General features: G+C 71.5%; 52 protein-coding genes (1 of these 52 running past the window's edge). 21 read left to right on the forward strand and 31 right to left on the reverse strand.

Annotation, left to right across the window (positions count from 1 at the left end; all coding sequences use genetic code 11):
- Positions 1-41: 41 nt before the first annotated feature.
- A complete protein-coding gene (locus QOZ89_RS16790) occupies positions 42-389 on the reverse strand; it encodes a hypothetical protein (protein WP_071049086.1) in 348 nt (115 codons plus the stop codon).
- Between the two features lie 104 nt (positions 390-493).
- Between QOZ89_RS16790 and QOZ89_RS16795 the strand changes: the two genes are divergently transcribed.
- Positions 494-1564 carry an IS630 family transposase gene (locus QOZ89_RS16795; protein ID WP_241841751.1) on the forward strand — a complete coding sequence of 357 codons (1071 nt, stop codon included), beginning with the start codon at positions 494-496 and terminating at the stop codon, positions 1562-1564.
- Between the two features lie 30 nt (positions 1565-1594).
- Here the strand turns inward: QOZ89_RS16795 and QOZ89_RS16800 are convergent, their stop codons facing one another.
- The 6 genes from QOZ89_RS16800 to fdxA all read right to left on the reverse strand — a co-directional run bounded on the left by QOZ89_RS16800 (position 1595) and on the right by fdxA (position 8010).
- The gene (locus QOZ89_RS16800; protein WP_071051406.1) at positions 1595-2200 is read right to left on the reverse strand and encodes an LOG family protein; all 606 of its coding nucleotides are present in this window, start codon (positions 2198-2200) and stop codon (positions 1595-1597) included.
- A 47-nt stretch (positions 2201-2247) separates the two neighbouring features.
- Entirely contained in the window at positions 2248-3144 is an 897-nt protein-coding gene (locus tag QOZ89_RS16805) for an LOG family protein (RefSeq protein ID WP_241842034.1), read from the reverse strand.
- 129 nt (positions 3145-3273) lie between these two features.
- Positions 3274-4365 (reverse strand): succinyl-diaminopimelate desuccinylase, encoded by a 1092-nt coding sequence (dapE, locus tag QOZ89_RS16810; RefSeq protein WP_071051407.1) that lies wholly within the window; start codon positions 4363-4365, stop codon positions 3274-3276.
- Between the two features lie 249 nt (positions 4366-4614).
- Positions 4615-5454, reverse strand: coding sequence for a 2,3,4,5-tetrahydropyridine-2,6-dicarboxylate N-succinyltransferase (locus tag QOZ89_RS16815; protein WP_071051408.1), 840 nt, complete (start codon positions 5452-5454; stop codon positions 4615-4617).
- 420 nt (positions 5455-5874) lie between these two features.
- Positions 5875-7476 (reverse strand): succinyldiaminopimelate transaminase, encoded by a 1602-nt coding sequence (gene dapC, locus QOZ89_RS16820; RefSeq protein ID WP_312624179.1) that lies wholly within the window; start codon positions 7474-7476, stop codon positions 5875-5877.
- Between the two features lie 210 nt (positions 7477-7686).
- Complete coding sequence (fdxA, locus tag QOZ89_RS16825) at positions 7687-8010, reverse strand: ferredoxin (RefSeq protein ID WP_071051409.1); 324 nt, start codon at positions 8008-8010, stop codon at positions 7687-7689.
- A gap of 87 nt (positions 8011-8097) precedes the next feature.
- Between fdxA and QOZ89_RS16830 the strand changes: the two genes are divergently transcribed.
- Positions 8098-8370, forward strand: a complete 273-nt coding sequence (locus QOZ89_RS16830; RefSeq protein WP_071051410.1) for a putative acetyltransferase — start codon at positions 8098-8100, stop codon at positions 8368-8370.
- On the forward strand, positions 8367-9245 hold the full coding sequence (locus QOZ89_RS16835) for a transglutaminase family protein (RefSeq protein ID WP_071051411.1): 879 nt from the start codon (positions 8367-8369) through the stop codon (positions 9243-9245). Before QOZ89_RS16830 ends, QOZ89_RS16835 begins: the two co-directional genes overlap by 4 nt.
- Here the strand turns inward: QOZ89_RS16835 and QOZ89_RS16840 are convergent.
- From QOZ89_RS16840 to QOZ89_RS16860, 5 genes are all read right to left on the reverse strand, one after another.
- The gene (locus tag QOZ89_RS16840; RefSeq protein WP_312624180.1) at positions 9242-9673 is read right to left on the reverse strand and encodes a DUF6113 family protein; all 432 of its coding nucleotides are present in this window, start codon (positions 9671-9673) and stop codon (positions 9242-9244) included. The two genes, QOZ89_RS16835 and QOZ89_RS16840, sit on opposite strands and share 4 nt — an antisense overlap.
- Before the next feature lie 170 nt (positions 9674-9843).
- On the reverse strand, positions 9844-10782 hold the full coding sequence (mshB, locus tag QOZ89_RS16845; protein WP_071051413.1) for an N-acetyl-1-D-myo-inositol-2-amino-2-deoxy-alpha-D-glucopyranoside deacetylase: 939 nt from the start codon (positions 10780-10782) through the stop codon (positions 9844-9846).
- The gene (gene galE / locus QOZ89_RS16850; protein WP_198543424.1) at positions 10779-11861 is read right to left on the reverse strand and encodes a UDP-glucose 4-epimerase GalE; all 1083 of its coding nucleotides are present in this window, start codon (positions 11859-11861) and stop codon (positions 10779-10781) included. Before galE ends, mshB begins: the two co-directional genes overlap by 4 nt.
- A gap of 248 nt (positions 11862-12109) precedes the next feature.
- On the reverse strand, positions 12110-14107 hold the full coding sequence (gene typA / locus QOZ89_RS16855) for a translational GTPase TypA (RefSeq protein ID WP_274536586.1): 1998 nt from the start codon (positions 14105-14107) through the stop codon (positions 12110-12112).
- 367 nt (positions 14108-14474) lie between these two features.
- Entirely contained in the window at positions 14475-15053 is a 579-nt protein-coding gene (locus QOZ89_RS16860; protein ID WP_083419309.1) for a (deoxy)nucleoside triphosphate pyrophosphohydrolase, read from the reverse strand.
- A 314-nt stretch (positions 15054-15367) separates the two neighbouring features.
- Between QOZ89_RS16860 and QOZ89_RS16865 the strand changes: the two genes are divergently transcribed.
- Positions 15368-16522: a heparan-alpha-glucosaminide N-acetyltransferase domain-containing protein gene (locus tag QOZ89_RS16865; protein WP_241842035.1), complete on the forward strand. Its 1155-nt coding sequence runs from the start codon at positions 15368-15370 to the stop codon at positions 16520-16522.
- 6 nt (positions 16523-16528) lie between these two features.
- On the opposite strand, the gene ychF is transcribed toward QOZ89_RS16865, so the two are convergent.
- Positions 16529-17605, reverse strand: coding sequence for a redox-regulated ATPase YchF (gene ychF, locus QOZ89_RS16870; RefSeq protein WP_071051415.1), 1077 nt, complete (start codon positions 17603-17605; stop codon positions 16529-16531).
- A gap of 241 nt (positions 17606-17846) precedes the next feature.
- Between ychF and QOZ89_RS16875 the strand changes: the two genes are divergently transcribed.
- Together QOZ89_RS16875 and QOZ89_RS16880 are read left to right on the forward strand one after the other, a co-directional pair.
- Complete coding sequence (locus tag QOZ89_RS16875; protein WP_083419310.1) at positions 17847-19256, forward strand: DNA recombination protein RmuC; 1410 nt, start codon at positions 17847-17849, stop codon at positions 19254-19256.
- 188 nt (positions 19257-19444) lie between these two features.
- On the forward strand, positions 19445-19894 hold the full coding sequence (locus QOZ89_RS16880; RefSeq protein WP_241842036.1) for a DUF6542 domain-containing protein: 450 nt from the start codon (positions 19445-19447) through the stop codon (positions 19892-19894).
- 49 nt (positions 19895-19943) lie between these two features.
- Here the strand turns inward: QOZ89_RS16880 and glpX are convergent, their stop codons facing one another.
- Positions 19944-20930, reverse strand: a complete 987-nt coding sequence (gene glpX, locus QOZ89_RS16885) for a class II fructose-bisphosphatase (RefSeq protein ID WP_241842037.1) — start codon at positions 20928-20930, stop codon at positions 19944-19946.
- A gap of 293 nt (positions 20931-21223) precedes the next feature.
- Here glpX and QOZ89_RS16890 point away from each other — a divergent pair, with 293 nt between their 5' ends.
- Positions 21224-21808 carry a DUF4245 domain-containing protein gene (locus QOZ89_RS16890; protein WP_083419322.1) on the forward strand — a complete coding sequence of 195 codons (585 nt, stop codon included), beginning with the start codon at positions 21224-21226 and terminating at the stop codon, positions 21806-21808.
- Between the two features lie 45 nt (positions 21809-21853).
- Here the strand turns inward: QOZ89_RS16890 and QOZ89_RS16895 are convergent, their stop codons facing one another.
- Together QOZ89_RS16895 and xseA are read right to left on the reverse strand one after the other, a co-directional pair.
- Entirely contained in the window at positions 21854-22114 is a 261-nt protein-coding gene (locus QOZ89_RS16895; protein WP_083419311.1) for an exodeoxyribonuclease VII small subunit, read from the reverse strand.
- A gap of 99 nt (positions 22115-22213) precedes the next feature.
- Entirely contained in the window at positions 22214-23542 is a 1329-nt protein-coding gene (gene xseA, locus QOZ89_RS16900) for an exodeoxyribonuclease VII large subunit (protein ID WP_312624181.1), read from the reverse strand.
- A gap of 302 nt (positions 23543-23844) precedes the next feature.
- On the opposite strand from xseA, the gene QOZ89_RS16905 reads away from it, so the two are divergent.
- From QOZ89_RS16905 to sthA, 3 genes are all read left to right on the forward strand, one after another.
- Entirely contained in the window at positions 23845-24804 is a 960-nt protein-coding gene (locus QOZ89_RS16905; protein WP_071051442.1) for a 4-hydroxy-3-methylbut-2-enyl diphosphate reductase, read from the forward strand.
- A gap of 245 nt (positions 24805-25049) precedes the next feature.
- Positions 25050-26441, forward strand: coding sequence for a class II fumarate hydratase (locus QOZ89_RS16910; protein WP_312624182.1), 1392 nt, complete (start codon positions 25050-25052; stop codon positions 26439-26441).
- 260 nt (positions 26442-26701) lie between these two features.
- A complete protein-coding gene (sthA, locus tag QOZ89_RS16915) occupies positions 26702-28111 on the forward strand; it encodes a Si-specific NAD(P)(+) transhydrogenase (protein ID WP_071051418.1) in 1410 nt (469 codons plus the stop codon).
- 118 nt (positions 28112-28229) lie between these two features.
- Here the strand turns inward: sthA and QOZ89_RS16920 are convergent, their stop codons facing one another.
- From QOZ89_RS16920 to ppk2, 6 genes are all read right to left on the reverse strand, one after another.
- Positions 28230-29384: a serine hydrolase gene (locus QOZ89_RS16920; protein ID WP_312624183.1), complete on the reverse strand. Its 1155-nt coding sequence runs from the start codon at positions 29382-29384 to the stop codon at positions 28230-28232.
- Between the two features lie 200 nt (positions 29385-29584).
- Entirely contained in the window at positions 29585-30385 is an 801-nt protein-coding gene (locus tag QOZ89_RS16925) for a serine hydrolase (RefSeq protein ID WP_312624184.1), read from the reverse strand.
- Positions 30386-30681: 296 nt separating this feature from the next.
- Positions 30682-31272 (reverse strand): SRPBCC family protein, encoded by a 591-nt coding sequence (locus tag QOZ89_RS16930; protein WP_312624185.1) that lies wholly within the window; start codon positions 31270-31272, stop codon positions 30682-30684.
- Positions 31273-31332: 60 nt separating this feature from the next.
- A complete protein-coding gene (locus QOZ89_RS16935; RefSeq protein WP_241842040.1) occupies positions 31333-31884 on the reverse strand; it encodes an NUDIX domain-containing protein in 552 nt (183 codons plus the stop codon).
- 434 nt (positions 31885-32318) lie between these two features.
- Positions 32319-32999: an adenylate kinase family protein gene (locus QOZ89_RS16940; RefSeq protein ID WP_071051421.1), complete on the reverse strand. Its 681-nt coding sequence runs from the start codon at positions 32997-32999 to the stop codon at positions 32319-32321.
- A 52-nt stretch (positions 33000-33051) separates the two neighbouring features.
- The gene (ppk2, locus tag QOZ89_RS16945; RefSeq protein ID WP_071051422.1) at positions 33052-33885 is read right to left on the reverse strand and encodes a polyphosphate kinase 2; all 834 of its coding nucleotides are present in this window, start codon (positions 33883-33885) and stop codon (positions 33052-33054) included.
- Positions 33886-34315: 430 nt separating this feature from the next.
- Between ppk2 and QOZ89_RS16950 the strand changes: the two genes are divergently transcribed.
- Positions 34316-36154: a hypothetical protein gene (locus QOZ89_RS16950; RefSeq protein WP_241842041.1), complete on the forward strand. Its 1839-nt coding sequence runs from the start codon at positions 34316-34318 to the stop codon at positions 36152-36154.
- Between the two features lie 74 nt (positions 36155-36228).
- Here the strand turns inward: QOZ89_RS16950 and QOZ89_RS16955 are convergent, their stop codons facing one another.
- Together QOZ89_RS16955 and QOZ89_RS16960 are read right to left on the reverse strand one after the other, a co-directional pair.
- Complete coding sequence (locus QOZ89_RS16955; RefSeq protein WP_071051423.1) at positions 36229-36858, reverse strand: hypothetical protein; 630 nt, start codon at positions 36856-36858, stop codon at positions 36229-36231.
- 288 nt (positions 36859-37146) lie between these two features.
- Positions 37147-37911 (reverse strand): class II aldolase/adducin family protein, encoded by a 765-nt coding sequence (locus QOZ89_RS16960; protein WP_116271696.1) that lies wholly within the window; start codon positions 37909-37911, stop codon positions 37147-37149.
- Positions 37912-38043: 132 nt separating this feature from the next.
- On the opposite strand from QOZ89_RS16960, the gene QOZ89_RS16965 reads away from it, so the two are divergent.
- The 6 genes from QOZ89_RS16965 (at position 38044) to QOZ89_RS16990 (ending at position 42736) form a co-directional block, all read left to right on the forward strand.
- Positions 38044-38844: an HAD-IIA family hydrolase gene (locus QOZ89_RS16965; protein ID WP_491723654.1), complete on the forward strand. Its 801-nt coding sequence runs from the start codon at positions 38044-38046 to the stop codon at positions 38842-38844.
- Positions 38845-39295: 451 nt separating this feature from the next.
- A complete protein-coding gene (locus QOZ89_RS16970) occupies positions 39296-40090 on the forward strand; it encodes a TetR/AcrR family transcriptional regulator (RefSeq protein WP_083419316.1) in 795 nt (264 codons plus the stop codon).
- On the forward strand, positions 40087-41079 hold the full coding sequence (locus QOZ89_RS16975) for a YndJ family protein (RefSeq protein ID WP_198543427.1): 993 nt from the start codon (positions 40087-40089) through the stop codon (positions 41077-41079). The genes QOZ89_RS16970 and QOZ89_RS16975 overlap by 4 nt, the downstream gene beginning before the upstream one ends.
- Positions 41076-41681 carry a DUF1990 domain-containing protein gene (locus QOZ89_RS16980; RefSeq protein WP_083419317.1) on the forward strand — a complete coding sequence of 202 codons (606 nt, stop codon included), beginning with the start codon at positions 41076-41078 and terminating at the stop codon, positions 41679-41681. Before QOZ89_RS16975 ends, QOZ89_RS16980 begins: the two co-directional genes overlap by 4 nt.
- A gap of 135 nt (positions 41682-41816) precedes the next feature.
- A complete protein-coding gene (locus tag QOZ89_RS16985; protein WP_198543428.1) occupies positions 41817-42239 on the forward strand; it encodes a type II toxin-antitoxin system TacA family antitoxin in 423 nt (140 codons plus the stop codon).
- The gene (locus tag QOZ89_RS16990; RefSeq protein WP_071051425.1) at positions 42236-42736 is read left to right on the forward strand and encodes a GNAT family N-acetyltransferase; all 501 of its coding nucleotides are present in this window, start codon (positions 42236-42238) and stop codon (positions 42734-42736) included. The genes QOZ89_RS16985 and QOZ89_RS16990 overlap by 4 nt, the downstream gene beginning before the upstream one ends.
- Positions 42737-43060: 324 nt before the next feature.
- Here QOZ89_RS16990 and QOZ89_RS16995 read toward each other — a convergent pair whose 3' ends face one another.
- The 5 genes from QOZ89_RS16995 to trhA all read right to left on the reverse strand — a co-directional run bounded on the left by QOZ89_RS16995 (position 43061) and on the right by trhA (position 50657).
- A complete protein-coding gene (locus QOZ89_RS16995; protein ID WP_312624187.1) occupies positions 43061-43984 on the reverse strand; it encodes a hypothetical protein in 924 nt (307 codons plus the stop codon).
- A gap of 179 nt (positions 43985-44163) precedes the next feature.
- Entirely contained in the window at positions 44164-44823 is a 660-nt protein-coding gene (gene msrA, locus QOZ89_RS17000) for a peptide-methionine (S)-S-oxide reductase MsrA (RefSeq protein WP_071051427.1), read from the reverse strand.
- 168 nt (positions 44824-44991) lie between these two features.
- A complete protein-coding gene (gene phoH2 / locus QOZ89_RS17005; protein ID WP_071051428.1) occupies positions 44992-46284 on the reverse strand; it encodes an RNA 5'-3' helicase PhoH2 in 1293 nt (430 codons plus the stop codon).
- A 696-nt stretch (positions 46285-46980) separates the two neighbouring features.
- Positions 46981-49056 (reverse strand): thioredoxin domain-containing protein, encoded by a 2076-nt coding sequence (locus tag QOZ89_RS17010; RefSeq protein ID WP_071051429.1) that lies wholly within the window; start codon positions 49054-49056, stop codon positions 46981-46983.
- Positions 49057-49934: 878 nt separating this feature from the next.
- Complete coding sequence (gene trhA, locus QOZ89_RS17015) at positions 49935-50657, reverse strand: PAQR family membrane homeostasis protein TrhA (protein ID WP_198543429.1); 723 nt, start codon at positions 50655-50657, stop codon at positions 49935-49937.
- A 317-nt stretch (positions 50658-50974) separates the two neighbouring features.
- Between trhA and QOZ89_RS17020 the strand changes: the two genes are divergently transcribed.
- Positions 50975-52798 carry a phosphoenolpyruvate carboxykinase (GTP) gene (locus QOZ89_RS17020; protein WP_071051448.1) on the forward strand — a complete coding sequence of 608 codons (1824 nt, stop codon included), beginning with the start codon at positions 50975-50977 and terminating at the stop codon, positions 52796-52798.
- 264 nt (positions 52799-53062) lie between these two features.
- Complete coding sequence (gene arfB, locus QOZ89_RS17025) at positions 53063-53533, forward strand: alternative ribosome rescue aminoacyl-tRNA hydrolase ArfB (protein ID WP_198543430.1); 471 nt, start codon at positions 53063-53065, stop codon at positions 53531-53533.
- Positions 53534-53812: 279 nt separating this feature from the next.
- On the opposite strand, the gene QOZ89_RS17030 is transcribed toward arfB, so the two are convergent.
- Positions 53813-54106 carry a YiaA/YiaB family inner membrane protein gene (locus tag QOZ89_RS17030; RefSeq protein WP_071051450.1) on the reverse strand — a complete coding sequence of 98 codons (294 nt, stop codon included), beginning with the start codon at positions 54104-54106 and terminating at the stop codon, positions 53813-53815.
- Positions 54107-54238: 132 nt separating this feature from the next.
- Here QOZ89_RS17030 and macS point away from each other — a divergent pair, with 132 nt between their 5' ends.
- Positions 54239-55702: a MacS family sensor histidine kinase gene (macS, locus tag QOZ89_RS17035; protein ID WP_312624188.1), complete on the forward strand. Its 1464-nt coding sequence runs from the start codon at positions 54239-54241 to the stop codon at positions 55700-55702.
- Positions 55689-56429, forward strand: coding sequence for a response regulator (locus QOZ89_RS17040; protein WP_083419325.1), 741 nt, complete (start codon positions 55689-55691; stop codon positions 56427-56429). The genes macS and QOZ89_RS17040 overlap by 14 nt, the downstream gene beginning before the upstream one ends.
- Positions 56430-56802: 373 nt before the next feature.
- Here QOZ89_RS17040 and QOZ89_RS17045 read toward each other — a convergent pair whose 3' ends face one another.
- Positions 56803-57671, reverse strand: the 3' portion of a protein-coding gene (locus tag QOZ89_RS17045; protein ID WP_312624189.1) for a leucine--tRNA ligase. 2125 nt of this gene lie beyond the right edge of the window; only the last 869 of its 2994 coding nucleotides appear in the window; its start codon lies off the right edge, out of view; its stop codon occupies positions 56803-56805.

A 57671-nucleotide genomic window follows, 5' to 3' on the forward strand; every position in this document is an offset into this window, starting at 1 on the left:
CTAGTGCAGCTCCGCGTAAATCTTGCTGGCCTGGCTGGTGATCAGCCGATCCAGGCGGTGGGGTCGCCGGCGTAAAGCCCGCAGGCGCAGTTGAGGGCCTGTTCGGGCGTGCCGACGGACTCGCCACTCGGCAGGTAGGAGTCCTCGTAGGCGCCGCGGCTGTCGAGGTAGATCGCGAAGCCCCACTGGTCGGGCTGGCCGGTGTAGCGCAGCCGGCACAGCGGGTAGGGGGCCGCGTCGTCCGCCTCGTCGGCGAAGACGGCGTCGAGGTAGGCGAAGTCGCCGCGGTAGCGGATGGTCAGGTCGCGCAGCTGGGGCCAGCGGGCGGTGTGCTGGGTGCGCAGCCGGTGTTCCAGCACTACCCGGGCCATCTCGGGGATCTTCGCCACGTCCCTATCCTGCCCGCCTTGGCGTGTCGGACCCGCGCGCGGGTCTGCCCGGTTCTTCCCTGTCGTCCTGGAACTGTCCCTTCCAGGATGCGGTGGGTGCTCAGGTGGGCAGCTGGTCCGGCGGTCCGAGGGTGGTCCTCGGCGCCGCGCAGCGTCAACGGTTCAAGAAGCTCGCCGGGACGGTGAGTGCCCCGTTCGACCAGGTCAGACGGGCCCGGATCCTGCTGGACGCGGCCGACGGCCGGTGGGGGCCGGTCGCGCTCGGCCGCCGCCACGGCGTGCACGCGGACACGGTCCGCCGGCTGTGCGCCCGGTTCGCCACCGACGGCGAGGCCGCGCTCGTCGACCGGCCCCGCCCCGGCCGGCCGCGCCGCTACGGCCCGGACGCCCGGCTCGCGGTGCTGGCCGCCGTCACCGAGACCGCCCCACAGGCGGCGTCGCAGTGGTCGCACCGGCTGCTCGCCGAGCATCTCGCCCCCACGGTCGGGATGTCACCGGCGCAGATCGGCCGGGTCCTGGCCGATCTCGACCTCAAGCCGCACCGGGTCCGGGGCTGGCTCAACCGGCCCGCCGTCCCGGACTTCGCCGACCGCGCCGCCGCGGTCTGCGACCTCTACCTGCACCCGCCCGCGGACGGGGTCGTGATCAGCGTCGACGAGAAGACCGCGATCCACGCCCGCTCGCGGCGCCACCCGACCCGCCCGATCCGCCCCGGCTCCCCCGCCAGGCGCGAGTTCGAGTACGTCCGGCACGGCACCGTGTCGCTGGTCGCGGCGATGGACGTCGCCACCGGCGAGGTCCTCGGTGAGATCATCCCCGGGAAGAACAACTCGGCGAACTTCACCTGGTTCCTGACCAGGCTCGACGAGGCGATCGACCCGACACTGAAGATCTACCTGGTGATGGACAACGGGTCGAGCCACACCGCGCACGCGACCCGGCGGTGGCTCGCGGCCCACCCCCGGTTCGTCGTGACCTACACCCCGAAACACGCCAGCTGGCTGAACATGGTCGAGATCTTCTTCTCGACCCTCACCCGCCAGCTCCTGCGGCGCGGCGACTTCACCTCCCGCGACAACCTCGCCAACAAGATCCTCCACTTCATCGAGGTCCACGACCGCACCGCCAAGCCCTACCGCTGGACCTACACCGGCGAACCCCTCAAAGCCGCCTGACAACCCCAGCAAGACTTACGCGGGGCAGCACTAGTCGATCGGAGGGGCGGAAGCTTCGATGGCCTCGTCGGGGCTGGGCACGACCGTGGGGAGGGCCGCGACGGCGGCCTCCAGAAAGTCGAGGGCCTCGGTCGCGGTTGTGGCCCAGCGCAGCAGGTCGCGTGCGTTGGGGCGGACGAAGCCACGGTCGACGAGGCCGTCGACGAGCGTGTGCAGGTGGGCGAAGACCCCGTCGGGATCGCACACGACGATCGGCTTGGTGTGCATGCCGAGCATCGCCGCGACCCACACCTCGAACAGTTCTTCAAGCGTGCCGAGACCGCCGGGCAGCGCGAGGAAGGCATCCGCCCGACCGTCCATGATCGCCTTACGCTCCCGCATGGTCTCGGTGATGATCAGCTCGTCGGCGTCGGTATCCGAGACCTCCAGCTCCAGCAGCTTGCGCGGGATCACCCCGAGGGTGTGCGCACCGCCGGCGCGGGCGGCGCGGGCGACCCCGCCCATGCAGGAGATCGAGCCTCCGCCGGAGACCAGGTCGTGGCCGCGGGCGGCCAGCTCCGACCCGACCTGGGCGGCCAGCAGCACGTAGCCAGGGTCGATGCGCTCGGACGACGAGCAGTAGACGCATATCCTCATAGGGCACACAGCCTCACCGGGGGCACGGCCTCACCGGGGGCACAGCCTCACGAGGCCACCCGGCCTGGCTCGCTCGGCGGGAGCGAGGGCCGAACGCCGCCCGGGCCCGCCGTGCCCTCGACGACCAGCCGGACCGCCTCATCGACGTCGTCGGTGATCGAGACCAGGTCCAGGTCGGTCTCCTTGATCCGGCCGGTCGCGGCGACCGTCGAACGCAGCCAGTCCAGGAGACCACGCCAGTAGTCGGTGCCCATCAGCACCACCGGGAACCGGGTCACCTTGCCGGTCTGTACCAGGGTGAGCGCCTCGAACAGCTCGTCGAGCGTGCCAAAGCCACCCGGCAGGCACACGAACGCCTCGGCGTACTTCACGAACATCGTCTTGCGGACGAAGAAGTACCGGAAGCTGACCCCGAGGTCGACCCAGTCGTTGAGCCGCTGCTCGAACGGCAGCTCGATGCCGAGCCCGACGGACAGGCCGCCGGCCTCCTGCGCGCCCCGGTTGACGGCCTCCATCGCGCCCGGGCCGCCGCCGGTGATCACGGCGAAGCCGGCGTCGGCCAGGGCGCCACCCAGCCGGCGGCCCACGGCGTAGTCCTGATGGTCGCGCGGTACCCGGGCCGACCCGAACACGGTCACCGCGCGCGGGAGGTCGGCGAGCAGGCCGAAGCCCTCGACGAACTCGCTCTGGATACGCAGCACCCGCCACGGGTCGGAATGGACGAAGTCCGCGGAATCCTGGTTGGCCAGCAGCCGCTGGTCGGCTGTGGAGTGGCGGACCTGCCCGCGCCGGGCGACCTGCGCGCCCCGGCGTTGTTCCGGCGGCGGTGGCGACAGGTGGTCGGTGTCGGGCTCGCCCTGGCTCTGCCCCGCGGGCACGGGCGTGCCGAGCACGTCCGCCGCGTCAGGCAGGGCGGCCGGCTCACCAGACTGGAAGCGTGTCACCACGGCACCATAGGCCAACCGCGGACCGGACCCACGGGGCCGGTCAGTACGGCGCAGGTTTGACATATGAGATAGATCATATAAATCTGCGCGAGCGCGCGCGACGGGCGCCGAGTCCAGCCATCGCCGTCATGCCGTGGATCTCGCTGGTTTCACCCGCGCGGTGAGGTAGGCCCGCAGGACGCGCTCGGCTTCGTCGACCAGGGCCAGTTCGACGTACTCGTCGCGGGTGTGGGCGAGGTTGGGGTCTCCGGGGCCGTAGTTCAGGGCCGGGATACCGAGCGCGGCGAAGCGGGCGACGTCCGTCCAGCCGTACTTCGCCCGCGGGGTACGGCCGGTGGCGGCCAGGAAGGCACCCGCCGCCGGCGCCGCCAGGCCGGGCGGCGCGCCGGCCGCGCTGTCGGTCAGTTCCAGCTCATACCCGGCGAGCACCTCGCGGACGTGCGCGAGGGCGCCCGCCTCGTCCCGGTCCGGGGCGAACCGGAAATTGATCATCACGTCGCAGCGGTCCGGGATGACGTTGCCGGCCACCCCGCCCGAGATGCGCACGGCGGACAGGCCCTCCCGATACTCACAACCGTCCAGGACCACCGCGCGCGGCTGGTAGGCGGCGAGCCGCGAGAGCAGGTCACCCGCTCGGTGGATGGCGTTGTCGCCGAGCCACGAGCGGGCCGAGTGGGCCCGCCGGCCCGGCAGCGTCGCCACCACCCGCAGCGTGCCCTGGCAGCCCGCCTCGATCTCGCCGGCGGTCGGCTCCATGAGGACCGCGAGGTCGCCGTCCAGCCAGTCGCGGTGCGCCGCGACGAGCCGGCGCAGCCCGTTTCGGGCGGCGGCGACCTCCTCGTTGTCGTAGAACACCCAGGTCAGGTCGTGCGTCAGGCTCGCCAGTGGCACGGTGGCGGCGAGGTGCAGCATCACGGCGACGCCCGCCTTCATGTCGGACGTCCCGCAGCCGTAGAGCCGGTCGCCGTCGCGGCGGGCCGGCAGGTTCTCGGCGACCGGGACGGTGTCCAGATGGCCGGCGAGGACCACCCTGCTGGGCAGGCCGAGATGGGTGCGCGCCACGACCGCGTCGCCATCGCGGTCGACGGTCAGGCCGGGCAGGCCGGCCAGGGCCTTCTCGACCGCGTCCGCGAGCGGCCCTTCACCACCGCTCACCGACTCGACGTCCACCAGCGCCCTGGTCAGCTCCCCCGGCGGCGCCGCGATGTCCAGCTCCATGCCCGCACCCTATTGCCGAGCGTCCCGATGCCAAGCCAGCCACCGCCGGTGACAGCGCCTCTAGCGCAGCGTCAACGCAACCACGTCGTCAGCCCGGCACCACTCCAGCCACCGTCATACGCCTGTACCCGGCACCACGCGGGGAGCAGGGTCCCTGCCGGATCGGCGAAGCCGATCTGGGAGGTCAGGCTCAGCGCCCGACAGGCGCTGCCCGGTTGTGGGCGCGGAGCGTCCAGCAACGGGAGCGCCTCAGGCGCTGACGCCGTGCTCACGCAGGATGTCATTGAGGGCCAGCTTGTCGTGGATCTGGCCCTCGGCGAGGGTGCGCAGCACCACGATGCAGGGCATCGCGAAGTCCCCGCCCGGGAAGTTCTTGACCCGGCTGGCGCCGACCGCGACGGCCCGCTCCGGGATCTCGCCGCGCGGGTACTCCTCGCCGGTCGTGGCGTCGAACACGTGGGTGGACGCGGTGAGGATCGAACCGGCCCCGAGCTTCGCGCCACGGCGGACCCGGGCGCCGTCGACCACCATGCACCGGCTGCCGACGAAGGCATCGTCCTCGATGACGACCGGCACGGCGTTCGGCGGCTCGAGCACGCCGCCGAGGCCGACACCACCGGAGAGGTGCACGTTGCGGCCGACCTGCGCGCACGAGCCGACGGTCGCCCAGGTGTCCACGAGGGTGCCGGAGTCGACGTAGCCGCCAATGTTGGTGTAGCTCGGCATGAGCACGGCGCCGGGCGCGATGTGAGCGCCCCAGCGGACGATCGCGCCCGGGACGACGCGGACACCGTCGAACCGGGTCTTGAGCGGCACCCGGTCGTGGTATTGGAAGGCACCGGCCGCCGACTCGACCATCGGCAGGACCTTGAAGGACAGCAGGATGGCCCGCTTGGCCCGCTCGTCGACGACGACCGCGCCGCTCGCCGCGACCTGTGCGACCCGGGCCTCGCCCGCGTCGATGGCGTCGACGGCCGCGACCACGGCCTTGCGGGCGTCGGAGTCGTCCGGGCTCAGCTCGGCCCGGCGCTCCCAGAGCTCGTCGACGACGGGGTCAAGCGGAGAGGCGAAGGATTCAGAGGTGCTCACCCGCCCGACCCTAACCGCCCTGGACGGAGGAACAGGCCGAGGAGGTGCGAGGGGCGCAGCTGCCCACGGACCTCGGCTGGCCGGTCCTGGCGCCAGCCCCACGGGACCGGACGGCTAGAGGGCCAAAGGAGGTGCGAAAATGCTCCTCCTTCGCACCTCCGGAGGCCCCCGTCCCAGAAGCACTGGAGGGCCAAAGGAGGTGCGAAAATGCTCCTCCTTCGCACCTCCGGAGGCCCCCGTCCCAGAAGCACTGGAGGGCCAAAGGAGGTGCGAAAATGCTCCTCCTTCGCACCTCCGGAGGCCCCCGTCCCCAGAAGCACTGACGGGCAGATCTCCACGCCCACCCGGACCCACCCGAAAAGCCAGCAGCCGCGCGATCACCTGGTGATCACGCGGCTGCTGGCCGAGAACCGTCTGGCCTCAGCGGATGTCGGGCGGCTCCGCCGGCCAGGTGGGGTCGGGAGCCGGAGGGTTCCCGTAGGTGTCGGCGAGGCCGGCGATGTTGTCGAACACCGGTGGGCCCTGCCGGTTCCCCGCCTGACGACCGTCGGCCCGCTGGCCGGCGGCCGAGTGCCCCGTGTCGGGGCGCCCCAGGTCGGAATGCCCCAGGTCGGAGTGCCCTCGCTGGGTGTAGCCCGGCATCGTCGGCATCGCCCCCGGCCCCGGCTGCACCGGTCCCGGCTGCTGGCCATACCCCGGCTGCTGGCCAGGCTGGCCATATCCGGGCCGGGCCGGGCCGGGCGCGGGAGCGCCCTGTCCGTAACCGGGCACCGGCCTGGCCTGACCCGGCTGCTGCTGGCCGGCCTGCGGTGCGTGTCCGGCGGACGGGTACGCGTACCCACCAGTACGCAGGCCCCCCGTCGGCGGGCCGGTGCGCAGGCCCCCCGTGGGCGGGCCGGACGGCCGTGGCGGCGGCAGCATGGCCATCCGCTCGGGCACCGTCGCGACCTGGGCGTCCGGCGCGGTCAGCGCGACCCGGACATGCCGGCGGCCGGCCTCGCCGTAGAACGTGCCGGGCGCGACGAGCACGCCGACGCTGGCGAGGGCGTCCACCGTAGCCCAGGCGTCCTCCCCGCGGGTCGCCCACAGGTACAGCCCGGCCTCGCTGTGCTCGATCGTGAACCCGGCGACCGCCAGGGCCGCGCCGAGGACGGTACGCCGGTTGACGTACCGGGCCCGCTGGTCGGCCACGTGCATGTCGTCCGCGAGCGCCGCCGTCATCGCCGCCTGGACCGGGTCCGGCAGCATGAGACCCGCGTGCTTGCGGAGCTCGAGCAGCTCGCGGACCAGCACCGGGTCACCGGTGACGAACCCGGCGCGATAGCCGGCCAGGTTCGACCGCTTCGACAACGAGTGCACGGCCAGCAGGCCCTCGTGCGAGCCGCCGCAGACGTCCGGGTGCAGCACCGAGACAGCGCGGGACTCCCAGCCCAGCTCGATGTAGCACTCGTCGCTCGCGACGATCGCGCCGCGCTCCCGCGCCCAGGCGACGACCGCACGCATCTCGTCGATGCCCAGGCAGCGGCCGGTCGGGTTGGACGGGGAGTTGAGCCAGACCAGCGCCACTCCGTCCGCTGGCCCGTATACGGGCTCGCAGCGGGCGAGCAGCGCCCCGACCTCGTACGTCGGGTAGGCCGGCGTCGGCACCCAGACCCGGTCCCCAGGCCCCAGGCCGAGCTGGCCTGGGAGCTGGGCGACCAGCTCCTTGGTCCCGATCACCGGCAGCACCGCCGACGGGTCGACGAGCACCCCGAGCCGCCGGGCCAGCCAGCCCGCCGCCGCGTCGCGCAGCCCCGGGGTGCCCCACGTCAGTGGGTACCCCGGGGAGTTCGCCGCCGCGGCCAGCGCCTGCTGGACCACCGCCGGCACTGGGTCGACCGGCGTCCCGACGGACAGGTCAACCAGCCCGTACGGGTGCTGGCTGGCCTTCTCCTTGTACTGGGCAAGGAGATCCCACGGGAAGTCGGGCAGCCGCACCTTCGACCGGGCACGCCGGCCGGAGACCGCGGCGGGGTGTGGCATTCGGGAGGATCCCGGCGTCCCCGCTGGGCCGCTCAGTGCCACTGCTTCGCTCCGTCCGCAACGAGCTCCGGCCCCGTCCTCGCTTCGCTCAGACGTGACCTCCGCTCGTTGCCTCCTGCGCTCAATGCCACGGCTGAGCTCCGTCCGCAACGAGCTCCGGCCCCGTCCTCGCTTCGCTCAGACGTGACCTCCGCTCGTTGCCTCCTGCGCTCAGTGCTCGCCCTGCGGCGCCAACGCGGCCACCACAGGCGGGTCGTAGTCCAGAGCTCCGACCTTGGACGCGCCGCCAGGCGAGCCCAGTTCCTCGAAGAAGTTCGCGTTGATGTCGGTGTACGGCTTCCACTGCTCGGGCACATCGTCTTCGTAGTAGATGGCCTCAACCGGGCAGACTGGCTCGCATGCACCACAGTCGACGCACTCGTCAGGCTGGATGTAGAGCATCCGACCGCCTTCGTAGATGCAGTCGACCGGGCACTCCTCGATGCAAGCCCTGTCCTTGACATCGACACAGGGCTCGGCGATGACGTAGGTCACCGGATGTTCCTCCTCGGCTCACGGGCGACTGATTCCTTAGTATCGACCTCGACCGTTCCGTGTCGACAGCAAGGGCGTTCGCTGGTCGTGTATGTCGTCCGCATCACTCGGGCCGACATCGGCGCGCGGGTCGTGATCCGGCGCCGCATCGCGGGGCCGGTGCCGCTGACGGACGTTATCGGAACCCTCCAGGCATGGACAGCCGGGGTCTTGACCATCGCGCACGCAAACGGCGAGATCATCAGCATTCCGGAGGACGATCTCATCGCGGCCAAGGTCATTCCCCCGCCCCCCATAAGGGGAGCACAGCGGGGTCGGCGACAGGATCCGGACGCCCAGGATGTGGAGGCCCGCCCATGAGCGCCCGCAGCCGAGCCCAGTTCGCCGATGTCGTGCGCCAGACACCGATCGATCTCGCGCTCGCCTGTCAACTGATCGCGTCCGAGGCCGAGCCGGACGCGGAGGCCGCCGACGTGCCCGGCGCACTGGACCGGCTCGCGGACGAGGCGCGCCCGGTGCTCGTGGCCAAGACCACACGCGCCACGGCCGCCGGCGCCACCCCCGGCGGCTCCGCCGAGGAGCTACCGGCCGGGCAGGACCCGATCGACGCCGCCGAGGCGCTGCACGAGTCACTCGGCCTGCGCGCCGGGTTCGCCGGCCGCGAGAGCGACTACGACGACCTGCGGGCCTCTCTGCTGCCGGCGGTGCTGCGCCGCCGGCACGGCCTGCCGATCATGCTCTCGGTCATCTGGCTGGAGGTCGCCTCACGGCTCGGCGTGCCGGCCTACCCGGTCGGGCTGCCCGGTCACATGGTGGTCGCGCTCGGCACCCCGCGGGAGTACGTCCTCGTCGACCCGTTCACCGGCGGCCGGCGGATCACCGTCCACGACGCGGCGGCCCGTGTCCGGGCCGCCGGGGTGCCGTTCAGCCGCGCTCAGCTCGCGCCGATGAGCTTCGAGGACCTGCTCGCCCGGGTGCTCGGCAACATCCGGGTGCTGGCCGCCCGCTCCGACGCCACCGCGACCCGGCTGTGGGCGGTCGAGCTGTCCCTGCTGCTCCCCCACCACCCGGCGAGCCTGCGCCGTGAACGCGGCGAGCTGCTGATCCGTCGCGGTGACTTCCTCAACGGCGCGACCGACCTGGTCACCTTCGCCGACGCGGTCGAGGTCGCCGAACCCACCGCCGCCGCGGCGGCCCGCTCCGCGGCCATCTCCGCCCGCGCCCGCCTCAACTAGCGCGGGAGGGGGAAGGCGGTCAGGCCGCGGCGGCTGGGGCGCACGACGGCCACCAGGATGGGTGCCAGCACACCGATGGCCAGAAAAAGGTAGGCGGTGGACGAGGAGCGCAGCATCAGGTCACCCTCGGCGCGGGACGAGCCGAGCGCGAGCACGACCGGCGCCCAGCCGACCAGCATGATGCACGCGCCGAGCCGGGTCCCCGTCAGCCAGCGCACCAGCATCGGGACGCCGACGTTGCCGACGACGACGAGCAGCAGGCCGAGGGAGAGCAGCGTGTCACCCAGCCGCGGGCCGGCCGGCACGGCGGCCACCCCGTAGACACCCAGGACGACGCCCGCGAGCAGGCCGAACGCGTAGGCGCCGCCGAGGAAGAGCCGGGATGGCTCCGCCGGCTCGACGACCGGCAGGCTGCCGAGCCCCGTCACCCTCGCCGCCACCGAGTCGGCCAGACCGCCCGCGCCGCCCGCGCCGGGCCCACCAGGCGTCGGTTGGCGCGGACCTGGGCTGGGACGAGGCATACGTCGACAGTAGCGCCGGGGCGCGCGTCGTCCCGCCGCCGGGCGCGACAGGGCGCGAGGCGGCGGCGACGGTGCGGCTAAGGCTCGAGGCCCGCGAACAGATCGGCCTCGTGGCCGACGTCGCCAGCGGCCGCGGCACCGCTGGCAGGCCCCGGAGTGCCCCGGGTGAGGACGTAGTGGTCGATCCCGAAGGCCTCCCGGCCGACGCCGTCGGCCAGCGCGAAGAAGAAGCCGTCGACGGCGATCTGGGTCCGATGCGCCCGCATCGCCGCGATCTTCGCCGAGAGGAACTCCGGCGCCTCGACCTGGGTCGTGATCTGCTCGTCCGGCACGCCCATCGGGATGTCGTCGGCGCTCGTCGCCCCGTGGAACGGGCTGTTCTCGTCCTCGGCGAAGTACTCGACGCCGCGTTGCACGAACGACTTCGGCACCGCCGTCTCGTACAGCTTCGACGGCGCCCACGGCGCCCCCGCCTCCGGGGCGAAGGCCGGGTCGGCCGCGGCGGTGAACGCGGCGACCGTGATCTGATGCGCCCGGATGTGGTCGGGGTGGCCATAGGCGCCGTTGGCGTCGTAGCTGACCAGCACCTGCGGGCGCACCTCCCGCACGACCCTTACCAGCTCGACCGTCGCCTCGGTGAGGTCCGCCTGCCAGAGGCAGCGCGGGTCGTCGTTGCCGGGGGTGCCCATCATCCCGCTGTCCCGGAACCGGCCGGCGCCGCCGAGAAACCGGTGGTCCGCCAGGCCCAGGGCGGCGCAGGCCCGCTCCAGTTCGCCGATCCGGTAGCCGCCCAGCTGGTCGCCCAGGTCGCTGCGCAGGTTCACCAGCTCGGGGGCGAGCACCTCGCCGAGCTCACCGAGGGTGCAGGTGACCAACGTCACATGGGTGTCGGGACGCGCGGCGTACGCGGCGATCGTGATCCCGGTACCGATCACCTCGTCGTCCGGGTGGGCGTGGACGAACAGCACCCGGCGCGGCGGCGTTCCCGCCAGCCCGGTCGCTGGCGTCTCGCTCATGCGCCGGGCCCGTCGTAGCCGCCGGGGTTGCGCCGCTGGAACTCCCAGGCGTCCCGGCACATCTCGTCGAGGCCGCGGCGGGCGCGCCAGCCGAGCACGCCGATGGCGTGCGTCGGGTCGGCGACCAGTTCGGCGACGTCGCCGGCGCGTCGAGCGACCACCTGGTACGGCAGCGGCCGTCCGCAGGCGACGCTGAACGCGTCCAGCAGCTGCCGCACCGACGTCCCGGTGCCGGTACCGAGATTGACGGCCCGGAAGCCCGCGGCGTCGCCGATGTGCTCAAGCGCCGCGCGGTGGCCTTCGGCGAGGTCCATGACATGGATGTAGTCGCGCACGCCGGTGCCGTCCGGGGTCGGGTAGTCGTCGCCGAACACCGACAGGTACTCCCGCCGACCGACGGCGACCTGCTGCAGGTAGGGCATCAGGTTGTTCGGGATCCCGCGCGGGTCCTCGCCGAGCAGCCCGGACGGGTGGGCACCGACCGGGTTGAAGTAGCGCAGCGCCATGACCTGCCAGTCCGGCTCGGCGGCGCACAGATCGGCCAGGATCTGCTCGCACATCCACTTGGTACGCGAGTAGGGGTTCGTGGGGCTGACAGGAGCGTCCTCCCGGATCGGGAGGACGTCGACATCGCCGTGGATCGAGCAGGACGAGGAGAAGACCAGCCGACGAGTGCCATGCTCGCGCATCACCTCGACGAGGCGCAGCGTCGCGTTGATGTTCGTGTCGTAGTACTCGACCGGCATCGTCACCGACTCGCCGACCGCCTTGCGCGCGGCGAAGTGGACGACCGCCGCGACGGGTGTCGTGGCGAACAGCTTGCCGAGCGCGGCGACGTCGCGGACATCCCCTTCGACGAACTCCAGCCTGTCGGCCGCGCTGCCCGCTACCTCTCGGATCCGGTCCAGGGCCCGCGGCGAGCTGTTGACGAAGCTGTCGACCCCGATCACCCGGTAGCCGGCCGTCAGCAGGTCCACGCACGTGTGCGACCCGATGAACCCAGCCGCCCCCGTCACCAGCACCGTCTCACCTGGCGTCGCGCTCACTGTGTTTCGGGTTCGCTCCGTCGCCGCACTCATCGCCCCCCCATCCGTCGCATTCGCGCCGAACGGGGCCCCTGCTCGGCCTCGTCCTCGTTCCTCGGACGAGACCTCCGCTCGCTTGCTCCTGCGCTCACGGACCACCCGTCTCCTTGGTATGGAGTCCGGCGGCGTCCTCGCGCGCCGGACGGCGTCGATGTCCGACCCCGACCGTACCGGCCGGACGCTACGCCCTAGGGACATCCCACGCGGGAAGGTCGCTTCGCGACCTTCCCGCCAGCGGCGCCTTAGACGGCCGCCCGGCGGCGGGAGCGGAGCTTCTCGCGGTCGGCGGCTGCGAGGGCGACCTTGCGGATCCTGACAGTCGCCGGGGTGACCTCGACGCACTCGTCCTCGCGGCAGAACTCCAGCGCCTGCTCCAGGGTGAGCTGTCGGTTCGGGGTCAGCCGGACCAGCTCGTCGCCGGTCGACGAGCGCATGTTGGTGAGCTTCTTCTCCTTGGTCGGGTTGACGTCCATGTCGTCCGCCCGGGAGTTCTCACCGACGATCATGCCCTCGTAGACGTCGGTCATCGGGGGAACGAACATCGTGCCGCGCTCCTGCAGGTTGAACAGGGCGTAGGCGGTCGTCGGGCCGGAGCGGTCGGCGACCATCGAGCCGGTCGCCCGGGTGCGCAGCTCGCCGAACCAGGGCTCGTAGCCCTCGAAGACGTGGTGCAGCAGGCCGGTACCCCGGGTCTCGGTGAGGAACTCGGTGCGGAAGCCGATCAGGCCCCGGGCGGGCACCAGGTACTCCAACCGGATCCAGCCGGTGCCGTGATTGATCATCTGCTCGAGGCGGCCCTTGCGCACGGCGAGCAGCTGGGTGAGGGTGCCGAGGAACTCCTCGGGCGCGTCGATCGTGAGCCGCTCGACCGGCTCGTGCACCTTGCCGTCGACCTCCCGGATGACGACCTGCGGCTTGCCGACGGTGAGCTCGAAGTCCTCCCGGCGCATCAGCTCGACCAGGACGGCGAGCTGCAGCTCGCCACGGCCCTGCACCTCCCAGGTGTCCGGGCGCTCCGTCGTCAGCACCCTGATCGACACGTTGCCCACGAGCTCCGCGTCGAGGCGCGCCTTGACCAGGCGGGCGGTGAGCTTCTTGCCGGACTTGCCCGCAAGCGGCGAGGTGTTCACGCCGACGGTCATGCTGATCGACGGCTCGTCGACGGTGATCACCGGCAGCGGGCGCGGGTCCTCGGGGTCGGCCAGCGTCTCACCGATGGTGATGTCCGGGATGCCGGCGATGGCGATGATGTCGCCCGGGCCCGCCTTCTCGGCCGGGGAGCGCTCAAGGGCCTGGGTCATCAGCATCTCGCTGACCTTGACCCGCTCCTGGGTCCCATCGGCGCGGCAGAGCATCACCTGCTGGCCGCGGTGGATCGTCCCGTTGTGCACCCGGCACAGCGCGAGCCGGCCCAGGTAGGGCGAGGCGTCCAGGTTCGTGACCAGCGCCTGCAACGGCGCGCCCTCGATGTAGGTGGGCGTCGGGATGGTCTCCAGTAGCAGGTCGAACAGCGGCTTGAGGTCCGGGGAGTCCGGGCTGTCACCGTCGGCGGGACGGGTGGTCGATGCCCGGCCGGCCTTGGCGTTGCAGTAGATGATCGGGAACTCGATCTGCTCCTCGTCGGCGTCGAGGTCGAGGAACAGTTCGTAGGTCTCGTCGACTACCTCGGCGATCCGGGCGTCGGAACGGTCGACCTTGTTGATGACGAGGATCACAGGCAGCCGGGCGGCGAGCGCCTTGCGCAGCACGAACCGGGTCTGCGGCAGCGGGCCCTCGCTCGCGTCCACGAGCAGCAGCACGCCGTCCACCATCGCCAGGCCCCGCTCGACCTCGCCCCCGAAGTCGGCGTGGCCAGGGGTGTCGATGATGTTGATCGTGGTGTCGCCGTAACGGACCGCGGTGTTCTTCGCGAGGATCGTGATGCCCTTCTCGCGCTCCAGGTCCATCGAGTCCATGACCCGGTCGGTGAGGTCCTCGCTCGCATGCGCGCTGAAGGCGCCGGACTGGCGCAGCATCGCGTCGACCAGGGTGGTCTTGCCATGGTCGACGTGGGCGATGATCGCGATGTTGCGAAGGTCGGCGCGGCCGCGGACGACGCCGGTGGACTCGGCGCTGGTGGGCTCGGTGCTGGTCAGCACGGTGGTGGGCTCCGGGGCGGACAGGGGGTGCTCGACCCCGAGATGATCGTTACGAGGAACGCCCGGATCCGATGACGGTGGCGCGCAACCACGGTCCCTCATGTCATGGTCCGTCGGTCCGGCGCCCGCCAGGCGTGCCGACAGCCCGGGCGGATCCAACTAGTCCGGCCGCAGGCGTCCGTTCCATCGTACGGACTCGCGCGGGGGCATTACGCCGCGCGAGAGCCTGGACACCCACCCGCCGACGAGATTTCAACAACAGTACGACGCACGGCCCCGCGCGGAGAGGAACCGAAAGGGGACGAGCGCGCGGGACGACAGGCGGACAGAGGAACCGTGCCGGGTCGGCCGACGCCGGTCACCGCGGCCTGACTGGCCGGTCGGCGCGGGCCAGAGCGCGCGACGATGGCGACGCCGCGCGAACCCGCTAGTGCCCGCGGACCGGTCACCCAGCAGGTCGGACAGCGGGTCAGACCGCGGGGAAGACCAACGGCTCCGGTTCGAGAAGGCGCCGACGCAGGGCATCGACGAGCGGCAGATCGGCGGGCAGCCAGCTGACGTCCCCCAGCTCCGCGACGGACAGCCAGCGCAGTTCGCCGCCCTCGACCGCGCGCGGCGTACCGGAACAGATCCGGCCGAACCACACGCGCAGCCGCCAGCCGGGGCTCGCGAGCTCGACCTGGCCGAGCACCGGGCCAGCCTCGATCTGGACGTCGAGCTCCTCGCGGCACTCGCGTTCCAACGCCTCCAGCTCGTCCTCACCCGGCTCGACCTTGCCGCCGGGGAACTCCCACATCCCGGCGTAGGCCGGCGGCGACGTCCGCCGCGCGGCCAGCACCCGGCGCTGGCCGTCCAGCAGCGCGACCGCCACCACCAGTCGCCCGCGGCCCGCACGGACGTCCCCGGGACCAGCGGCCGCGCTGGTCACTGGGGCTGTCGGAACCGGCGCGTCGGCTCGCGGCGGCCGCCCGACCCCGGCGTGGCGCGTCTGGAGCCCACCACTCGGCGCGGTGCCCGGCGCGGAGCCGGCATCCAGCTCGGGTTCCATACCTGGTGACTTTCCCAGATCGCCGGGGCACCACGGGTAGCGACCCTCGCCCAACCGGACCAATGGCCCAACCACGGCGACGGTCGCGGTCAGGCAGCACCGGACGGTTCTCGGTCGTTCAGGGGCAGCGGCCCCGATGTCGGCACGCGCGCGATCTCATCGGAGCGGTCCGGTGGTCATCGCGGACGGCAGGCTGAGAAGGTGTTCGCATGTCGGACTTGTCGCGACGGCCAGGTCGTGCCGTGGTGGAACGGCCGGCGCCAGACGCGCCCGGGAACGGGGCCCCGGGCCCGACGCGAGGACGGATCGTCGGGGTGGACGCGGCCCGCGGCGCGGCGCTGCTGGGAATGGTCGCGACGCACGTCATACCGCCGCTCGACGCGCAGGGCCGGCTTACCACGGCGCACCTGGTCGCGGCCGGGAGGGCGGCCGCGGCGTTCGCCGTGCTCGCCGGCGTGGCGCTCACGCTGGTGACCGCCCGGGCCGCCCACCCGCGTACCTCGACCTTCGCCCGAGCGGTGTGCATCGGCGCCATCGGCCTGGCGCTCGGCCTGACGAGCACGCCGGTCGCCGTGATCCTGCCGTACTACGCGGTGTTCTTCGTGCTGGCGCTGCCACTGCTGCGGGCTCCCCGATGGGTGCTCGCCGTGGTCGCGGCGAGCGCGCTCCTCGTCGAGCCGGTACTGAGCCAGCTGGTCCGCCCGCATCTGCCCGAGCCGCTGATGAGCAACCCGTCCTTCGACGATCTGGTCGTCTCGCCGTGGCGGCTCGCTCTGACGATCCTGCTGAGCGGCTACTACCCCGCGCTGGCCTGGATCGGATACCTCTGCGCCGGCATGTTCGTCGGCCGGCTCGACCTGCGCCGGACGCGGGTCGCCGGCCTGCTGCTCGGCACGGGCGCGGCGGTGGCGGTGGCGGCCTCGGCGCTGTCGTGGCTGCTGCTCGGCCCGCTCGGCGGGCGCGACGCACTGCTGGCCACGAGCTCGGTGCTTCCGGGCGTCGGCCCGATCGCGCCCAGCGAGGTCCCGTCCCTGCTCGAGGGCGGGCTGTATGGCAGCACGCCCACGCAGTCCTGGTGGTGGCTCGCCGTCGACACCCCGCACACATCCGCGCCGCTCGATCTGCTGCACACCACCGGCACGGCCGTGGCGCTGCTCGGCGCCGCCCTGCTCGTCGCTCGGCTCGGTGCCGCCGCGGCGGTCGTGATCTGGCCGCTGGCCGCGGTGGGCTCGATGACGCTGACCTGGTACACCCTGCACGCGTGGGTGCTCTCCACCGAGCTGCCGCGGGGTGACAGCTATGCCTGGCTCTACCTCCAGCAGGTGATCCCCATGCTGGTCCTCGCGTCGCTCTGGCGCCTGACCGGCCGCCGGGGCCCGCTGGAGGCGGTCATCTCGGCACTAGCCCGCCGGGCGTCCGCGCAGCACTCACCCGGCTCGCCGGCCCCACCGCGCGCGTCGTCCGCCTGAGCCGCCCTAAACGTTGAAACGGAAGTCGACGACGTCACCATCGGCCATGACGTAGTCCTTGCCCTCCATGCGGACCTTGCCGGCCGCTCGGGCCGCGGCCATCGAGCCCCTGGCCATCAGGTCGCCGAAGGAGACGATCTCGGCCTTGATGAAGCCACGTTGGAAGTCGCTGTGGATGACACCCGCGGCCTCGGGAGCCGTGTCGCCCTTCCTGATCGTCCAGGCGCGGGCCTCCTTGGGGCCGGCGGTCAGGTAGGTCTGCAGGCCGAGGGTGTGGAAGCCGATCCTGGCCAGCGCCGTCAGGCCGCTCTCGCTCTGCCCCAGCGATGCCAACAGCTCGGCGGCGTCGTCCTCGGGCAGCTCCAGCAGCTCCGCCTCGACCTTGGCGCACAACACGACGGCATCGGCGGGCGCGACGAGGCTCGCGAGCTCCTTGTGCCTGGCTTCGTCAGCGAGGGCGTCCTCGTCGACGTTGAAGACGTAGAGGAACGGCTTCGCGGTGAGGAGGAAAAGCTCGCGCAGCAGGGCAAGGTCGATCGACGGCGCGGCCGACAGGGGCCGTCCCTCGTCGAGGACCGCCCTCGCCGCCTCCACGGCGGCCAGCATCGCCTGCTTGGTCTTGTCGAGCTTGGCTTCCTTCGCGAGCCGGGGCAGCCGGTTGTCGATGGTCTGCAGGTCGGCGAGGATCAGCTCGGTATTGACGGTGGCGATGTCGTCCGCCGGGTCGACCCGGCCTTCGACGTGCACCACGTCCGGATCGGAGAACACCCGCACCACCTGGCAGACGGCGTCCGACTCACGGATGTTGGCGAGGAACTTGTTGCCGAGGCCCTGTCCTTCGGAGGCACCGCGCACCAGGCCGGCGATGTCGACAAAGCTGACGGTGGCCGGCACGATCCGCTGGCTGCTGTACAGCTTGGCGAGCTGCGCGAGCCGGGGGTCGGGCACCCCGACGACCCCGACGTTCGGCTCGATCGTCGCGAAGGGGTAGTTGGCGGCCAGCACGTCGTTGCGGGTCAACGCGTTGAACAGCGTCGACTTCCCGACGTTGGGCAGCCCGACGATGCCGATCGACAGACCCATGCCTTGAGTTTACGGATCGGACGCTCCGCGCCCGATCCTGTCGGGCGCTGCGCGCCCTCTTCACGTGGTCCTGAGCACAGGCCCATGGCGATGGTCGGGCTGGGCCCAGGTCGGCGAGGTGGTCGCGTTGGCACAGCGCCAATGCACGGTCACTGTCGGTGGCCGGGCTGCACGACTGGCTCGCCAGAACAACGTCACGCCCTGCCTGGGGGTTGTCGGACCTGGATGGTTGGCTGTGCGCATGGACGCGTCGGGGGTGCTGTTCGCGCTCGTCTGCCTGGTGTTCGGCGCGGGGGGCGGCTACCTCGTGGGCAGGCAGGCCGGGGCGCAGCGAGCGAACGCCGACGTCGCCGGTCTGCGGACCGCGCTGGAGTACGAGCGCAAGTCGGCCGGCGAGCGGGTCGCGCTCGTCGAGCAGAGCCAGCGGCGCCTGGCCGAGACGTTCCAAGCGCTGTCCTCGCGGGCGCTGGAGGGAGCCAGCCGACAGTTCCTGGACCTGGCCGCCGCCCGCTTCGACGAGGCCGGCACCCGCGCACGTGGCGACCTCGACATGCGGCACGTCGCCGTCGAGAACCTGGTGACGCCGCTGCGCGAGACGCTCGCGCGGATGGAGGAACGGCTGCGCGAGCTGGAGACCGCCCGCACCGACGCCTACGCCACGCTCGTCGAGCAGGTGCGGGCCACCCGCGAGGCCTCCGACGCGCTGCGCACCCAGACCGCGCAGCTGGTGACCGCGCTGCGCAAGCCGCAGGCACGCGGCGCCTGGGGTGAGCTGCAGCTGCGCCGCGTCGCCGAGGTCGCCGGCATGCTGGCCCGCTGCGACTTCACGGAGCAGCACACCGTCACCGGTGACGAGGGAGAGACGACCCAGCGGCCGGACATGGTCGTTCACCTGGTCGGCGGGCGCAGCATCGTGGTCGACTCCAAGGTCCCCATGGCCGCGTTCCTCGAGGCGGCCGAGGCGGCCGAGGACGCGGTGCGGGCCGAGCGGCTGGCCGCGCACGCCAGGCACCTGCGCACGCACGTGGACCAACTGGCGTCAAAGGCCTACTGGCGCCGGATGGACTCGCCGGAGTTCGTCGTGCTGTTCGTCCCGGCCGAGGCCTTCCTGGCACCCGCGCTCGACCACGACCCTGGCCTGCTGGAGTACGCCGCCGGCAAGGGCGTGGTGCTCGCCACGCCGACGACGCTCATCGCGCTGCTGCGCACCGTCGCCTACGCCTGGACGCAGGACGCGCTGACCACGCGGGCCAAGGAGGTCTACGAACTCGGCCGCGAGCTGTACGCCCGGCTCGGCACTCTGGGTGAGCACGTCGACAGGCTCGGCGCGTCGCTGGGGCGGGCAGTGAAGGACTACAACGCGGCCGTCGGGTCGCTGGAGGGCCGGGTGCTGGTGTCGGCTCGCCGACTGGCCGGGCTGGAGGTCGTCGAGGAGGAGCTGGCCAGCCCCAAGCCCGTGGAGGTGGGCGTCCGCCCGCTGACGGCCGCCGAGCTCGTGGCCGAGCCCGGTGGGCCAGAACCGCTAGAAGAGCTGGACCTCGAGGGGCTGGAGCTGGTGTCGTCGGCGCCCTTCGCGACGCCGGCGGACACCGCCGGCGCGGCAGCCGCCCAGGCGGCTTCGCCGAGTACCGGAGCCCCCACGGAGAGTTGAAAAGGCCGGTGGCTGGTACAGCCGCGAACTATCGTGCTGACGCATTCTTAAACCTGGGGCGGTACCTTGCCCACGTGAGTCTGCCCGACCGGCAACCCGCCGGCCCCCGCGGTCGCCCCGACCGGCCACGCGGACCGGCCGACCGTCCCCCCATCGGACGGCGTCGCCCGACCCTGCAGCCGACGACGGTGATCAGCGACAACCGTCGGGGGCTCACCGCCTTCGGCGCGTCACTGGTCGTACTGATCATCGGCGCGGTCGGCGCGGCCGCCGACGTGGCCGTCTTCGGGCATCTCGGCTGGATCTTCGGCGTGCTGTTCGTCTCGGCCTGCGCCGCGAGCACGTTGCGCACGCATGTGGACGACCTGGTGGGAGTCGCCATCATGCCGCCGCTGGTCTATGCGGCGATCACCGCCGGGGTCGGTTTCCTGCATCCGGCGACCGGCAGCGACGGCGGGCTCAAGACGAAGGCCATCGACATCGGTTCCGAACTGATCCTGCGAGCGCCGAGCCTCCTGACCGCCGAGCTGTTGGTGATCATCATCGCGCTGGTCCGCGCCCGCCGGGCGGCGGTGGCACGCCGCGAGCGCGCCCGCGCGATGGCGGCCAGCCGAACCCGCCGCGACGGCCGGCCGTAGCGCAGATCTGAGCCAGCCAGGTGGCCGACCCGCGAGCGATCCGCGCGGGTTAGAACGGGACCGTTGAATAGGCCTGAAGCTTGGTGAGCTGGTGCTGGCTGTCCACGCGGCGGATGGTGCCGCTGCGCGAACGCATGACCAGCGACGACGTGCTCGCGCCGCCCGGCCGGTAGCGCACCCCGGCGAGCAGCTCGCCGTCGGTGATGCCGGTGGCGACGAAGAAGACGTTGTCGCTGTTCACCAGGTCGCCCGTGGTCAGCACCCGGGTGGTGTCGTGGCCCGCGTCCTCGACCTTGCGTCGCTCGTCGTCGTCGCGAGGCCAGAGACGGCCCTGGATCACGCCGCCGAGGCAGGTCACCGCGCAGGCAGTGATGATCCCCTCCGGGGTGCCCCCGACCCCGAGCAACAGATCGACACCGGTGTCCGCGGAGGCGGCCATCACGGCGCCGGCGACGTCGCCGTCCGAGATCAGCTTGACGCGCGCGCCCGTCGCCCGGATCTCGTCCACCAGCGTGGCGTGCCGCGGCCGGTCGAGCACGACGACGGTGACGTCGCGCGGGAGGATGCCCTTGGCCTTTGCCACCGCACGGACGTTGTCCTCCACGGAGGCGTCGATGTCGACGACCGCGGCGGCCTCCGGGCCTGTCACGAGCTTGTCCATGTAGAAGCAGACGCTCGCGTCGTACATCGTGCCGCGCTCGCTGACGGCCATCACCGAGACGGCGTTGTTCATGCCCTTGGCCGTCAGCGTCGTGCCGTCCACCGGGTCGACGGCGACGTCGCACTCGGGGCCCTCGCCCGAGCCGACCTCCTCGCCGTTGAACAGCATCGGGGCCTCGTCCTTCTCGCCCTCCCCGATGACGACCACGCCACGCATGGAGACGGTGCCGACCAGCCGGCGCATCGCGTCGACGGCGGCGCCGTCGGCCCCGTTCTTGTCGCCGCGGCCCACCCAGCGGGCGGCGGCGAGCGCGGCGGCCTCGGTCACCCGGACCAGTTCTAGCGCCAGGTTGCGGTCGGGTGCCTGGCCTTGCACGGCAAGCGGTTCGGGGACTGCGCTGCTGTCATGTGCCACAGCAGAAGACTAGTTCGCGGGCTCCGTCGCCGCCCGCGGTTGTGACCGCCGTCCGGTCCCGCCACGAGGCGCGGCGGCGGGCGGGCGCGGCGCGCGAAAACGGGCGCGGGCGGCCGTCATGCCCCCTCCGCACGGCGGCCGCCCACGCGTCACGTCCGACGCCTTGCTTGCCCGGAAGGTTGCGCCGGCCGGTGAGTGTCGGGCGCCACGCTCCCCCGGTCGTTGACCGCCAGGCCGACCAGCATCATGGGGGCGTGGCACGTAAGCGTGGTCAGGAGACCATTCGGGACATGACGCTCTCGCTCGCCGTCGTCATGGCGGGCGTCTTCGCCTTCGTCTTCTTCGTTCTCCCACGCGGCGACGACGAGCAGGCGGTCAAGGTCGTCGACAACGCCGCCGTGTCGGTCACCTCGTTCGCCCGGCAGGCCCCTTACCAGGTGCTCGCGCCGTCCGGCCTGGCCCAGGACCTGTGGAAGCCCACGTCCCTGCGGGTCCAGGCCCCCGGCGCGGTTCAGGGCGCCGACACCGACCTCGCGGTGCTGACCATCGGCTACGTGGTCGACCGCAAGGGCCACCGGACGTTCGCTCGTTACGAGGTGAGCAACGCGCCGGACGCCGTGCAGCGCCTGCTCGGCAACCGCCCGGTAACCGGGCATCGCGCGATCGCGGGCGAGACCTGGGACGAACGCCGCGACGACGACGGCCATCTGGCACTCACGCGCACGGCCGGCGGCTCCATCGTGATCGTCGACGACGGTGACGGCTCCGGCGGCGCGAGCCCCGCGGACCTCGATGCGCTCGCCGCCTCGGTGCGCCTGGTCTCGACGGCCTCCTCCTGACCGCCCCGGGACCGCGCCCGCCGGCCCGCGGAAGGCCACCCGCCGTCAGAGTGGCGAGCGGCCCGGGCCGGGCGCGGGCTCGGCGGCGGCGATGCGGGCCCGGGCGCCCTCGAGGAGGGCCTGGCAGGTTCTGGCCAGTTCCTCGCCACGTTCCCAGAGGGCCAGCGACTCCTCGAGGGTGACCCCGCCCGCCTCCAGCCTGCGTACGACGTCCTCCAGCTCCGCGCGGGAGTCCTCGAACGTGGGCCCGCCGCCGGCGGGCCCGCCAGGCCGCACGGCGGCCTGCTCTGTGTTCGGCTCGGTCAAGCGGGGCTCCTCAGTCTGCGTTCCTGGATGTGAATCGGCGGGTGCCGGCCGCCACGCGCCGGGTGGTCGGCTGCCGGCTGACCCGGCTGGCTGGCCGGGTCAGGGAACGGGGTCCGGCGCCGGGTCCAGGCCTCGTGGAGGGGGCGGCGGGGGCGGGGGGCGGGGCCCCGCCGCCCCCCGCGGCGTGGCGGCCGGGGCCGCCACGCCGCCGGCGGCGAGGCCGGTGACGACCGCTCCGAACGAGCCCCCCGCGACCCGGATCCGCAGTGCCTGGTCCGCGGTGAGCGCCGCCGGGTCCCGGACGATGGCGCCGCCCGCCGCGTCCTGCACGAGCGCGTAGCCGCGATCGAGGGTCGCCGCCGGGGAGAGGGCACGCAGGCGGGCGGTGGCGTGGGTGAGATCGCGGCCCGCGACGTCGACGGCGTGCGTCACGCAGCGGCGCGCCCGCCGGGCGAGCGCGTCCACGGCCTCCGCCCGCCGGTCCAGCTCCCGGTGCGGCGCGGCGAGCACCGGCCGGCCGCGCAGGTCGGCGAGCGCGCGGCGTTCCCGCTCGACTCGCTGGTCGACCACCCTGCGGGCGCGGGCGCGCAGCTGCGCGACGATCGCCGCCTGCTCCGCGACGTCGGGCACCACCCGCTTGGCGGCATCCGTCGGGGTGGAGGCGCGCACGTCGGCGACGTAGTCGAGCAGCGGGCTGTCCTGCTCGTGCCCGATCGCGGACACCACGGGAGTGCGCGCCGCGGCGACCGCGCGCAGCAGCGCCTCGTCGGAGAACGGCAGCAGGTCCTCCAGCGAGCCACCGCCCCGGGCGATCACGATGACCTCCACCTCCCGGTCGGCGTCGAGCTCGCGCAGGGCGTCGATGACCTGACCGGCGGCGAGCGCCCCCTGCACGGCGACCTCGCGGGTGACGATCCGCACCGCGGGCCAGCGGCGCCGGGCGTTCTCCACGACGTCGCGCTCGGCGGCGCTCGCCCGGCCGGTGATCAGCCCGACCGCCGTCGGCAGGAACGGGAGCCGGCGCTTGCGGGACGCGGCGAACAGCCCCTCGGAGGCGAGCAGCTGGCGCAGCGCCTCCAGCCGGGCGAGCAGCGCGCCCACGCCGACCGGCCTGATCTCGAAGACGTCCAGCGACAGGGTGCCCCGCCCGGCGTAGAACGACGGCCTGCCCCACACCACCACCCGCGCGCCGTCGACCAGCGCCGGCCCCACGGCGTCGCACACCGCTCGCGCGCAGGTGACCTGCAGCGAGACGTCCGCGACCGGGTCGCGCAGGGTCAGGAACACCGTGTTCATCCCGGGCCGGCGGGAGATCTGGGTCACCTGCCCCTCGACCCAGACGCGCCCGAGCCGGCTGATCCAGTCGCCGAGCGCGCGGGACACCGTCCGCACCGGCAGCGGCTGTTCGGGACTCGATGTCAACGCCACGCCCGCACGGTAGGACATACCGACGGGCAGGTCCCGGCCCTGGGCCCCCGGGCGCGTGGCCTCGGCACGGTTTTCGACCTGGTGACGGCATGTTCCCAGGTATGCCTTGCTCATCACACTGCCGGCCCGCCGTGGCACGACGCGCCGTCGACCGGCCGACACCCCCGTCCGGAACTCTTGTCCGCCCAGGCCGCTGACCAGGCACGACAGGCGGAAGCACTGAGTAGGACGGATGCCGGCAACGCGTGACGCACCTACGGCCGGTCTTCCCGCCGGGCCCGCGCCGCGTAGACTGCCGGGACATGGGGCGGGTCCTGCTGGCCAAGCCGCGCGGCTACTGCGCCGGTGTCGATCGAGCGGTTCAGACCGTGGAGAAGGCACTGGAGCTGTACGGCGTTCCGGTATACGTGCGTAAGCAGATCGTGCACAACGCTCACGTTGTCAAGACGTTGGAGGCGAAGGGTGCGATCTTCGTTGAGGAGACGGAAGAGGTGCCGCACGGCGCTACCGTCGTGTTCTCCGCGCACGGGGTAGCACCCACCGTGCACGAGGAGGCGACGGAGCGGAAGCTGCGCACCATCGACGCCACATGTCCGCTGGTGACCAAGGTGCATCACGAGGCGCGCCGGTTTGCCCGTGAGGACTACGACATCCTGCTCATCGGCCACGAGGGCCACGAGGAGGTCGTCGGCACCACAGGGCAGGCGCCGGACCGGATCCACCTGGTCGACGGCCCGGAGGACGCCGCTGGGGTGGCGGTGCGTGACCCCAAGCGGGTCGCCTACCTCTCCCAGACGACGCTCTCGGTCGACGAGACCATGGAGACGGTGGAGGCGCTGCGCGAGCGGTTCCCGCACCTGACGGGGCCACCGAACTCGGACATCTGCTACGCGACCCAGAACCGCCAGGTGGCGGTCAAGGAGATCTCTCAGGCGGTCGACCTGATCCTGGTCGTCGGCTCGCCGAACTCGTCGAACTCGGTCCGCCTGGTCGAGGTCGCGCTCGACGCCGGCGCGCCGGCCGCGTACCTCGTCGACAACAGCGAGCAGGTACAGGAGCAGTGGCTCGACGGTGTGGAGACCGTCGGCGTCACCAGCGGCGCCTCAGTGCCGGAGGAGCTCGTCACCGAGCTGATGACCTGGCTCGCCGAGCGGGGCTTCAACGACGTGGACGAGGTCACCGCGATGGAGGAGCACCTCCTGTTCGCCCTGCCGCCGGAGCTGCGCCGCGACATCCGCTCCAAGGAGCGCGCCGCCGGCTGAGCAGCGCGACGTCCGCCCGCAACGACTCGTACACAGGGCCGCTGGTCTGTCGCCGCCGCGCGATGGCCTGGCGGCCCTGTGTGTTTTTGGTGCCGGGTGTCTGGCGCTGGCGACGATCGCGGCCACATCTCCTGACCCTGCCCGGGCCAGACTCGTTAGCCTGCGGGAAGTACCCGCGTCGCCTACCCGCGCATCGTGGCGGTCGAACGGCGGCGACCGGCTGAGGACGAGGAGCACCGAGCGGCATGACCGAGCAGGAGTACCGGATCGAGCACGACAGCATGGGGGACGTTCGGGTCCCGGCCGACGCGAAATGGCGCGCACAGACCCAGCGCGCGGTCGAGAACTTCCCAGTGTCCGGGCAGCGCATCTCGCGGGCGCACATCGCGGCCCTCGCTCGGATCAAGGCGGCGGCCGCGACGGTCAACGCCAAGCTCGGAGTGCTGGACGGCGAGATCGCCGAGGCGATCGTCTCGGCGGCCACCGAGGTCGCCCGTGGCGACTGGGACGACCACTTCCCCCTGGACGTGTTCCAGACCGGTAGCGGCACCTCGTCGAACATGAACACCAACGAGGTCATCGCGACGCTCGCCACCGAGCGGCTCGGTCGGCCGGTGCACCCGAACGACCATGTGAACTGCTCGCAGTCGTCGAACGACGTGTTCCCGTCGTCGATCCACGTCGCCGCGACCCAGGGAATCGTCGCCGAGCTGATCCCGGCACTGGAGCACCTGGCGGCGTCGCTGTCGCGTAAGAGCGAGCAGTTCGCCGATGTGGTCAAGTCCGGGCGTACGCATCTGATGGACGCGACCCCGGTCACCCTGGGCCAGGAGTTCGGCGGCTACGCCGCGGCGGTGCGCCTCGGCATCGAGCGGCTGAACGCGGCGCTGCCGAGGATTGGCGAGCTGCCGCTGGGCGGCACCGCCGTGGGCACCGGGATCAACACCCCGCCCGGTTTCTCCGCGACCGTCATCTCCGAGCTCGCGGCGAGCACCGGACTGCCGCTGACCGAGGCGCGCAACCACTTCGAGGCGCAGGCCTCCCGGGACGGCCTGGTCGAGGCGTCCGGTGTGCTGCGGGTCATCGCGTTGTCGCTCTACAAGATCTCCAACGACCTGCGCTGGGCGTCCTCCGGCCCGCGCGCGGGCCTCGGCGAGATCCACCTGCCCGACCTGCAGCCCGGCTCGTCGATCATGCCCGGCAAGGTCAACCCGGTCATTCCCGAGGCGGTCTGCCAGGTGGTCGCCCAGGTCGTCGGCAACGACGCGGCTGTGGCGTTCGGCGGCTCGGCCGGCAACTTCGAGCTGAACGTGATGCTGCCGGTGATCGCCCGCAATCTGCTGGAGTCAATTCACATCCTGTCGACGATCAGCCGGCTGTTCGCCGACCGCTGCATCGACGGCGTCGAGGCGAACGTCGAGCGTTGCCGCCGGTATGCCGAGTCGTCGCCGTCGATCGTCACGCCGTTGAACAAGTACATCGGCTACGAGGAGGCGGCGAAGGTCGCCAAGCTGTCGCTCGCCGAGGAGAAGACGATCCGCGAGGTCGTGCTGGAGCGCGGCTACGTCGACGCCGGCAAGCTCACTCTGGAACAGCTCGACGCCGCCCTCGACGTCCTCTCCATGACCCACCCGTAGCCCTCCCGAGCGGTCCTGGCTTTCAAGGACCGGTGGAGGGACTTGTCCGCCGGGCGGGGAACGGCCTTAGCCGTTCCCCCCCCGCCGCGGCTTGGCCGCTGCCCGCCGTTGGTGTCGCCGATGGAACCGCGGCGGAAAAATGCGGGTAACAACCCCGGCAGTGTGGCCGTTTTTCCCGTTCAGTCTGGATACTCTCGGCACGCGCGCACACGGGGCCGGCTGACACGGGCCCGGGGCGGGGTCGCTGAGGGGGAGCCCGAATGTTCGACTATGACGTCCTGGTCATCGGGTCGGGGCCGGGCGGCCAGAAGGCGGCGATCGCCGCCGCGAAGCTCGGCCGGCGCGTGGCGATCGTCGACAAGCGCGACATGATCGGCGGCGTCTGCATCAACACGGGCACGATCCCCTCGAAGACACTGCGCGAGGCGGTCCTCTACCTCACCGGCCTTTCGCAGCGCGAGATGTACGGCCAGAGTTACCGGGTCAAGGACGACATCACCGTCGGCGACCTGTCGGCCCGCACGCAGCATGTGATCAGCCGCGAGATCGACGTCATCCGCAGCCAGCTCTCCCGCAACCACGTGACGGTCGTGACCGGGATGGCGAAGTTCCTCGACCCGCACACGCTTTCCGTGACCGGGCCGGACGGTCTCGAGGTGCGCCGGGTCTCGGCAGAGAAGATCATCATCGCCACCGGCACTCGGCCGGCGCGGCCGGACTCGGTGGCCTTCGACGGCCGCACCGTCGTCGACAGCGACCAGATCCTCAACCTTGACCGCATTCCCGGCTCGATGGTCGTCGTCGGCGCGGGCGTCATCGGTATCGAGTACGCCTCGATGTTCGCCGCGCTCGGGACGAAGGTCACCGTCGTCGAGCGCCGCGAGCGGATGCTCGACTTCTGCGACCTTGAGATCGTCGAGGCCCTGAAATACCACCTGCGTGACCTGGCTGTGACGTTCCGGTTCCGCGAGGCCGTGGTCTCCGTCGAGCGGCACAACGGCGGCACGCTCACCCTGCTGGAAAGCGGCAAGAAGATCCCGGCCGACACGGTGATGTACTCCGCCGGCAGGCAGGGCCTTACCGACGCGCTCGGGCTCGAAGCGGCGGGGCTCGCCGCCGACGGCCGCGGCCGCATCAAGGTCGGCAGCGACTTCCGCACCGAGGCCGATCACATCTACGCCGTCGGTGACGTCATCGGTTTCCCCGCGCTCGCGGCGACGTCGATGGAGCAGGGCAGGCTCGCCGCCTACTCGGCCTGCGGCGAGGAGGTGCACACGCTACGTGCCGACCTGATGCCAATCGGTATCTACACGATCCCGGAGATCTCCTACGTGGGGAAGACCGAGGACGAGCTGACGGAAAGCTCGATCCCGTTCGAGGTCGGCATCGCCCGCTACCGCGAGCTCGCCCGCGGCCAGATCGTCGGCGACTCCTACGGCATGCTCAAACTGCTGGTCAGCCCGGACGACCACAAGCTGCTCGGCGTCCACGTCTTCGGCACCGGTGCCACCGAGATCGTGCACATCGGCCAGACTCTGATGGGCTGCGGCGGCACCATCGACTATCTCGTCGACAGCGTCTTCAACTACCCGACGCTGTCCGAGTCCTACAAGGTCGCCGCGCTGGACGCCATGAACAAGATGCGCGCCGTCGCCCGCTTCAGCGGCTGAGGCCCGATCGCCGGAAACCGAGCCGGCGCGCCGCCCGCGGCCGCCATCGCGGCCGTTGTCGCTGTCGGGCGGAGGCGCGAGCGGCCGGTCCCTCCCTTTGTCCCGACGCGTGGCGCGGTCAGGATGCCGGCGGCGCGTTCGGGTCCGGGGCGACGGGAACGTACTGCCAGGCCAGGCGGGACAGGTCCGAGATGGTCTCGACGCCGATGGCCATGGTTCGGCTGTCGCGGGTGTAGGCGGCCATGATGTAGTCCTTGCCGGCGCCGTGCACGTGGGCGAGGCTGTTGATCACCCAGCCGCCGCCGTAGGGCAGCCAGCCATTCTTGATCTCTACCGACACGCCGGCCGGCACGCCGGCGGTCAGGCCCCAGCGCTGCGACGGGATGACCGTGTCCAGCAGGCCGGTGGCGGTCGCCATGGCGTTCGGGGACAAGCCCGAATCCGGATAGGAGACGGCCCGCAGCACGCGAAGCTGGTCGTAGGCGGTCGTCTTGGTCAGCCCCCAGGCCCCGCTCCGGCCGGCCGTGGTCGCGGTCATTCCTAGCCCGCGGAAGAACGCGTTCATCCCACTCTGCGCGCCGGCCGCACGCCATAGCGCGCTCGCCGACCCGTTGTCGCTGATGGAGATCATCGGCCTGGCTAGCCGCAGCTGCCCGGCCGTGAGCTGGCCGCTCTCGCCGGTCTTCGTGAGTAGCGCCGTCAGGATGTCGAGCTTGACCGTGCTGGCGGTCTCCCAGCCGTTCCGGGCGGAGTTCGTGACGTCCACGGTCAGTCCGGTGGCCCGGTCGTACAGGGCGACGCTGACGGCCCCGGGGCGCGTGGCCAGGTAGGAGCGGAACTCCGCCGCGAGGACAGGCGCGAACGACGGGTCCGGTTCAGCCGCGGCCGGCGGGCCGCTCGCGGTCGTCGGCGGCGCCGACCCGGCCGGCGCCAGCTCCCAGGTCGCCGCCGGGGATGCTGACGCGGATGTCGGCCCGGTCGGCCCGGTCGGCCCCGTCGGCGCGGTCAGTACGGCCGGCACGGCGGTCGGAGCCGGGGGCGTCGCGCCGGCCGATGTCGCACCGCCCGGTGTGGCGCCGCCCGGTGTCGCGACCGCGAAGTCGATGCCGAAAATCCCCGCGAGCACCGAGTCGTCGGGGGCGTCCGTCGACCTCGTCGGCGCGGCCCGCTCGACGACGGCGGCGGTGGGCGGCGCGGCGTCGTCGAGCGCCGCCGCGGTCGCGGCCGTGGTGAAGGGCGGGACGCCGACGGCCGCGAGCGCGGCGACCCCCACGGCGGCCGTCAGGCCAGCCAGCCGCGAGCGAGAACGCGCCCGCGCGCGGTGACGGCGAGCCGACCGGCCGGAAACCATGACCGAATTTGTATGCATCTCCGGCTACGCGCGATGTTTCGAATAGTTACAAATGCCTCAACTCTTCGCGGCCTCCGACGGTCGGCGGTGCCTCCGCGCGCGGAGGCACCGCCGAGATCGCGTCAGGCCGCCGGCACTGTCGACCAGGCGAGGCGAGACAGGCCGGAGATGGTGTTGATGCCCGTCTGCTCGGTCGCACTGTTGCGCGTGTAGACGGCCATGACATAGTCCTTGCCGGCCCCGTGCACGTGGGCGAGGCTGTTGACCACCCAGCCGCCGTCATAGGGCAGCCAGCCGTTCTTGAGCTGGAGCCGGACACCTGTCGGCACGCCCGCGGTCAGGCCCCAGCGCTGCGCCGGGATGACCGTGTCCAGCAGGCCGGTGGCCGTGGCCCGCGCGTTCGAGGACAGGACCGCGCCCGGGTAGGAGACCGCGCGCAGGACCTTGAGCTGGTCCAGGGCGGTGGTTTTCGTCAGGCCCCACTTGCCGCCGGCCCCGGCCGCCGTCGAGGTCATCCCGAGCCTGCGGAAGAACGCGTTCATCCCGCTCCGCCCGCCGGCCTGGTTCCACAGGGAGCTGGCCGCCGCGTTGTCGCTGACCGAGATCATCGGCTTCGCCAGCTTCAGCTGCGCGGCCGTGAGTTTTCCGTTCTGCCCAGTTTTCGAGAGCAGGTCGGTCAGAATGTCCAGCTTTACCGTGCTCGCCGTCTCCCAGCCAGTACGGGGTGATTTGGTGACGTAGACGGTCCGGCCGCTGCGCCGGTCAAAGAGGGCGACGCTGACGGAACCCGGCCTGGTCGCGAGGTAGGAACGCCACTTCGCGGCCAGCGCGGAGGTGAACGACGACGTCGTCGCCGCCGAGGCCGCGTTGGCCACCGGACCGGCCGCGACCAGCGCGATGGCGATGATCCCAGCACTGATCAAACCAGCTAGACGCACCTGGAGCCGCGCTGCGCCACCCGGGCGGCACGAAAGAACGGAACGACCATGAAAAAGCGCCATGACCGCATGTCTACGTACGGCGCCCTACTAATGATATTTGCTCGCCGTAAAAGTTCTCGAAACTATTACTCACGCTCCGTGGCGATATTTTGTCAATATGTGGAAATTACGGCGGGAAGCGCTGGACCGGCTCATTTCCGTCACGCCTGGCGCGGCGAAAGCAGATTCCGGCCGATCTGTTGCCACCCGATGCTCCGGCGCCGGACGGTTGACGGCGGTCAGCGGTTCTGGGTCGTCCCCGGGGCGGGCGTGGCCGCCGACACGCCGGGGGTGCGGCCGGCGGCCGCAGCCTTGGCGAGGTGGCGCGCCAACGAGCCGACCGCGGTGAGGGCAAAGAGCCTCAGCAGGGGACCCGTGCCGCGGTAGGCCGGCACGAAGGTCGCCCGCCAGCTGATGCGGGTGCCGCCGCCGGGCAGCGGGTCGAGCTCCACGATCCCCTTGTAGCCGTGGACCGGAATGCCGGACACGATCGTGTAGACGAGGCGGCGGGGCGGCACGTACTCGACGATCTCCTCGCGCGACAGGACCGGCCGCATGCCCAGCTCCCGGACCGCTCCGACGCCACCCGGCGCGGGCGTGCCCGTCCGGTACCAGCGGGAGCGCGGGACGAGCGGACCGGCCCAGGACGACCAGCTCGCGCCGTCGGCGAGCAGCGCGAAGACGGCGCCCGTCTGCGCCGAGGACTCGACGACCAGCTCGAAGGACTGCGACCCGTTCGCGGTGCGGCCACCGCCGCCCTCGCCGCCGCCGCCCTCGCCGCCGCTCGCGGCCACGGCCCCGACGACGCCGCCGCCGTCATCCTGCGCCATGCGTTGAACCTCCCGCCTCGGCCGGGCGAGCGCCAGCGGCTCCGGCCAGGAGCTGCGCGACTACCGCAGAGCGGCCGGTGTCCGGGAGCTGCGCCGGAGCTTCGTCCCCAGTCTTCCAGGAACCTCGTCCACGGGAACCCACCGGACATCCGCCGCCACGTCGGCCCCGAGATCCCGAGAGGGCAGGTGAAGCAGGTAGCGGAAGTCATAGTGGACGTGCTCGAGCTCGTCGAGCTCGAGCACCGGATCGACGGGTACCGCGTCGAGGTCGCAGGGCAGCGCCGACTCCGGGCGCAGCACGTTCGGGTCGATGCCGGTGAGCTCACGCAGTTGGCGCAGCACCGAGCCGAGGAGCGAACAGTCCTCTTCGGCGACGTGCCCGCCCGGGAGCTGCCATCCCGGCCGACTCGCGCCGCGGACTGTCAGAACGTGCTGGTCGGACGTCATCACGACCGCCCGACACGCGAGGTGCGCCGGGAGAGTGCTACGCAAGGTGATCGGCGGGCCGAGCAGGGACAGGATGACGAGGTCACGGACCGTGTCCAGCTCCGAGGGGTTCGCCTCCACGTAGCCGAGCGCGGTGCTGACCACAGCGTTGTTCGACACGGTCACGCCAGGCAACGTACCCCCGCATTGCCCCATCCATGCACACGGTCGGGCACCCTGGGCAAACTTTAAGGTATAGGTCCGATAACCCTACGTGCCCTCAATCGCGCCACTAAGGGATAAATATCCCTGGAAACGCCTGGGCATCCTCGATAGGAAATAGCTGCTCAGGTTTACACATACGCCGCTATGGAGGCAGCGTGGCGTTGGGGCCGGCCGCGAGCAGCCGGTCGTCACGCCCACCGTCTCACCGCCCACCGACGACAGCGCGCGCCACAGTGCGTAACCGGCGCCGCCCGGCGGCGGCGCCTCGATGCGGGCGGGCCGTCGCCCGCACCAACCCGTTGCCGCCGACCAGTCGCGGAGCCCACGCCGGCCACGCGCGCCCCGTCACACACGCCTGGCATCGCGGGGCGGCGCCGGCCTCCCCCGCGGCGCCGTCAGCCGGCGCGCTTTACCGCGGTGACGGACGAGCCGCCGCCGGCGGGCGGCAGGCGCAGCCGCGCGCGGATGTCGGCCTGGACCGCGGGCACCGGCTGGCGGGCGTCGACCACCGCCACGTATTCCTTGCGCTGGAAGATCTCCAGCACCGGCCGGGTCTTGCTCTGGTACTCGCGCAGCCGGACGGCGAGCGCCTCAGGGTTGTCGTCGGCCCGCCCGACCAGCGCGCCGCCGCACACGTCACACACACCCGCCTGCCTCGGCCGGCTGGCGATCAGGTTGTAGTCCAGGCCGCATCGGGAGCACAGCCGGCGGGCGAGCACCCGGCGCACGACCTCCTCGTCCGGGAGGTCGAGGTAGATCACCCCGTCGATGTCGTAGCTCTCCAGGAAGAACTCGGCCTGCCGGGCATTGCGGGGGAAGCCGTCGATGACGAAGCCGTAGTTCCAGTCATGGTTGGCCAGCCGCTCCCGCACGACCCGCTCGACCAGGTCGTCCTCGACCAGGTGCCCGCTGTCGACCGCCCGGCGCACCTGGGCGCCGATCTTGGTGTGGTTCTGCACGTTCCAGCGAAAGATGTCGCCGACGTTGATGTGGACAAGGCCCAGGTCGGCGGAGAGCAGCCGCGCCTGAGTTCCCTTGCCGCTGCCCTGAACGCCCATGATGACGTACTTGCGCACGCGGACCCCCTCCCTGACGTGGTGCCGGCCAGCCGGCGGACGTGGTGCCCAATCAGTCCACCGCGTACCGGCGCGGGACCCAGGTCTGGCTGTCGATCGGCGGGCGTTTGTAGGCGCGCTGCTGGCGAGGCGGCAGGGTCACCTGTGGGCGCGGGACCTCCTGGTAGGGAACCTGGGAAAGCAGGTGCGAGATGAGGTTCAGCCGGGCCGAGCGCTTGTCGTCCGCGTCGACGACGAACCAGGGTGCCTCGCGGATGTCGGTATAGGCGAACATCTCGTCCTTCGCCTCGGCGTAGTCCACCCAGTGCGCGCGGGCCTGCAGGTCCATCTCCGACAGCTTCCAGCGTTTGCCCGGGTCCTTCATCCGGGCGTGGAAGCGGCGTTCCTGCTCCTCGTCGCTGACCGAGAGCCAGTACTTCAGCAGGATGATCCCCGAACGGACCAGTGCCCGTTCGAGCTGCGGGCAGGTGCGCATGAACTCGTCGTACTCGGCGTCGGTACAGAAGCCCATCACGCGCTCGACCCCGGCACGGTTGTACCAGCTCCGGTCGAAGAACACGACCTCGCCGGCCGCCGGGAGATGAGCGATATACCGCTGGAAATACCACTGTGTGCGTTCGCGCTCGGACGGCGTCGTCAGGGCGACGACCCGGTAGTGCCGTGCGTTGAGCCGCTCGATGATCCGCTTGATCGTGCCGCCCTTGCCTGCCGTGTCGCGGCCTTCCATGACCACAACGACCCGCAGGCCGGAATGAACGATCCACTCCTGCATCCGAACCAGTTCGACCTGTAGCCGAGCCAACTCGGAATCGGCGTCCGCCTTCGACAGCCGCGCCGGCCGTTCCACCACGGCCTTGTCCTCACCACGCGCCTCACGCAAGCTCATCCCTCCGTTTCCCCGGCGCCCCGTCTCCCCGGAACGCCGGCACTCCAGCGGCCCGGCCTCGATGACACTCCGGCCTCCAGGACCCCTCAGCCCGTCCCAGGCGGGGGCTTATCGGTGCTGTCCCATCGTTCCGCGCCATCGCCTAGGACGGTGGGCGGAAAGCGGAAATCCACGGTCCACCCACGGACGGTCACCATCGCGCGACGCCAGGACTGATCGGCGATCCGACAACGTCGCGGAACGAACCTCAAGTACCCGGTAGAACACGCATCGTCACCTGGACGATGGCCTGCCCTGTCGCGACAGCCCCGCGTGAGCTCCCTGCGACGTTCGCGACCGATCGGTCAGAACCGTAGGAGCCGCCTGAACACGCCAGACCAGGACAGTCCAGGATGAAGAGCGGTAATGGCACAAGGCGGAGGCGAGGCTAGTGACCAGGACAGCGCGGACCTTCCTGATCGCAGACCTCCCGGCAGATCTGCCTGATCGGCTTTGCCGATCGGGCAGGGACCCCGGGCGGAGCCGATCCGGCGGGAATCCCGTCGCCGATCGGGCCGGGACCCCGGGAACGACAGCGCCCGGCGGGACGGCGCCCGGACGGCCCACGGCCCGCGGCCGGACCACGCTGCGGCTGCTGGGTGCCGGCCTCGCGGCCACGGCGCTGGCCACGACGGTGGCGGCCTGCGGTGGAGGCAAGGACAAGCCGACGGGGCCACTCAACGTCACCGTCACCCGCGGCCAGGAAGCGTCGGCGCCGTTCGCCTCGACAGGTGGCGAGGTCATCCTCGACCTGGGCACGGCGTCGCCGGAAGCGTCCTGGGGGACGAACGGCGGCGAGTCCGCGGTCGTCTCGCTCTACGTCGACGACACCTACACGACGGACCTCGTCATCCCGGCGTCGTTCTCGATCCCGCGCAGCCTCGACCTGGGCAACGTGCCGGCCGGCGACCACACCCTGAAGGTGAAGTTCGCCGATGACCGCTCCCCCGCCGCCGCCCACACGGCCAACCTCACGAACCTGAAGTTCCGCACCGTCACCGCCGCCGACGCCGGTTTCGCCGCCACCCAGTACGCCCCGGTCATCTACGGGCGCACCGGCCAGGGGGCGACGCCGGACGTCAGCGGGCCGTTCCAGAGCGCGGTGACCGACACCCCGATGGTCGAGTTCCACACCGAGGCCGCCTCGCCGACCACCGGCAACAAGATCTACCGCTACTCGGTCATCTACTCGAACGAGGACGGCGCCGCCTCTGTCCCGGAGACGCTCGCCCAGTGGGGGCGTAGCACCGACATCGCCTGGGTCTACCAGGTGGAGGTCAACGCCGCCGGTCAGGTCGTCCCCGGGAGCGCCGCCGTCCAGGGCCAGGACGGCTCCACCGTCCCCTTCACCGGCGGTTACGAGGGTACGCACGCCGTCGTCCAGACCTGCGGGCTCGCCAACAGCGTGTGCGGGAAGACGGACGGGCAGATGCGTTTCTCGCTGTCCGCGCTCGACAGCCTCGACCCGCGGAGCGAGGCGCCCGAGGGGATCATGGACCGCAATCCGTGGACGTACTGGATGATGTCGCAGGAGCTCGTCCGCGAAGGCAAGACCGCCGAGGATCCGATCGACGACCCGACGGGGAGCCCGACCCAGCTGGCCGGTGACCCGCGGTCCTACCTCTACCTGGTGCTGCGCAAGTCCACTCAGGGCACGCCCAACACCGACGCGGCCTGGGTCGGGGTGTCGGTCGGCGTCAAGCTGGCCGGCAACCCGACGATCTACCGGTCGGACCTCGGAGTGGCCAAGTGGTCGCTCAGGCGGGACGAGCCGGCCGCGACCGCGATCGAGCTGCCGCCGGGAACCGTGGCCGAGGACATCGAGCAGATTCGTGCGCTCCGGGTGGTCGGTTTGGGCCGGGACACCAAGGCGACGGTCCAGGTCGAGTCGATCGAGCGGGCCTTCTTCCTGGACGCCGACTACAAGCCGCAGGAGTCATTCCTGTTTGCTCCGGTGAAGGCCACGCTGACCTCGGCGAGCCCGGCCGTGACCCTGCTCGACCGCGCGAACGGACCGATCATCCGGACCAGTGCGTCCCCGACCGGGTCCGCCGACCCGAACGCGACGCCTTCCTCGACCGACACCCCGCTGCTGCCTGGGATCACGATCAGCCCGAGCATGTCGGTGAACCTGCCCGGGGGGAAGTCGCCGTCGGCGACGGCCACGCAGCCGTCCGCGCCCAGGACCACCGATGCGTCGTCCAGAGCTACGCCGACAGCCACGCCCTGACGTTCTCGTGCCGTTCTCGTGCCGTTCTCGTGCCCGAGGGGCCGGCCCAGGCTGGGGTCGGCCTCAGCCTGGGGCTAGCCCGCGGCCGCGGACGCGGTCGGTGCCGATGGGTCTTCCGACCCCGCGGCGACCGCGACCTGGGTGCTGGGCGACGCCAGCCCCGTCCAGGCCGAGTCGGCGGCGTCCAGCGAGGTGCTGGTGTCGTTCAGCAGCGTGGTCGGGGGGACCTGGGTGCCGTCGAAGAGCTGCGCGCACGACCGCGTGGCCTGCTTGAACGCGCTCAGGCCATCCGTCCACGCCTGGCCCGCGTCGCCGGCCGGCGTCGCGACGCCCGCGCTGCCGGCCGCGGCCGCGTGCGTCTCCAGCAGGGCGCACGCCGGTTGGAGCGCCATCCCGTTGGCCTCGGCGATCGCCTTGCGAACGTCTGCCTCCGCCAGGCCGATGTCCTTTCGATAGCCGTCAATCGCGGCGTACCACTCGTCGAGGTCGGGATCGGTGCCGGCCGGTGACTCGACAACCGCGGCGGCGCTCATCGCCGGGGGCGGGGCACCGACCGGCGTGCCACCGCCGCCCGTACCGCCGTAGACGCCGACCACGGCGACCACGGCGACGAGCCCAGCCCCGCCCAGGATCGTCAGCCCTCGGCGCCGTTCGGAGGCGCTGAACTCGTCCCAGGTCCGATACTCCTTGCGCCGCCCCGCCACCCCGGCTCCTTGCTATCAGACCCACCGCATGCCCCTCGGCCTCGCCGAAGGTCGCGACCATGCCCCGACCGCGCCAGCGCCGGCCCGGGAGTCGGCCACCCTTAGGACAGACGCACAGCTCGGGGACCACGTTGTCCCGCCGAGCCCAGCGCCGTCCCGTCCCACGCCGGGCGTTTTGCCACCGTTCCAGGATTCATGGGTTCGGTGATGCTCCGGTGGGACGGAGCCGCGCGCCCGTGGCAGGGGCGTTGGCGCAGTCCGGGCTGATGTGGGCGGTGAGCGGCGCGGCTACTCGAGCAGGTCGGGCTCGCGCCGGGTGATCTGGTCCCACAGGGGCTGGAAGTTCAGCCAGCCGGTGAGAGGGTTCCCGTTGAGATCGTGAGTGAGCCGGGCGTTCTCGTGGGCGATGTGCGTCACCGTGCCCGCGGCCTTCGCCAGCAGCTGCACCTGCGCCGAACGCTCCATCGTGATGAACCACCACGCGGCCGTGTCGACCGTGTCGCCCACGGTCAGCAGGCCGTGGTTGGCGAGGATGACGGCCTTGTGGCCGCCGAGCGCCGCGGCGATCCGCTTGCCCTCGTCAAGATCGAGCACGACGCCGCCGAACTCCTCGAACAGGCCATGGTCCTCGTAGAAGGCGCACGCGTCCTGCGTGATGGGCTCGAGCAGCTGGCCGAGGGTGGACAGCGCCCGGCCGTAGGTCGAGTGGCTGTGCGCGGCGGCGACGACGTCCGGCCGGGCCTGGTGAATCTGGGAGTGGATCGCGAACGCGGCCGGGTTCACCGGGTAGCGGCCCTCGACCGTCTCACCGGCCTGGTTGACCAGGATCAGGTCGCTCACCCGGATGTGGGAGAACGAGACGCCAAACGGGTTGACCCAGAAGTGATCGGTGAGCTCCGGATCACGCGCGCTGATGTGGCCCGCGACGCCCTCCTCGAAACCGAACCAGCCGAATATCCGCAGGGCGGCGGCGAGCCGCTCCTTGCGGTGCTGGCGCTCCTGCTCGACGGTCTCGAACGTGGGCGGCAGCCGGAAGATCAGGTTGTCAGCCATGCCACTAGCGCACCACATGGCCCCCACGAGTCGGACACCGGATCGGCCAAAGGGACTGGTGACGTGCCTGCCGACCCGGTGCCGGCGGCCCCTGGCCGTTGAAGGCAGAATCCCGGAGTCGTGGGCACTCGGGTGATTGAGAACTACCTCATCGACATGGACGGCGTCCTCGTGCACGAGGCGCAACCCATCCCGGGCGCGGACCGGTTCCTCGCCTCGATCACGTCCGCCGGCCTTGGCTACCTGGTCCTGACCAACAACTCGATGTTCACCGCCCGGGACCTGCAGGCCCGGCTGCGTGGCTCGGGCCTCGACATCCCGGCCGAGCGGATCTGGACGTCGGCGCTGGCCACCGCCAAGTTCCTCGACACCCAGCGCCCCGGCGGGACCGCCTACGTCGCCGGCGAGGCGGGTCTGACGACGGCGCTGCACGAGATCGGGTACGTCCTCACCGACCGCTCGCCCGACTACTTCGTGCTCGGCGAGACCAGAACGTACAGCTTCGAGACGATCACCAAGGCGATCCGGCTGGTGCGCGACGGCGCCCGGTTCATCGCGACGAACCCTGACCCGACGGGCCCCTCCGCCGAGGGCCTGTTGCCGGCGACCGGCTCGGTCGCCGCCATGATCACCAAGGCCACCGGAATCGATCCCTACTACGTAGGCAAGCCCAACCCGCTCATGATGCGCACCGGCCTCAACCGCCTCTCCGCGCACAGCGAGACCACCGTCATGATCGGTGACCGGATGGACACCGACGTGATCGCCGGTCTCGAGGCCGGGATGGACACCGTGCTCGTCCTGTCCGGCATCACCGCCCGCGCCGACATCGAGCGCTACCCCTTCCGCCCGACCGCCATCGTGGGCAGCGTCGCCGACATCCAGGTCGGCCAGGACGTCCACACCCTGACGACAACCGGCGAGACGGCCTAATGCCACTCCAGCGAGCGTTCACCCGACGCTGAAACCTGCGAAATCAGGATCAGTCGGGGCGAGGCGCTGGACGCGCTCTCCCCGTGTCGGGCGCTGAGCGCCCTCCTCGCGTGGTGTTGGGCCCTGGCATATGGCGGTGGTAGGGCTTGGGCCGGGCTGACGACGTGGTCGGGTTGGCATTGCGCCGATGCGCTGTCACCAGGTGTGGCTGAGGTGCGCTTACTGGTCGCTGGAACGGTGTCGCGAGCCGCCGCGCGGCTGGACATCCGAGCCACGGGATGTCGGTCGGCAGGCCGCTGGGAAGCCCCGTCCGCGGTTCGGGAGCAGCGCGCCCCCGCCGACGGCGCCCGGATTGCCGGCCTGCACATATCCGCCAGGAGAGTTGAACACGTTCAACTTCGGGGCTAGCGTTGGTGTCGACGGGTTCTGTCGGCCCCATGGAAGGTGTCCGGTGGCCAGCCACGACAGCGGGAAGCCCCACGATCACAGCGACGGCACCCACAACGACGGCAACGGCAACGGCAAGCACACCGGGGACGCGGGCCGGGCGCTGCCCCCCGGCAGGGGTGCCGCGACCCGGGCGCTGGTGCTCGAGACGGCCCTGGCCTCCTTCCGAGACCAGGGCTACGAGCGGACCACGATGCGCGGCATCGCCAAGGCGGCCGGTGTCTCGCTGGGCAACGCGTACTACTACTTCGACTCGAAGGAGCACCTGGTCCAGGAGTTCTACGCCGCGATCCAGGCGGGACACCGCCAGCGAGCCGCCGAGGCGCTGCGGTCACCGGACCTCGCGGACCGGCTGCGCCGCGTGATCCACGCGGGAATCGACGAGATGACGCCGTACCACTCCTTCGCCGGCTCGTTCATCAAGGTAGCCATCCCGCCGACCGCGGCGGCCAGCCCGTTCAGCCGGGAGTCGGCCGCGGCCAGGGACACCGCGGTAGGGCTGTTCCGGGACGCGCTCGAAGGCCCCGCCGGTCCCTCCGGGACCGCGCGGCCCACGGCGCCGGGCGGCCCGCTGGCGCCGGATCTCCCGGAGCTGCTCTGGCTCGCCTACCTCGGCATCACCCTGTTCTGGGTCTACGACCCGTCGCCCGGCCAGGCACGTACCCGCCAGCTGGTGGACTCCGCCGCGCCACTGACCGCCCGGTCGATCGCGCTGACCCGAATCCCCCTGCTGCGCTCCGTCGCGGACGACCTCCACACCCTGGTGTCCGAGCTGCGTCTGAAGGGCTCGCGCCGATGATGACGTCTGTCGTCGCGACGCCGCGTGTGCCCGCGTCGCCCGTCCCGCCGGTCGCGTCGGCCGCCGCGGCGACGGGGCTGAGCCCGTACGGCGCCGGGCTGCTCGCCCTGCTGATCCTGATCGGCATGCTCGTCGTCGTCCCGTGGGGACTCGGGCTGCTCGACCTAGACATCCTTGACCCGCTCCGCCGCTGGTGGCTGCTGACCGCCTTCCCCGGCGTGGCGTCGTTCCTCGTCCCCCGTGGCCCGGCGGCCGCCGCCCTCGCCGGCGTCTACGCCGCCGGAACCCTTGCCCTGCTCGCGGCACTGCCCGAGGTCACGCGACGCACGACGGTCCGGCGGCCAGCGGCTCCGACAACGTGGCCAGCGACGGCGGCGAGGCAGGCGGCGTGGGCGGTCCCGGTCCGGGCGGCCATGGCGAGCGCGCTGGTCGCACCGATGATCGCGTCCAGCGCGCTGGTGGCCGCGCGTGCGGGCTATCCGCTCTTCGGGTTCTCGCCGACCGTTCTCACGCTCACGGTCGCGCACTTTCACTACGCCGGCTTCGTCGCCGCGCTGATCGCCGCCCTCGTCTGCCGAGCCCTGCCCGGCGATCCACGAGCGGGGGCCGCCGCCTGGTCGGTTCCCGCCGGAACCCTGGTGGTCCTCGCCGGTTTCTTCCTCTCCGACTGGGTCGAACTCGCCGGCGCCGTGGTCCTGACGGCCGGCCTGTGGCTGGCCGCCTGGCTCACCTGGAGTCGGATCCGGCCGCGCGGCGACCGTCTGACGCGCTGGCTGATGGTCATCTCCTGCGCGGTGCTTCCCGTCAGCATGGCGCTCGCGCTCAGCTGGGCGGTGGGACGAGCGGCGGGCCTTCCCCACCTCTCGGTCACCTGGATGATCGCCACGCACGGCGTCGCCAACGCACTCGGCTTCGCCGTCTGCGCCCTGCTTGCCTGGCGCACGCTCGACCGCCCCACACCGGCGACCCCCACGAAGGCATCACCATGACAACCGACGACCCGCATGACGCCGATCCGGCCCGGCGCGACCGCGGCCGGCCGACCCAGACCCCCGAGCCAGCGGCCAGCGGCTCCGGCGCCTTCACCTATAACGAGGTCGGCGCGACCAGGAACGCGTCCCTTCCCGCCACCTACCATCACCTGCTTCACCACGTGCCCGTCGCCACCGGCACCGCCGGTCTCCGCGCGGCGGCCGACGCACTGCTCACCTGGCAGATGCATCAGGCAGCGGGGCTACGGGTACTCGCCTCCGCGCCGAGAGCCGAGCCAAGCGTGACGGTCACCTCGCGGCTGGGGCTCGGACCGCTGCGGATCAGCGCACCTTGCCAGGTCGTCTGGGTCGACGACGACCCGGGCACGGACAGCGCTGGCTTCGCCTACGGGACGCTCCCGGGCCATCCCGAGTCAGGCGAGGAATCCTTCGTGCTCACCCGGGACAGTGATGACGTCGTGTGGCTGACCATCCGGGCATTCAGCCGCCCGGCGACGCTCCTCCCACGCCTGGCAGGCCCGGTCGGCCCCATGCTCCAACGCCACCTCGCCACCCGATTCGCGAACGTCCTACGCCGCCTGGCCGACGCCGCGGGCTGACAGGTCACCGCGAGGCGAGTCCGCTACGGCCCAACCGTGCCACACGGCCCGGATCTATGGTGATGGGTAAGACAGTGATGACTTATACTCCCCCAAGAGGATCTACCAGGCAATCTGTACCCCAGGAGAAGCACCGTGGCCGACGAGCTGATCGACCAGATGGTCACCGCCGCCGAGGCTGACTACGGCGTGAGGGTGACTCGGGAGCGCGGCCGCATCGACGGACGGCACGGACGTCCGTACACTTGTACGGACGCCAGGATCGGAGGAGCCATGGTTGCCTCGGCGGCCTCCGGACGCTTCGAGTTCCGCGTCCGGCCCGAGCTCAAGCAGCTGATAGAACGCGCGGCCTCGCTCATGAACCAGACCGCGTCGGACTTCGCCCGGACCGCCGCGGAGGAACGCGCCGTGGAGGTGCTGCGGGAGCACGAGCTCATCACGCGAGTACCGGTGGACTTCTTCGACGCGCTGCTGGCTTCTCTGGACGCTCCGCCCGAGCCCAACGACGCGTTGACGCGCGCCGCCGCGCGGCTGGATTCCGTCATCGAACGACGGTGACCGCGGGCCGATTCGTCAGCGAGGCCCTGGGCGCCAGCCACATCGCGGACCACTTCGAGAGCGGCCAGCCTGAGCTCGACGACTGGCTGCGTCGCCATGCTCCTGCCACGGAGTCACGTCGAACCGGTCGAACCTTTGTCTGGTCCGCCGACGGACGAGTGGTCGCCTACTACACGATCGCGGCCCATCTCCTGATGCGTGACGATCTACCGAGGGCGTTGGGCCGTGGGAACCCCGTGCAGATCCCCGCCGTGCTGCTGGCGAAGCTGGCGCTGGACAAGACGCTCCAGGGCCAGGGGTTCGGTGGACTACTGCTCGCCGACGCCGTCGACCGCATCGTCGAGGCAGCTCGGACCGTCGCCGCGCGGTTCATCGTGGTCGACGCGATCGACGAGCAGGCGATCTCCTTCTACGTCAAGTACGGGTTCGTCTCGGTGCCGTCCACCAACCGCCTGGTGAAGAGGATGAGCGCCGCCGCGGCGCAGGTCAGCCGCTGACGATGCGCCACGTGACACTGCTCGATGCCTGTTGGCGGGAGTCAGGACTCTGCAGAGACCATGCCCACCGGCAGCTGACGCCGGTGCCGCCGAGGCCGCAGTAGCCGTTCACTGACACCTTCGGCGAGGCCGTACTCACCCCGGCGGGCTGGCAGGTCACTCGGGCCGCGTACTGCAACCTGATCATGGGTCTCGGGACTCTCGACCTGCGCCGCCCGCCCTGACCCTTCCGACATCGGCAGCGGGTCACGACGACCTGGCCGTCAGCCGGTCAGAGCGCTGGCCAACCCGCTGAGACCTCAGCGCGAATGGCAGTAGCGAGTTCTAGCTGCGGGTGAGGTCCTCGGCGGTGGTCACGGTGATTGCGCGGCGCAGCCACAGGCGGAGCTGGCCGGCGTCGCTACAGGCCAGCACCTGCTCGCGGAGCCTCTCAGGCACCTGTAGGCCGCGGTCCTCAAGTACAGCCAGCACCGCTCGTGCCTCGCCGCGTGCCTCGCCGCGTGCCTCGCCGCGCGCCTCGCCCCGCGCCTCGGCCTCTCGGTCGATCCTGTTGTAGACCTCGTTGTGGTACCGCTGGCCAGTGGCGGTGGTCATCAGGTACTGCTCCCATCGTGTGTGGGTCACCGGAGAGAACCCGCCAGTTATCACGTCATCGTAGAAGCGCTTCTGGTCACGTTCCAACCCGTCGAGGACGGCGAGCAGCGCTTCGAACATCGTGGCGACGGCGTCCTCGCCTCGATGACAGAAGGCCGAGAACAGCACTCGCATGGGGTGGGTCGTGGACACCGTCCTGTCGACGATCAGGTCGATGTCAGCTGGGGTGACGAACCGCGGGTATAGCCGCACCGCCGAGGTATCCCGGGCGATCTCGTCGTGGTACCAGGCGGCGACAGCCGGGTGAGGGAAGAAGACGACCAGCGTGCTGGGAACCATGACCGGTTTCTTCTTCTTGATGGACTTGGTGAGTTCTGCCTCCGTCTGCGCACAGTAGAGCTTCCAGGTCGCCAGCTTGCCAGGTTCCGCGGCGCTTTGGACCTCCACGACCGTCGCCCGCGCCGGGTCGTCGTCCTCATCGGAGAGCACGATCAAGGTGTCCGCCTGGAACATGCGTGGACGGACCGTGGGATCCGACAGGCGTGCGCGACGGTAGGGCGCGACCCGGTCGCCGAGCTGGGCTTGGATCCAGTCGGGCAGCGTCGGGTCCGCTCGGATCATCACGAGGAGCGCCTCGTGAGCGTTGGACGGCATGACTGGATCATTACTGATGGGTCAGACAGTCCAAACCAGGGCACGCAAAGCCCACGTCCAGACTGATTTGACAATTATCTCGACATGTGCAACGGAACCACGACCGGCCTCAGCTGAGAGGGCGTCGGTCCCACGCCGCTCGGTGGTGGTCAGACCGCCCGGTCTGACCACCACCCCCCTCAGGCCTCCGAGGCCGCGAGGCCGACCGGGCAGGAGACGCCGGTGCCGCCGAGGCCGCAGTAGCCGTTCGGGACCTTGTGCAGGTACTGCTGGTGGTAGTCCTCGGCGTAGTAGAACGGGCCGGCCGGAGCGATCTCGGTGGTGATCCGGTCGTGGCGGGCGGCCGTCAGCCGCTGCTGGTAGGCGTCGCGGCCGCGCGCGGCCGCGGCGGCCTGCTCGTCGGAGTACGTGTAGATCGCCGAGCGGTACTGACTACCGACGTCGTTGCCCTGCCGCAGTCCCTGTGTCGGGTCGTGCGCCTCCCAGAAGACCGACAGCAGCTTCTCGTAGCTGACCTCGCTCGGGTCGAAGACGACCTGTACGACCTCGGTGTGCCCGGTCAGGCCGGAGCAGGTCTCCTCATAGGTCGGGTTCGGCGAGTACCCGCCGGCGTAGCCGACCGCGGTCGAGTAGACGCCCGGGGTCTGCCAGAACTTCCGCTCGGCGCCCCAGAAACAGCCGAGGCCGAACACGGCGACCTCGAGCCCCTCGGGGAACGGGCCCTCGAGTGGAGTACCCAGCACCGCGTGCAGCTCCGGTACCCCGAACAGCCGCCGCTCGTGCCCGGGCAGCGCCTTCTCCGGCGAGACAATCGTCGCCACGCGCCGTCCGAACAACATGTCGCACCACCTCCGGTGGCTTGGAGATTCCACCCCGCACAACAGCGTGAAAGGGTGCGTCGTTCCCTCGGCACAACGGAAGTGGGTGGCGGATCAGGGCTGTCCCCGTGATCCGCCACCCCGTCATGCACCGCGGGCCCGAATCGGGCCGTCAGGCGAAGCGTCTTCCTATAGGACCAGGTCCTCCAACATCGTCGTGACCAGGGCAGCGATGGGCGAGCGCTCGGAGCGGGTGAGCGTGACGTGCGCGAACAGCGGGTGGCCCTTCAGCGTTTCGATCACCGACGCGACGCCGTCGTGCCGGCCGACTCGCAGGTTGTCACGCTGCGCCACGTCGTGCGTGAGCACCACCCGGGAGCCCGCGCCCAGCCGGGAGAGCACAGTGAGCAGCACGCCGCGCTCCAGCGACTGCGCCTCGTCGACGATCACGAAGGAGTCGTGCAGCGAGCGGCCGCGGATGTGCGTCAGCGGCAGCACCTCGAGCATTCCGCGTTCGACGACGTGGTCGATGACGTCCTCGGACACCAACGCACCGAGGGTGTCGTAGACAGCCTGCGCCCAGGGGGCCATCTTCTCGTTCTCGCTGCCGGGCAGATAGCCGAGGTCCTGACCACCGACGGCGTAGAGCGGGCGGAAGACGACGACCTTGCGGTGCGCCCGGCGCTCCATCACCGCCTCAAGGCCGGCGCACAATGCCAGCGCCGACTTCCCGGTGCCGGCCCGGCCTCCCAGGGAGACGATCCCGATCTCCGGGTCGAGCAGCAGGTCGAGAGCGACGCGCTGCTCGGCGCTGCGGCCGTGCAGCCCGAACGCCTCCCGGTCGCCGCGCACCAGCTTCACCGACTTGTCCGAGCAGACCCGGCCGAGCGCGGAGGCGCTGCCGCCGGCGGCGGTCAGCACCAGACCCGTGTGGCAGGGCAGCTCGGCCGCGGCCGGGAGGGTGAGGTGCTCGCCCGCATACAGCCGGTCGAGGTCCTCCTGGCTCACCCCGAGCTCCGCCGTTCCGCCCCAGCCGGTGTCGACGGGCTGCAGCGCCCGGTACTCCTCGGCGTCGAGGCCGACCACGGAGGCCTTGACCCGCAGCGGCATGTCCTTGGTGACGAGGACCACGTCGTCGCCGTCCGCGGCCAGGTTGAGCGCGACGGAGAGGATGCGCGAGTCGTTGTCGCCGACTCGGAACCCCGGTGGCAGCACCGTCGGGTCGGTGTGGTTGAGTTCTACTCGCAGCGTTCCGCCGGTCTCCAGCGGTAGCGGGTGGTCGAGCCGCCCATGCTTGATGCGTAGGTCGTCCAGGATGCGCAGCGCCTCCCGGGCGAACCAGCCCAGTTCGGGGTGGTTTCGCTTGGCCTCCAGCTCCCCAATCACAACGAGGGGGAGCACGACGTTGTGCTCCGCGAATCGCAGCAGCGCGCGAGGGTCAGACAGCAGCACGCTTGTGTCGACGACATGCGTTCGTGGCACACGCCCACCCGCTTACTCGGAGTTGTCCGGGATAGACCCCACAGGGGGCCGGGTCCCGGCCTCCTGGCGTTGTCGCGACTGCGGCACGTAGGGGCCTCCCAGCGGTCCAGCCCAATGCCAGACCACGACTTGAGACGTCAGGGCATCACGGTAGCCGCAGGTAGGAGCGTTGGCGACCAACTTTGCCGAACACGTCGCGAAAGTACACCGACGCCTTCCGTAACGCAGATGGCACAGCATCACCGCGACGGCCCACATTGGACGCAAACCACTACCCTGCGCATCCAACATAAGCCGCGACGTCGCCGCCTCGACGCCCACGCGATGCAGTTGAAAGCGCTGCCGCGACGTGAGTCCCGTCACTCCACGACCACGCTGCGATCGCTGTCCAGCACGAACTCGCAAGACGCGTTATCACCCTCCGCTCATACCCAGCAGAAGACGATCATCACCCACTCGGCCCCCACGCCTCGATCGATCACAGGCAGTTATCGGTATCAGTTACCGGTATCGGGCCACCCCGGCGACGTAGGGACCACCTGAGCGGGCCGAACCCCGGCGTTTCATGCGCTCGGACTTCAGGCGACGAGCCGGAAGGTGACCCCATTCCGGTCAGCCATCCACGCGCCCCAGCCCCTGACCGCGGCGGCGTATCAGTACTGGCACGCCCCAGCTGCCTCGGCCACAAGGCACGCCTCAGGCCGGCAGGCGCGCCCCCAGCAGCCGGCGGACCTCGTCGGCCGTCCGCGCGGGTCGCTCGCAGACGAAGTGCCGACAGACGTACACGCCGGGCTCGGGCCGGTCGGCGGTGAGGGGGCCGGCCGTCACCACGACCGTGCCGGGAGTGGTGCCGAGCCGCGCGAGCCGTTCCAGGTCGGGCCGGCCGACGACGGCGACCTCGGGCGGGCCGGCGAGCAGCGCCTCCGCGACCGCGCCCGCATGTCCGGCGAACCGGGCGTCCCGGCCGAGCAACGGTGCGAGCAGGCCGATCGTGGCCTCGGCGTCCTCACGGTGCCCGGCCGAACCGGTGAGCGCGGCGTACGTGAGCAGCGCGCCGGCGAACGCCGACTGGCCCGACGGCGTCGCCGAGTCGGAGATCTCGCGGGGCCGGCGCAGCAGCGTCGGCGCGTCGTCGGCGGTGTCGTAGAAGCCGCCGTCCGCGGCGCGGAAGCGGGCTCGGGCGACGTCGAGCAGCTGGCCGGCCAGCTCCAGCCACTCGAGCGCGCCGGTCACCTGGTGCAGCGCGAGAAAGCCGTCGGCGACGTTGCCGTAGTCCTCGAGCACACCCACGTTCGGGCCCACGCGGCCCTCCCTGCTGGTGCGGCGCAGCCGGCCGTCGACGACGTGCACGTCGCGCAGCAGCACCGCCGCGCGCTCCGCGGCCGCGACCCACTCCGGCTCCTCGAACAGCGCGCCCGCCTCGGCGAGCGCGGCGATCGCCAGGCCGTTCCAGCTGGCCACCACCTTGTCGTCGCGCGCGGGCTGCGGGCGGGCGGCTCTCGTGGCCGCGAGCGCGGCCCGCACCCGGGCGAACCGGTCGGCGTCGTCGGGGTCCGCCGGCAGGGCGAGCACGGACGACCCGTGCTCGAAGGTGCCCATATCGGTGACCTCGAACAGCCTGGCCGCCCAGGCGGCGTCGTCCGGGTCGAGCGCGGCGGCCAACTGCGCGGGCGTCCACACGTAGCTCGCCCCCTCGACCGGCTGATGGGCGTGGCCGTGCGCCGGCGTGGCCGCGTCGGCCGATCCGCCCGGCGAGGACACCGCGCCGTCGTCGCCGTGCGCGTCCGTGGGCGGTACCGCGTCGGCGTCCAGCGCGGAGGAGAAGCCGCCCTGCGGGGTCCGCAGATCGGCGAGCAGGAAGGCGGCCGTCTCGCGGACCACCCGCGCGGCGAGCGGGTCGCCGGTCGCCCGCCACAGATGCAGGTAGATCCTCAGCAGCTGGGCGTTGTCGTAGAGCATTTTCTCGAAGTGCGGGACGGTCCACGTCGCGTCGACGCTGTAGCGGGCGAATCCGCCGGTGAGCTGGTCGTAGATCCCGCCGCGGGCCATCCGTTCGCAGGTGAGGGCGACCATGTCGAGCGAGCGCTCGTTGCCGGTGCGGGCGTGGTGGCGCAGGAGGAGCTCGGCGACCATCGACGGTGGGAACTTCGGCGCGCCGCCGAAGCCGCCGTGGCGTGGGTCGAACCGGGCGGCGAGCTGGTCGACCGCCGTGTCGAGCAGCTCGCCGTCCAGCCGGACGGCCGGGCCGCGGCCGCTGGCGATGGGCGCCTCGGCGGCCTCGGCGAGCTTGCGGGCGATGTCCGCTCCGGAGGACTCGATCTCCTCGCGGCGGGTGTCCCAGGCGGACGACACCGCCGAGAGGACCTGGCGGAACGAGCCCATCCCTGGCCGGGCCGTCGGCGGAAAATAGGTGCCGGCGAAGAACGGCTCACCCGTCGGGGTCAGGAACACCGTCATCGGCCAGCCGCCATGCCCGGTCAGCGCCACCGTGACGTCCATGTACACCGAGTCGACGTCCGGGCGCTCCTCCCGGTCGACCTTGATACTGACGAAATGGTCGTTCATGTAGGCCGCGGTGGTCTCGTCCTCGAACGACTCGTGCGCCATGACGTGGCACCAGTGGCAGGACGCATATCCGACCGACAGCAGCACCGGGACCTGGCGGCCGGCCGCCTCGGCGAACGCCGCCGGCTCCCACGGCCACCAGTCGACCGGGTTGTCGGCGTGCTGCAGCAGATAGGGGGACGTCTGGTCAGCCAGCCTGTTCGCCACAGAAGCTCCTTCACGGGGTCACGACGCACTCCGTGACGCTATTGCTCCACGGGGTCTTCCCGCTCATGACACGGCGCCGCGCTCCGCAGCGGCCCGCGCGCCCCTCTCTGCAACCTACCCACGCAACCCGGCCATAGCCGGTGACAGCGCATTGGCGCACCGCCAACCCAGCAACACACCGACCCCGTCCCACGCCGGCCCCGGCCATGCACCTCAGCCCCGAAACCACGCCCAAGAGGGCGCTCAGCGCCCGACGAGGCTGGCGCGTCCAGCGCCCAGCCTCAACAGCGCATTGGCGCACCGCCAACCCAGCAACACACCGACCCCGTCCCACGCCGGCCCCGGCCATGCACCTCAGCCCCGAAACCACGCCCAAGAGGGCGCTCAGCGCCCGACGAGGCTGGCGCGTCCAGCGCCCAGCGCCCAGCCTCAACAGCGCATTGGCGCACCGCCAACCCAGCAACACACCGACCCCGTCCCACGCCGGCCCCGGGCCATGCACCTCAGCCCCGAAACCACGCCCAAGAGGGCGCTCAGCGCCCGACGAGGCTGGCGCGTCCAGCGCCCAGCGCCCAGCCTCAACAGCGCATTGGCGCACCGCCAACCCAGCAACACACCGACCCCGTCCCACGCCGGCCCCGGGCCATGCACCTCAGCCCCGAAACCACGCCCAAGAGGGCGCTCAGCGCCCGACGAGGCTGGCGCGTCCAGCGCCCAGCGCCCAGCCTCAACAGCGCATTGGCGCACCGCCAACCCAGCAACACACCGACCCCGTCCCACGCCGGCCCCGGGCCATGCACCTCAGCCCCGAAACCACGCCCAAGAGGGCGCTCAGCGCCCGACGAGGCTGGCGCGTCCAGCGCCCAGCCTCAACAGCCTCAGTAGATCGCGAGCATCAGGGCGATGTAGTGGCAGCAGGCCGCGACGAGGGTGAACGCGTGGAACACCTCGTGGTAGCCGAAGACCTTCGGCGACGGGTCGGGGCGGCGCAGCGCGTAGATGATCGCGCCGACGCTGTAGCAGGCGCCGCCGACGACGAGCAACGTCAGCGTGGCGACGCCGGCCGTGTGCAGGACCTCGGGGAAGACGAAGACCGCGACCCAGCCCAGCGCGATGTAGAGGGGCACGATCAGGTAGCGCGGGGAGTGCAACCACAGCATGCGCAGGACGACGCCCAGCGCCGCTCCGCCCCAGACGACAGCCAGGATCGGCTGCGCTATGTGCCGGGGCATGGCCAGCAGCGCGAAGGGCGTGTACGTCCCCGCGATGAAAACAAAGATCATCGAGTGGTCGAGCCGCTTCATGAGAGCGCGTGCCCGTGAGGTCGACCACATCGTCCGGTGGTAGAGCGCACTCGTCCCGAACAATGACGTGATGCTGATCGCGTAAACACCGACCGCGAGCCGGGCGCCAAGCGTCGTCGGCAGCGCCACGGCCACCACGCCGAGCGCCAGGCTTACCGGAAATGCGCCCGCATGTAGCCATCCCCGCATGCGTGGTCGCGTGAGGTCACGCGGGTGCGCTCGCTTGTCAGCGCCGTCGTCGGCGCGGTTGCTGTCAGGTCCTGGGGCGGCCGGCTGCGTCGTCGCGTGAGTGACCACAGCAGAACGATAACCGCAACGGCCGCCGAGGGCGGCACGCCCCGGCGCGCGTCGTGGGGCGGGTCCGTCCCGATGCGTGATGGATCCGACGTTTCCGCCCCCCGGCGTACCGCGCGACTGTGCATGGAAAGAGCGGTACAGTCTAATGATCCTGAACGCGGCCTCGAGCGTCCCCAGTACAGGCATCACAGGGTAGCGGCTTCCACTGTAGCCGCTGGTTTGTGACCGCCGGTACACGAGGTCGTTCGGGTGCGCAAGCTGCACCTGTATACCGAGGCGAGAACGCGGCAGGTTCAACGCGAGCGGAGGTGTGAGCTGTGACGACCGCGGCACAGATTCCCGGGCTGGATGCCGCCCCGACCAAGCACGCCAGGTTGATCGCCTGGGTGCGTGAGATCGCCGAACTCACTCAGCCGGACAGGGTGGAGTGGTGCGACGGCTCCGCCGAGGAGTTCGACCGGCTCACCAGCCTGCTCATCGAGCGCGGGACCTTGGTGAAGCTTAACGAGGAGAAACGTCCCAACAGCTTCTACGCCGCGTCCGACCCGAGCGATGTCGCCCGCGTCGAGGACCGGACCTACATCTGTTCGAAGAATCGCGAGGACGCCGGCCCGACAAACAACTGGGTCGAGCCCGAAGAAATGCGCGGCACGCTTCGCGGCCTGTTCCGCGGGTCTATGCGGGGCCGCACCATGTACGTTGTCCCATTCTGCATGGGACCGCTCGGCTCGCGTATCTCCGCTCTCGGCGTCGAAATCACCGACTCGGCCTATGTGGCGATCTCGATGCGCACGATGACGCGTATGGGTGCCCCAGCGCTCGAACAGCTCGGTGAGGACGGCTTCTTCGTGCCGGCGGTGCACTCACTTGGTGCCCCACTGGCGCCCGGGCAGGAAGACGTTCCGTGGCCGTGCAACAGCACGAAGTACATCGTCCACTACCCGGAGACCCGGGAGATCTGGTCGTTTGGCTCGGGCTACGGCGGCAACGCGCTGCTCGGCAAGAAGTGCTACGCGCTGCGGATCGCCTCGGTGATGGCCCGGGACGAGGGCTGGCTCGCCGAGCACATGCTGATCCTCAAGCTCACCTCCCCGAAGGGCAAGGTCCACTACATCGCGGCCGCCTTCCCGTCGGCCTGCGGCAAGACGAACCTGGCGATGATCATCCCGACGATCCCCGGCTGGAAGGCCGAGACGGTCGGAGATGACATCGCCTGGATGCGTTTCGGCGAGGACGGCCGGCTCTACGCCGTCAACCCGGAGGCCGGCTTCTTCGGCGTGGCGCCCGGCACCGGCGCCGAGACGAACCCGAACGCCGTCGAGACCCTCTGGGGCAATGCCGTCTACACCAACGTCGCCCGCACCGACGACGGTGACATCTGGTGGGAGGGCCTGACCAAGGACAAGCCGGCCCATCTGATCGACTGGAAGGGCCGCGACTGGACGCCGGACTCGTCCGAGCCCGCCGCCCACCCGAACGCCCGGTTCACCGTCCCCGCCGGCCAGTGCCCGACCATCGCCGAGGAGTGGGAGGACCCGCGCGGCGTGCCGATCTCGGCGATCCTGTTCGGCGGCCGCCGGGCCACGGCGGTGCCGCTGGTGACGGAGGCGCCCGACTGGCAGCGCGGCGTGTTCTTCGGCTCGATCGTCTCCTCGGAGACGACGGCCGCGCAGGCCGGCGCGATCGGCAAGCTGCGCCGTGACCCGTTCGCGATGCTGCCGTTCTGCGGCTACAACATGGCCGACTACATGGCCCACTGGCTCGCCACCGGGCAGAAGGCCGACGCCGCCAAACTCCCGCGGATCTACTACGTCAACTGGTTCCGCAAGAGCCCTGAGGGCAGGTTCCTGTGGCCGGGCTACGGCGAGAACAGCCGCGTCCTGGCCTGGATCGTCGGCCGGCTGGAGGGCGAGGTGGACGGCGTCGAGTCCGCGCTCGGCGTCCACCCGACGACGGAGTCGTTCAGCACCGATGGCCTGGACCTGTCCGAGGCCGACCTCACGACCCTGCTCACCCTCGACACCGAGGTGTGGAAGCAGGAAGCCGCCCTCATCCCCCAGCACTACGACACCTTCGGCGACCATCTCCCCGCCGAGCTCTGGGCCGAGCACGAGGCCCTGGTGGAGCGCCTCAACAGCTAGCCGCCACCCTGGTCACACCAATCCGCACCTGACGATCGCCCCCGCCGCCCCCGCCGGCGGGGGCGATCGCCGTTTCCGCCCCCCGGTGGTCGTCGAGGGGGCCGGATCACAACTACGGCAGGGCACAACTAACGATCAAGCCGCCACCGGCGGTCGCTCTGGACGCGTAGGGAGCTGACAGCGGCAGCGGACTCGCTCGGTGCTTCGGCCGGCGTCCGACTTATCTGGTTTCCGGCGGCCAGGGGATCCTGGCACCATGGGTCCATGCCCGAGGGACCTGTCGCGCGCGTGCCCCAGGAGCGGGCCGCACGCGCGGTCCGGCCGGGCTTCGTGTTGCCCGAGACCGAGCTGCGCTGGCGTTTCTCCCGCTCGTCCGGTCCCGGTGGCCAAGGGGTGAACACGACCGACAGCCGTGCCGAGGTCCGCTTCGACGTCGCTCGCTCGCCCGCCATCCCCGAACCGCTGCGGGAACGAGCGCTTGCCCGGCTGGCTGGGCGCCTGGTGGACGGCGATCTCGTCGTCACGTCGTCTGAGCAGCGCTCCCAGCTGCGCAACCGTGAGGCGGCGCTCGACCGCCTCGTCGCGCTGCTCCACGACGCCACCGCGCCCCCACCCCGTCGCCGTCGCCCCACCAAGCCCACCCGAGGCTCCGTCGAGCGCCGCCTGGACACCAAGCGCCGCCGCTCAGCGACCAAGCGAACCCGCCGGCCGGGCGCCTCCGACGCGGACGGGTAGGGCGGTCCCGTGCCGGACGCTCCGCGCCCGGCACCGGGCACCGCCTCTCGGACGCTCCGCGCCCGACGGGCCTGGTTCCGGGCTGGCGTGTATGGCGGTGGTCCGGCTGGTTTCGGATGGACGAGGTGGTTGCGTTGGCACTGCGCTAATGCGCTGTCAGCAGGCTGTGGCTAGGTCGCGTGGACGGCTCACCAGAACAACGTCACATTTCGCCTTGCCCCTTGGCAGTGAGGACCATGGGGTGCCTGGAGCGCCTGCCGCCGGGGTGGCGGGTGGTCGTCACGTGTTGGAGGTCGTACGGAACGGGTCGTGCTCGGCGAGCAGGCGCTCCAGGCGGACCTGGTCCACCCTGCTGACCACGCTGGACGTCTCCTGGTGGTCGCGCACGCACTTGGCGAGCGTGAACGTCGAGGTGACGACGTAGAGCAGGCCGATCCCCAGGAGGCCACGCATCCAGGCGTCGCCGGGCAGGTACACGATGGCGACCACGACGCTGATCGTCGAGATCGCGAACGACAGGATGGCCTGCACGAAGTACGCGGTGGTCGTCCGCGACGTGGGTGGTTTCGTCATGCGGCCAGTGTCGGGACGAACGCGGCGTCCGACCTGAGCCGTCGCGCCCAAGGTGTCCTGAGTAATCACGCTCAGGTGCGTTTCGGTCGGTTCTGGAAGACTGGCGCGGTGCCTGACGGCAGGAGTGCGACGGTGGCGACCGGCGCCCACGACGCGGCGTCTCCGGTGGCGCCCATGGCGCGGTGGTGGCCGCGCGCTTCGCGCACCTGGCGGGCCAGGCCGCCCAGGATGATGGGCGGCAGCGGCCCGGAGGGCGCGCGCGGTGCGCTCTGGCGGTCGCTGGCGGTGTTCCGCTGGGTGTCCGTCGGCTACGCGTCCGCCGCCGCGGGCGCGCGGCTCGACGACGCCTACCGGCCCGCACTGGGCATCGGCCTGCTGGGCGTGATGGTCGGCTGGTCCGCGGCGCTGACCGTGCTGGTGCCGCGCGCCGACCGCGGGGACCGGCCACACCTGCTGCGAGGGCTCGTCCTCGCCGACGTCGCGGTCTGCGCCGGCCTGGTGGTCGGCGCCGAGCTCGTCGGCCCGCGGACGAGCCACGCCCTTCCGATGATGTGGGCGACGAGCGGGGTGTTCGGCGCGGCACTGCTCTGGGGCGCGGCTGGCGGGATCGCGAGCGGGCTGCTGGTGGCGGTCGTGTTCATCGCGGAGTGGGGCGCGCTGACCGACGCACTGGTGGGGACGAGCATGCTGCTCCTCGTCTCGGGCGCGGTCGCCGGTCACCTGAGCCGCACGACGCTGCGGGCGGAGGCGGCGCTCGCCGACGCGCTGGAGGCGCGCGCCGGCGATGCCGAGCGCGAGCGGCTGGCGCGCCGGGTGCACGACGGCGTGCTGCAGGTCCTCGCGCTGATCGCCCGGGAAGCGCCGCGAGGCATGCCGGCCGAGGATGTCGCGAGGCTCGCCGCGGAACAGGAGAGTACGCTGCGCGACCTGCTGCGCACGCCCGGCTCTGGCGGACCGACGGCGACCGCCCGAGGGGCCCCGCCGGAGGCCCCATCCGGGTCGGGCAGGCCAGGCAGGCCGGGCGGGCCGGATGTGCGGGTGAGCCGTGGCGGTGCCGCGCGCACCGACCTCGCGGAGGCGTTGCTGGCCCTGGCCCACTCGATGACCACCAGGCTGGCCGGCGACCAGCCCGCGGCAGCCGACCGGCCCGCGGCTGCCGCCCTGCCCACGGTCGCCGAGCCGGGGATCGGGGAACCGCCCGCGGCCGGCCCCGCGGCCGGGGAGCCCGCCGCCGGGCAGTCGGCATGGCGGATGGCCGTGACGGTCGCCACGCCTGGTGTCCCGGTGCTGCTGCGGGCGGACCGGGCCGCCGAGGTGGTGGCGGCGGTACGGGCCGCGCTGGACAACGTCGCCCGGCACGCCGGGACGGGCGCGTCGGCCTGGGTGCTGTTGGAGGACGACGGCGACGAGGTCGTCGTGACGGTCCGGGATGACGGTGTCGGCCTGGCGCCAGGGCGGGCCGAGCGGGCCGCGGCCGAGGGGCGTCTGGGCCTGGCGGTCAGCATCCGCGGGCGCATCCGCGACCTCGGCGGCGAGGTCGCCGTGCTCGGCCGCCCCGGCCAGGGAACGGAGGTCGAGCTGCATGTGCCCCGCTGAGCCGTTCGGGACCGGCGCCTCACCCGCGGGGTCGGGGCCGCCGGCCGACGACACGGCCGAGCGGCCGCGACGGGTGGTGGTCGTGGACGACCATCCGCTGTGGCGCGACGCGCTGAGCCGGGACCTCGACGCGGCCGGCCTCCAGGTCGTCGGCACGGCTGGGTCTGTTGCCCAGGCACTGCGGGTGGTGGCGGCGACCAGGCCGGACATCGTGGTGCTCGACCTGTCCCTGCCCGACGGTTCCGGAGTCGAGGTGATCCAGGGCCTGCTGGCATCGGGCGGCGCGACCGGGTTCCGCGGGTCGGTGCTTGTCGTTTCCGCGTCCGGTGAGCAGGCGGACGTACTTACGGCCGTCAAGACGGGTGCATCGGGCTACCTGGTCAAGTCGGCCCGTCCCGAGGAGCTCATCGACGCGGTGCGGCGCACCGCCGCGGGCGAGGCGGTCTTCAGCGCGGGCCTCGCGGCACTGGTCCTCGGCGAGATGTCCCGCGCCGCCAGGGAACCGGCTCCCGCTCGGCACGCGTCTCCCCGGCTGACCGCCCGCGAGGTCGAGGTGCTCCGCCTCGTCGCCAAGGGCCTGACCGCCAGGGATGCCGCCGACCGCCTCGGTGTCTCCCCCCGCACCGTCCAGAACCACGTCCACAACGTTCTCGGCAAGCTCCAGCTCCGCAACCGCGTGGAACTGGCCCGCTACGCCGTCCTCGAGGGCTACGACGACCCCACCTGACGGCCATGCACCGACTAGCCGACCGCATAGCCACATCACCGTAGACAACCGAACCGTCCGACAAGCAGACAGCGCAACTAGTCACAACGAGCGACGGCGCCCCTAGCGCTGCGCCAAACCAGGCATCTCCTGCCAAACCAGGCATCTCCTCATCCCGGCACCACACCAGCCACGCCCATCCGCCTGTATGTGGCACCACGCCGGGAGGACGCTCAGCGTCCGACGGCGACGCGGGCCCGGGGTTCCTGCCGGATCGCGAAGCCGGGGTCCCTGCCGGATCGCGAAGCCGGGGTCCCTGCCGGATCGCGAAGCGATCTGGGAGGTCTGCTGGGAGGTCTGGGTCGCGCCAGCGACCTTCCGGCCCAGCGTCGCCCTAGCTGACGGCGATGTTGACGATGCGGCCGGGGACGATGATGAGGCGCTTCACCGTCTTGCCGTCGGTGTGCCTGGAGTAGTCGGGGTGGGCGGTCAGCGCGGTCCGGATGTCGTCCTCGCCGGCGCCGGCGGGGACGGACAGGGTGAAGCGGACCTTGCCGTTGACCTGCACCGGCAGCGTCACCGTCGACTCGGCGGCCAGCGCCTCGTCGCCCACCGGGAACGGCACGTGGACCAGCGAGCCGTCGTGCCCCAGCCGCGACCACAGCTCCTCGGCGATGTGCGGCGCCAGCGGGGCGACCATCAGGACCATCGCCTCGGCCAGCGCCCGCGGCGGCCGGCTCGCGTCGCTGTAGTGCTTGCTGACGAAGTTCGTCAGCTCGATCAGCCGGGCGACGGCGGTGTTGAAGCGCATGCCGGCGTAGTCGGCGCGCACCGCCAGGATCGTGCGGTGCAGCGTCCGGGTCGCCTCGTCGTCCGGCTCGACGTCGGCGGCCCGGATCTCGCCGGTCGCCTCGTTGACCAGGTTGCGCCACAGCCGCTGCAGGAAGCGGTGCGGGCCGACGATGTCGTCGGTCCGCCAGGGCCGGTCGGCGTCCAGCGGGCCCATCGCCATCTCGTAGACGCGCAGCGTGTCGGCGCCGTAGGCGTCGTACATCTCGTCCGGCGTCACGCTGTTCTTCAGGCTCTTGCCCATCTTCCCGGACCGTCGGGTGACGGGTTCGCCCTGGTAGCGCAGGGCGCCGCCGGCGTCGGTGGTCACCTCGGCCGCGGGCACGTACATGCCGCGGGCGTCCAGGAAGGCGTCGGCCTGGATGTAGCCCTGGTTGAACAGCCGCTTGAACGGCTCCTTCGTCGACACCAGGC

Origin of the sequence: Pseudofrankia coriaricola, assembly GCF_032027725.1 — a bacterium.
Taxonomy (GTDB): domain Bacteria; phylum Actinomycetota; class Actinomycetes; order Frankiales; family Frankiaceae; genus Pseudofrankia.

Excerpts from the sequence above, each read along its gene's own strand:
- QOZ89_RS16800 (WP_071051406.1), bottom strand. The coding sequence starts at position 2,200 with ATGAGGATATGCGTCTACTGCTCGTCGTCCGAGCGCATCGACCCTGGC.
- dapE (WP_071051407.1), bottom strand. The coding sequence starts at position 4,365 with ATGGAGCTGGACATCGCGGCGCCGCCGGGGGAGCTGACCAGGGCGCTG.
- dapC (WP_312624179.1), bottom strand. The coding sequence starts at position 7,476 with ATGCCACACCCCGCCGCGGTCTCCGGCCGGCGTGCCCGGTCGAAGGTG.
- QOZ89_RS16835 (WP_071051411.1), top strand. The coding sequence starts at position 8,367 with ATGAGCGCCCGCAGCCGAGCCCAGTTCGCCGATGTCGTGCGCCAGACA.
- mshB (WP_071051413.1), bottom strand. The coding sequence starts at position 10,782 with ATGAGCGAGACGCCAGCGACCGGGCTGGCGGGAACGCCGCCGCGCCGG.
- galE (WP_198543424.1), bottom strand. The coding sequence starts at position 11,861 with ATGAGTGCGGCGACGGAGCGAACCCGAAACACAGTGAGCGCGACGCCA.
- typA (WP_274536586.1), bottom strand. The coding sequence starts at position 14,107 with ATGAGGGACCGTGGTTGCGCGCCACCGTCATCGGATCCGGGCGTTCCT.
- QOZ89_RS16860 (WP_083419309.1), bottom strand. The coding sequence starts at position 15,053 with ATGGAACCCGAGCTGGATGCCGGCTCCGCGCCGGGCACCGCGCCGAGT.
- ychF (WP_071051415.1), bottom strand. The coding sequence starts at position 17,605 with ATGGGTCTGTCGATCGGCATCGTCGGGCTGCCCAACGTCGGGAAGTCG.
- QOZ89_RS16875 (WP_083419310.1), top strand. The coding sequence starts at position 17,847 with ATGGACGCGTCGGGGGTGCTGTTCGCGCTCGTCTGCCTGGTGTTCGGC.
- QOZ89_RS16905 (WP_071051442.1), top strand. The coding sequence starts at position 23,845 with ATGGGGCGGGTCCTGCTGGCCAAGCCGCGCGGCTACTGCGCCGGTGTC.
- QOZ89_RS16910 (WP_312624182.1), top strand. The coding sequence starts at position 25,050 with ATGACCGAGCAGGAGTACCGGATCGAGCACGACAGCATGGGGGACGTT.
- sthA (WP_071051418.1), top strand. The coding sequence starts at position 26,702 with ATGTTCGACTATGACGTCCTGGTCATCGGGTCGGGGCCGGGCGGCCAG.
- QOZ89_RS16930 (WP_312624185.1), bottom strand. The coding sequence starts at position 31,272 with ATGGCGCAGGATGACGGCGGCGGCGTCGTCGGGGCCGTGGCCGCGAGC.
- ppk2 (WP_071051422.1), bottom strand. The coding sequence starts at position 33,885 with ATGAGCTTGCGTGAGGCGCGTGGTGAGGACAAGGCCGTGGTGGAACGG.
- QOZ89_RS16960 (WP_116271696.1), bottom strand. The coding sequence starts at position 37,911 with ATGGCTGACAACCTGATCTTCCGGCTGCCGCCCACGTTCGAGACCGTC.
- QOZ89_RS16975 (WP_198543427.1), top strand. The coding sequence starts at position 40,087 with ATGATGACGTCTGTCGTCGCGACGCCGCGTGTGCCCGCGTCGCCCGTC.
- QOZ89_RS16980 (WP_083419317.1), top strand. The coding sequence starts at position 41,076 with ATGACAACCGACGACCCGCATGACGCCGATCCGGCCCGGCGCGACCGC.
- QOZ89_RS16995 (WP_312624187.1), bottom strand. The coding sequence starts at position 43,984 with ATGCCGTCCAACGCTCACGAGGCGCTCCTCGTGATGATCCGAGCGGAC.
- msrA (WP_071051427.1), bottom strand. The coding sequence starts at position 44,823 with ATGTTGTTCGGACGGCGCGTGGCGACGATTGTCTCGCCGGAGAAGGCG.
- arfB (WP_198543430.1), top strand. The coding sequence starts at position 53,063 with ATGCCCGAGGGACCTGTCGCGCGCGTGCCCCAGGAGCGGGCCGCACGC.
- QOZ89_RS17030 (WP_071051450.1), bottom strand. The coding sequence starts at position 54,106 with ATGACGAAACCACCCACGTCGCGGACGACCACCGCGTACTTCGTGCAG.
- QOZ89_RS17040 (WP_083419325.1), top strand. The coding sequence starts at position 55,689 with ATGTGCCCCGCTGAGCCGTTCGGGACCGGCGCCTCACCCGCGGGGTCG.